Annotated in this window: 50 protein-coding genes, 1 tRNA gene, 1 pseudogene and 1 riboswitch (1 of these 53 only partly in view); of the genes and pseudogenes, 37 read left to right on the forward strand and 15 right to left on the reverse strand. The window is 68.4% G+C overall.

What is annotated here, in order from left to right:
• Positions 1–119 precede the first annotated feature (119 nt).
• On the reverse strand, positions 120–2,066 hold the full coding sequence (acs, locus tag ABZ909_RS13595; protein WP_356998560.1) for an acetate--CoA ligase: 1,947 nt from the start codon (positions 2,064–2,066) through the stop codon (positions 120–122).
• Between the two features lie 337 nt (positions 2,067–2,403).
• On the opposite strand from acs, the gene ABZ909_RS13600 reads away from it, so the two are divergent.
• From ABZ909_RS13600 to ABZ909_RS13620, 5 genes are read left to right on the forward strand one after another with little or no spacing between them, the layout of a single operon-like run.
• The gene (locus ABZ909_RS13600; protein ID WP_356999219.1) at positions 2,404–3,996 is read left to right on the forward strand and encodes an ABC transporter substrate-binding protein; all 1,593 of its coding nucleotides are present in this window, start codon (positions 2,404–2,406) and stop codon (positions 3,994–3,996) included.
• A 6-nt stretch (positions 3,997–4,002) separates the two neighbouring features.
• Positions 4,003–4,929, forward strand: a complete 927-nt coding sequence (locus ABZ909_RS13605) for an ABC transporter permease (RefSeq protein WP_356998562.1) — start codon at positions 4,003–4,005, stop codon at positions 4,927–4,929.
• Positions 4,922–5,899, forward strand: a complete 978-nt coding sequence (locus ABZ909_RS13610) for an ABC transporter permease (RefSeq protein ID WP_356998564.1) — start codon at positions 4,922–4,924, stop codon at positions 5,897–5,899. Before ABZ909_RS13605 ends, ABZ909_RS13610 begins: the two co-directional genes overlap by 8 nt.
• A 5-nt stretch (positions 5,900–5,904) precedes the next feature.
• On the forward strand, positions 5,905–7,593 hold the full coding sequence (locus ABZ909_RS13615; protein WP_356998566.1) for an ABC transporter ATP-binding protein: 1,689 nt from the start codon (positions 5,905–5,907) through the stop codon (positions 7,591–7,593).
• Between the two features lie 51 nt (positions 7,594–7,644).
• Positions 7,645–8,391 (forward strand): oxidoreductase, encoded by a 747-nt coding sequence (locus tag ABZ909_RS13620; protein ID WP_356998568.1) that lies wholly within the window; start codon positions 7,645–7,647, stop codon positions 8,389–8,391.
• Positions 8,392–8,857: 466 nt separating this feature from the next.
• Here ABZ909_RS13620 and ABZ909_RS13625 read toward each other — a convergent pair whose 3' ends face one another.
• Positions 8,858–9,667, reverse strand: coding sequence for an HAD-IB family hydrolase (locus ABZ909_RS13625; protein WP_356999222.1), 810 nt, complete (start codon positions 9,665–9,667; stop codon positions 8,858–8,860).
• A 392-nt stretch (positions 9,668–10,059) separates the two neighbouring features.
• On the opposite strand from ABZ909_RS13625, the gene ssd reads away from it, so the two are divergent.
• The 7 genes from ssd (at position 10,060) to ABZ909_RS13660 (ending at position 15,501) form a co-directional block, all read left to right on the forward strand.
• On the forward strand, positions 10,060–11,439 hold the full coding sequence (gene ssd, locus ABZ909_RS13630; protein WP_356998570.1) for a septum site-determining protein Ssd: 1,380 nt from the start codon (positions 10,060–10,062) through the stop codon (positions 11,437–11,439).
• Positions 11,440–11,649: 210 nt separating this feature from the next.
• Positions 11,650–12,846, forward strand: coding sequence for a TadA family conjugal transfer-associated ATPase (locus ABZ909_RS13635; protein WP_356998571.1), 1,197 nt, complete (start codon positions 11,650–11,652; stop codon positions 12,844–12,846).
• Between the two features lie 378 nt (positions 12,847–13,224).
• Complete coding sequence (locus tag ABZ909_RS13640) at positions 13,225–13,893, forward strand: type II secretion system F family protein (RefSeq protein WP_356998573.1); 669 nt, start codon at positions 13,225–13,227, stop codon at positions 13,891–13,893.
• Positions 13,890–14,489 carry a type II secretion system F family protein gene (locus tag ABZ909_RS13645; RefSeq protein WP_356998575.1) on the forward strand — a complete coding sequence of 200 codons (600 nt, stop codon included), beginning with the start codon at positions 13,890–13,892 and terminating at the stop codon, positions 14,487–14,489. Before ABZ909_RS13640 ends, ABZ909_RS13645 begins: the two co-directional genes overlap by 4 nt.
• A gap of 72 nt (positions 14,490–14,561) precedes the next feature.
• Positions 14,562–14,777 carry a DUF4244 domain-containing protein gene (locus ABZ909_RS13650; protein ID WP_356998577.1) on the forward strand — a complete coding sequence of 72 codons (216 nt, stop codon included), beginning with the start codon at positions 14,562–14,564 and terminating at the stop codon, positions 14,775–14,777.
• A gap of 35 nt (positions 14,778–14,812) precedes the next feature.
• On the forward strand, positions 14,813–15,127 hold the full coding sequence (locus ABZ909_RS13655) for a TadE family type IV pilus minor pilin (protein ID WP_356998579.1): 315 nt from the start codon (positions 14,813–14,815) through the stop codon (positions 15,125–15,127).
• Positions 15,124–15,501: an Rv3654c family TadE-like protein gene (locus ABZ909_RS13660; RefSeq protein ID WP_356998580.1), complete on the forward strand. Its 378-nt coding sequence runs from the start codon at positions 15,124–15,126 to the stop codon at positions 15,499–15,501. Before ABZ909_RS13655 ends, ABZ909_RS13660 begins: the two co-directional genes overlap by 4 nt.
• Positions 15,502–15,854: 353 nt before the next feature.
• On the opposite strand, the gene ABZ909_RS13665 is transcribed toward ABZ909_RS13660, so the two are convergent.
• Positions 15,855–18,251, reverse strand: a complete 2,397-nt coding sequence (locus ABZ909_RS13665; protein WP_356998581.1) for a DEAD/DEAH box helicase — start codon at positions 18,249–18,251, stop codon at positions 15,855–15,857.
• 435 nt (positions 18,252–18,686) lie between these two features.
• Here ABZ909_RS13665 and ABZ909_RS13670 point away from each other — a divergent pair, with 435 nt between their 5' ends.
• From ABZ909_RS13670 to ABZ909_RS13715, 10 genes are all read left to right on the forward strand, one after another.
• Positions 18,687–18,893, forward strand: coding sequence for a cold-shock protein (locus ABZ909_RS13670; RefSeq protein ID WP_011206895.1), 207 nt, complete (start codon positions 18,687–18,689; stop codon positions 18,891–18,893).
• Positions 18,894–19,209: 316 nt separating this feature from the next.
• On the forward strand, positions 19,210–22,092 hold the full coding sequence (gene topA, locus ABZ909_RS13675; RefSeq protein ID WP_356999225.1) for a type I DNA topoisomerase: 2,883 nt from the start codon (positions 19,210–19,212) through the stop codon (positions 22,090–22,092).
• 113 nt (positions 22,093–22,205) lie between these two features.
• Positions 22,206–22,712 (forward strand): DinB family protein, encoded by a 507-nt coding sequence (locus ABZ909_RS13680; RefSeq protein WP_356998583.1) that lies wholly within the window; start codon positions 22,206–22,208, stop codon positions 22,710–22,712.
• A 42-nt stretch (positions 22,713–22,754) separates the two neighbouring features.
• On the forward strand, positions 22,755–23,969 hold the full coding sequence (locus tag ABZ909_RS13685) for a DNA polymerase III subunit delta' (RefSeq protein WP_356998585.1): 1,215 nt from the start codon (positions 22,755–22,757) through the stop codon (positions 23,967–23,969).
• 82 nt (positions 23,970–24,051) lie between these two features.
• Positions 24,052–24,127: transfer RNA gene (locus ABZ909_RS13690), tRNA-Thr, on the forward strand.
• A gap of 711 nt (positions 24,128–24,838) precedes the next feature.
• On the forward strand, positions 24,839–25,660 hold the full coding sequence (locus ABZ909_RS13695) for an FAD binding domain-containing protein (protein ID WP_356998586.1): 822 nt from the start codon (positions 24,839–24,841) through the stop codon (positions 25,658–25,660).
• Between the two features lie 16 nt (positions 25,661–25,676).
• Positions 25,677–28,394, forward strand: coding sequence for a molybdopterin-dependent oxidoreductase (locus ABZ909_RS13700; protein ID WP_356998588.1), 2,718 nt, complete (start codon positions 25,677–25,679; stop codon positions 28,392–28,394).
• Positions 28,395–28,409: 15 nt separating this feature from the next.
• On the forward strand, positions 28,410–29,375 hold the full coding sequence (locus tag ABZ909_RS13705; RefSeq protein ID WP_356998589.1) for an antibiotic biosynthesis monooxygenase: 966 nt from the start codon (positions 28,410–28,412) through the stop codon (positions 29,373–29,375).
• A gap of 18 nt (positions 29,376–29,393) precedes the next feature.
• Positions 29,394–30,479: a hypothetical protein gene (locus ABZ909_RS13710; RefSeq protein WP_356998591.1), complete on the forward strand. Its 1,086-nt coding sequence runs from the start codon at positions 29,394–29,396 to the stop codon at positions 30,477–30,479.
• Positions 30,479–30,976, forward strand: a complete 498-nt coding sequence (locus ABZ909_RS13715) for a nucleoside deaminase (RefSeq protein WP_356998592.1) — start codon at positions 30,479–30,481, stop codon at positions 30,974–30,976. The genes ABZ909_RS13710 and ABZ909_RS13715 overlap by 1 nt, the downstream gene beginning before the upstream one ends.
• A gap of 94 nt (positions 30,977–31,070) precedes the next feature.
• On the opposite strand, the gene ABZ909_RS13720 is transcribed toward ABZ909_RS13715, so the two are convergent.
• Together ABZ909_RS13720 and ABZ909_RS13725 are read right to left on the reverse strand one after the other, a co-directional pair.
• A complete protein-coding gene (locus ABZ909_RS13720) occupies positions 31,071–32,135 on the reverse strand; it encodes a diacylglycerol kinase (protein ID WP_356998594.1) in 1,065 nt (354 codons plus the stop codon).
• A 25-nt stretch (positions 32,136–32,160) separates the two neighbouring features.
• Positions 32,161–32,949, reverse strand: coding sequence for an SDR family oxidoreductase (locus ABZ909_RS13725; protein WP_356998596.1), 789 nt, complete (start codon positions 32,947–32,949; stop codon positions 32,161–32,163).
• A 150-nt stretch (positions 32,950–33,099) separates the two neighbouring features.
• On the opposite strand from ABZ909_RS13725, the gene ABZ909_RS13730 reads away from it, so the two are divergent.
• On the forward strand, positions 33,100–33,729 hold the full coding sequence (locus ABZ909_RS13730) for a TetR family transcriptional regulator (protein WP_356998598.1): 630 nt from the start codon (positions 33,100–33,102) through the stop codon (positions 33,727–33,729).
• Between the two features lie 69 nt (positions 33,730–33,798).
• On the opposite strand, the gene ABZ909_RS13735 is transcribed toward ABZ909_RS13730, so the two are convergent.
• Positions 33,799–34,233: a hypothetical protein gene (locus ABZ909_RS13735; protein WP_356998601.1), complete on the reverse strand. Its 435-nt coding sequence runs from the start codon at positions 34,231–34,233 to the stop codon at positions 33,799–33,801.
• A 121-nt stretch (positions 34,234–34,354) separates the two neighbouring features.
• Here ABZ909_RS13735 and ABZ909_RS13740 point away from each other — a divergent pair, with 121 nt between their 5' ends.
• Positions 34,355–34,813, forward strand: a complete 459-nt coding sequence (locus ABZ909_RS13740; RefSeq protein ID WP_356999228.1) for a DUF2752 domain-containing protein — start codon at positions 34,355–34,357, stop codon at positions 34,811–34,813.
• 18 nt (positions 34,814–34,831) lie between these two features.
• A complete protein-coding gene (locus tag ABZ909_RS13745; protein WP_356998604.1) occupies positions 34,832–35,020 on the forward strand; it encodes a hypothetical protein in 189 nt (62 codons plus the stop codon).
• Positions 35,021–35,036: 16 nt separating this feature from the next.
• Here ABZ909_RS13745 and ABZ909_RS13750 read toward each other — a convergent pair whose 3' ends face one another.
• The 3 genes and pseudogenes from ABZ909_RS13750 to ABZ909_RS13760 all read right to left on the reverse strand — a co-directional run.
• Entirely contained in the window at positions 35,037–36,350 is a 1,314-nt protein-coding gene (locus ABZ909_RS13750; protein WP_356998607.1) for an aminotransferase class V-fold PLP-dependent enzyme, read from the reverse strand.
• Between the two features lie 55 nt (positions 36,351–36,405).
• A riboswitch (SAM riboswitch) is annotated at positions 36,406–36,518 on the reverse strand.
• A gap of 64 nt (positions 36,519–36,582) precedes the next feature.
• The gene (locus ABZ909_RS13755; protein ID WP_356999280.1) at positions 36,583–36,909 is read right to left on the reverse strand and encodes a hypothetical protein; all 327 of its coding nucleotides are present in this window, start codon (positions 36,907–36,909) and stop codon (positions 36,583–36,585) included.
• A gap of 13 nt (positions 36,910–36,922) precedes the next feature.
• A pseudogene (locus ABZ909_RS13760) lies at positions 36,923–36,991 on the reverse strand (hypothetical protein); the annotation flags it as partial.
• A gap of 342 nt (positions 36,992–37,333) precedes the next feature.
• On the opposite strand from ABZ909_RS13760, the gene ABZ909_RS13765 reads away from it, so the two are divergent.
• Entirely contained in the window at positions 37,334–37,993 is a 660-nt protein-coding gene (locus ABZ909_RS13765) for a biliverdin-producing heme oxygenase (protein ID WP_356998609.1), read from the forward strand.
• 152 nt (positions 37,994–38,145) lie between these two features.
• Positions 38,146–38,784: a LysE family translocator gene (locus ABZ909_RS13770; protein ID WP_356998612.1), complete on the forward strand. Its 639-nt coding sequence runs from the start codon at positions 38,146–38,148 to the stop codon at positions 38,782–38,784.
• 1 nt (position 38,785) lies between these two features.
• On the opposite strand, the gene ABZ909_RS13775 is transcribed toward ABZ909_RS13770, so the two are convergent.
• The 3 genes from ABZ909_RS13775 to ABZ909_RS13785 form a co-directional block, all read right to left on the reverse strand.
• Positions 38,786–39,334, reverse strand: a complete 549-nt coding sequence (locus ABZ909_RS13775; RefSeq protein ID WP_356998615.1) for a flavin reductase family protein — start codon at positions 39,332–39,334, stop codon at positions 38,786–38,788.
• Between the two features lie 76 nt (positions 39,335–39,410).
• Positions 39,411–39,884 carry a YbaK/EbsC family protein gene (locus tag ABZ909_RS13780; RefSeq protein ID WP_356998617.1) on the reverse strand — a complete coding sequence of 158 codons (474 nt, stop codon included), beginning with the start codon at positions 39,882–39,884 and terminating at the stop codon, positions 39,411–39,413.
• Between the two features lie 40 nt (positions 39,885–39,924).
• Positions 39,925–40,245, reverse strand: a complete 321-nt coding sequence (locus tag ABZ909_RS13785; protein WP_356998619.1) for a 2-oxo-4-hydroxy-4-carboxy-5-ureidoimidazoline decarboxylase — start codon at positions 40,243–40,245, stop codon at positions 39,925–39,927.
• A 146-nt stretch (positions 40,246–40,391) separates the two neighbouring features.
• On the opposite strand from ABZ909_RS13785, the gene ABZ909_RS13790 reads away from it, so the two are divergent.
• Both ABZ909_RS13790 and ABZ909_RS13795 read left to right on the forward strand, forming a co-directional pair.
• Positions 40,392–41,213: a crotonase/enoyl-CoA hydratase family protein gene (locus tag ABZ909_RS13790; protein WP_356998621.1), complete on the forward strand. Its 822-nt coding sequence runs from the start codon at positions 40,392–40,394 to the stop codon at positions 41,211–41,213.
• 128 nt (positions 41,214–41,341) lie between these two features.
• Positions 41,342–42,997 carry an MDR family MFS transporter gene (locus ABZ909_RS13795; RefSeq protein ID WP_356998624.1) on the forward strand — a complete coding sequence of 552 codons (1,656 nt, stop codon included), beginning with the start codon at positions 41,342–41,344 and terminating at the stop codon, positions 42,995–42,997.
• Positions 42,998–43,061: 64 nt separating this feature from the next.
• On the opposite strand, the gene ppa is transcribed toward ABZ909_RS13795, so the two are convergent.
• A complete protein-coding gene (ppa, locus tag ABZ909_RS13800) occupies positions 43,062–43,553 on the reverse strand; it encodes an inorganic diphosphatase (RefSeq protein ID WP_356998626.1) in 492 nt (163 codons plus the stop codon).
• Between the two features lie 219 nt (positions 43,554–43,772).
• Here ppa and dacB point away from each other — a divergent pair, with 219 nt between their 5' ends.
• The 5 genes from dacB to ABZ909_RS13825 all read left to right on the forward strand — a co-directional run bounded on the left by dacB (position 43,773) and on the right by ABZ909_RS13825 (position 49,357).
• A complete protein-coding gene (gene dacB, locus ABZ909_RS13805) occupies positions 43,773–45,233 on the forward strand; it encodes a D-alanyl-D-alanine carboxypeptidase/D-alanyl-D-alanine-endopeptidase (protein WP_356998628.1) in 1,461 nt (486 codons plus the stop codon).
• 13 nt (positions 45,234–45,246) lie between these two features.
• Positions 45,247–46,320 (forward strand): zinc-dependent metalloprotease, encoded by a 1,074-nt coding sequence (locus tag ABZ909_RS13810; protein WP_356998630.1) that lies wholly within the window; start codon positions 45,247–45,249, stop codon positions 46,318–46,320.
• A 94-nt stretch (positions 46,321–46,414) separates the two neighbouring features.
• Complete coding sequence (locus ABZ909_RS13815; protein ID WP_356999231.1) at positions 46,415–47,428, forward strand: tRNA lysidine(34) synthetase TilS; 1,014 nt, start codon at positions 46,415–46,417, stop codon at positions 47,426–47,428.
• Between the two features lie 42 nt (positions 47,429–47,470).
• Positions 47,471–48,028 carry a hypoxanthine phosphoribosyltransferase gene (gene hpt / locus ABZ909_RS13820; RefSeq protein WP_356998633.1) on the forward strand — a complete coding sequence of 186 codons (558 nt, stop codon included), beginning with the start codon at positions 47,471–47,473 and terminating at the stop codon, positions 48,026–48,028.
• 441 nt (positions 48,029–48,469) lie between these two features.
• Positions 48,470–49,357, forward strand: coding sequence for a LysR substrate-binding domain-containing protein (locus ABZ909_RS13825; RefSeq protein ID WP_356998636.1), 888 nt, complete (start codon positions 48,470–48,472; stop codon positions 49,355–49,357).
• A 164-nt stretch (positions 49,358–49,521) separates the two neighbouring features.
• On the opposite strand, the gene ABZ909_RS13830 is transcribed toward ABZ909_RS13825, so the two are convergent.
• Positions 49,522–50,907, reverse strand: a complete 1,386-nt coding sequence (locus ABZ909_RS13830) for an amidase (protein ID WP_356998639.1) — start codon at positions 50,905–50,907, stop codon at positions 49,522–49,524.
• A gap of 259 nt (positions 50,908–51,166) precedes the next feature.
• Here ABZ909_RS13830 and ABZ909_RS13835 point away from each other — a divergent pair, with 259 nt between their 5' ends.
• Genes ABZ909_RS13835 through ABZ909_RS13845 form a run of 3 tightly spaced genes read left to right on the forward strand, consistent with a single transcriptional unit; the run spans position 51,167 to position 56,585 of the window.
• Positions 51,167–53,680, forward strand: coding sequence for a serine/threonine-protein kinase (locus ABZ909_RS13835; protein ID WP_356998641.1), 2,514 nt, complete (start codon positions 51,167–51,169; stop codon positions 53,678–53,680).
• Complete coding sequence (locus ABZ909_RS13840) at positions 53,677–55,878, forward strand: protein kinase (RefSeq protein WP_356998643.1); 2,202 nt, start codon at positions 53,677–53,679, stop codon at positions 55,876–55,878. Before ABZ909_RS13835 ends, ABZ909_RS13840 begins: the two co-directional genes overlap by 4 nt.
• Before the next feature lie 20 nt (positions 55,879–55,898).
• Positions 55,899–56,585, forward strand: a complete 687-nt coding sequence (locus tag ABZ909_RS13845; RefSeq protein WP_356998645.1) for a nucleoside/nucleotide kinase family protein — start codon at positions 55,899–55,901, stop codon at positions 56,583–56,585.
• A 5-nt stretch (positions 56,586–56,590) separates the two neighbouring features.
• Here the strand turns inward: ABZ909_RS13845 and ABZ909_RS13850 are convergent, their stop codons facing one another.
• Positions 56,591–57,189 carry the 3' portion of a PfkB family carbohydrate kinase gene (locus ABZ909_RS13850; protein WP_356998648.1) on the reverse strand. The gene runs 295 nt beyond the window's last position, so the window shows 599 of its 894 coding nt (coding positions 296–894); the start codon falls outside the window, past its right edge — the gene reads right to left on this strand; the stop codon is at positions 56,591–56,593.

The raw sequence follows: 57,189 nt of genomic DNA on the forward strand, positions 1-57,189 counted from the left end.
CCAGACCCCCCGCAACACCTTTGCCCAAATTCTCCCTGTCTCCCAGAAAATAAATCCCACCCCCACCCCCCCGCCGGCCCCCTTAGGGGCTAACGGGGGCCCGCTTCGGGTATGTCCGTTTACGCCTTGCCGGCGCGGATGGACTCGAACACGTTGGGGTCCACCAGGGTTGAGGTGTCGCCCAGTTCGCGGCCCTCGGCGACATCGCGCAGCAGGCGGCGCATGATCTTGCCCGAGCGCGTCTTCGGCAGCTCCGGCACCACGTGGATCTCGCGCGGGCGGGCGATGGGGGAGATTTCGCGGGAGACCTCGGCCTTGAGTTCGGTGATCAGATCCGCGCCGGTGTCGGTGGCCTCGGCGGTGAGGATCACGAATGCCACGATGCCCTGGCCGGTGGTCTCGTCGGAGGCGCCGACCACGGCCGCCTCCGCTACGCAGGAGTGGCCGACCAGCGCGGACTCCACCTCGGCGGTCGAGATGCGGTGGCCGGACACGTTCATGACGTCGTCGACCCGGCCGAGCACCCACAGATCCCCGTCGGTGTCGAGCTTGGCCCCGTCACCCGCGAAGTACCAGCCCTTCTCGGCGTACCGCGACCAGTAGGTGTCCTTGTACCGCTCGTTGTCGCCCCAGATGCCGCGCAGCATGGACGGCCACGGCTCGTCGAGCACCAGGTACCCGTTGGCCTCGGTCTCGCCGAGGGAAACCGGATTGCCTTCCTCGTCAACGACTTTCGCCGAGATGCCCGGCAGCGGGGCCATCGCCGCGCCCGGCTTGGCCGCGGCGATGCCCGGCAGCGGCGAGATCATGATGGCGCCGGTCTCGGTCTGCCACCAGGTGTCCACGATGGGAGTCCGGTTGCCGCCCACCACATCCCGGTACCAGCGCCAGGCCTCCGGGTTGATCGGCTCGCCCACCGAACCCAGCAGCCGCAGGCTGGACAGATCGTGCGAATCCGGAATCTCGCGGCCCCACTTCATGAACGTACGCACCAGCGTCGGCGCCGTGTAATAGATGGTGACGCCGTACTTTTCGATGATCTGCCAGTGCCGGTGCTCGTCCGGAAAGTTCGGGGTGCCCTCGTAGACGACCTCGGTCGCGCCATTGGCCAGCGGGCCGTACACGATGTAGCTGTGCCCGGTCACCCAGCCGATGTCGGCGGTGCACCAGTACACGTCCTGACCGGGCTTGTGGTCGAACACATGGTGGTGGGTGTAGGCGGCCTGGGTCAGGTAGCCGCCGGAGGTGTGCAGGATGCCCTTGGGCTTACCGGTGGTGCCGGAGGTGTAGAGGATGAACAGCGGGTGCTCGGCGTCGAAGGCCTGCGCCTCGTGCTCGGGGGAGCCGAGCGCGACGGTCTCGTCCCACCACAGGTCGCGGCCCTCGGTCATCGGGGTCTCGATGCCGGTGCGGCGCACCACGAGTACGTGCTCGACGGTCGAATCACCCTCGGCGAGAGCCTCGTCCACGGCCGCCTTGAGCGGGGCCGGCTTGCCGCGCCGCCATTGGCCGTCGGTGGTGACGACCAGCTTGGCCGCGGCGTCGTCGACGCGCTGGCGCAGGGCGCTGGGTGAGAAGCCGGCGAAGACCACCGAGTGGGTCAGGCCCAGGCGGGCGCAGGCCAGCATGGCCACGATGGCCTCGGGGACCATCGGCATGTAGATGGCGACCCGGTCGCCCGCGGCCAGCCCCAGGCCGGTGAAGTAGTTGGCGGCACGCGATACCTCGGCCAGCAGTTCGGCATAGGTGATGTCACGGGAGTCGCCGGGCTCGCCCTCCCAGTGGATGGCGACCCGGTCGCCGTGCCCGTCGAGCACGTGCCGGTCCACGCAGTTGTAGGCGATATTGAGCTTGCCGTCGGCGAACCACTTGGCGAAGGGCGCGTCGTCCCAGTCCAGCACCTGGGTGAAGGGCTGATGCCAGTGCAGGCGGCGTGCCTGCTCGGCCCAGAACCCGTCGCGATCCACGGCGGCCCGATCGTAGAGAGAGGCGTCGCCGTTGGCGGCGGCCGCGAACTCAGCGCTGGGCGGATAGGCATCCAGGTGGTCGGCGGTGGTTTCGGTCATCTCGTCTCTTCTTCTCTCGCGTGCAGGCCGCGTGGGGTGACGGCGGCCACGTTCGACCCTAACCGACTGTGACCTGCGTCGTGTTCGGCCGTCTCGATCGGTGGGCGGTCGTGACGAGGCTCCCATCGGCGGCATGACCGAACCGTGAACGCGAGGTCCGCGCTGCTGTGCACTGTGTCACGTAGGGTCTCCCATTCGGATGCCCCATGTTGCCGGATTGCTAACAAGCCGAACATTCCCGTTTCGATCCGCTGACAACATCGGCCGCGATCGTTAATGTCCGATTCACCCGAGGCCGACCGTTTCCTGGGATGGGAGAAACGCGTTGCGAATCAAGATGATCACCGCGCTAGCCGTGGCGGCACTGGCCACAAGCCTCAGCCTGACCGCATGTTCGTCCGGTGAGGACAACAATTCCGACTACGTCACCGTGAACGGCGCCGAACCGCAGAATCCTTTGGTGCCCACCAATACCAACGAGAACATGGGCGGCCGCGTGGTCGACCGGCTCTGGGCCGGGCTGAAGTACTACGACGCCAACGGCACTCCGCACGACGAGATGGCGCAGTCCATCGTCACGCCGGACCGCCAGCACTACACCATCACCATCAAGCCGGACTGGACGTTCACCGACGGCACGCCGGTGACCTCGAAATCCTTTGTGGACGCGTGGAATTACGGCGCCCTGGGCACCAATGCGCAGCTGCAGAACTGGGTCTTCACCCCGATCGTCGGCTACGACGACGTCGCGGCGAATCCGCCTAAAGCACAGTCGATGTCGGGCCTGAAGGTGGTCGACGACCACACCTTCACCGTCGACCTCAAACAGCCTTCGATCGACTTCGAGCTGGAACTCGGCTTCGCGCCGTTCTATCCGCTGCCCGCCGTGGCCTACAAGGACATGAAGGCCTTCGGTGAGAACCCGATCGGCAACGGCCCCTACAAGTTCGCCACAGCCGGTGCCTGGCAACACAATGTGCAGATCGAGGTGGTGCCCAACTCGGCCTACAAGGGCGGGCGGCCCGCCAAGAACAAGGGCCTGCGATTCAAGATGTACGCGAACATGGACACCGCGTACGCTGACCTGCTGCAGGGCAATCTGGACGCCCTGGACGTGATCCCGGATACCGCGCTGGCCACCTACGAGAAGGATCTGGGCGACCGGGCCATCCACAAGCCCATCGCCTACAGCCAGCACATCGGCATCCAGCCCAATGTCGCGCACTTCTCCGGACCCGAAGGGGTGTTGCGGCGCAAGGCGATTTCGATGGCCATCAACCGGGAACAGATCGCCGCCAACATCTTCCACAACACCCGCGTTCCCTGCCAGGACTTCACCGCCTTCACCCTGCCCGGCTTCCGCGCCGGCCTGCCGGGATCGGAAGTGCTGAAGTTCAATCCGGACGAGGCCAAGAAGCTGTGGGCGCAGGCCGACGCCATGTCCCCGTGGTCGGGCACCTTCCAGATCGCCTACAACTCCGACGGCGGTCATCAGGCCTGGATCGAGGCCACCGCGAACAGCATCAAGAACACCCTCGGCATCGACGCGGTCGGCGCACCTTACGCCACGTTCAAGAACATTCGCGACGAGATCGTGCACGAGAACGTGGGCAAGGCGTTCCGCTACGGCTGGCAGGGCGACTACCCGTCCATGTTCGAGTACCTGACCGCGCTGTTCCTGAGCTCGTCGGAAACAAATGACGCGCACTACAAGAACCCGGAATTCGACCGGCTGCTCAACAGTGCCCTCGCCGCCGCCACACCCGAACAGGCGTATGACGGCATCGCGCAGGCGCAGACCGTGCTGTTCCGGGACATGGCCGATATTCCGATCTTCGACTACAACGTCGCGGCCGGGCGCTCGGACAAGGTGAAGCAGGCGCCGGTCTCCTGGTCGGGGCTGTTCGACTTCGAGAACATCGAGAAGTAGCCCGGCATGGTGTGGTACGTCGCCCGGCGGCTGCTCCAGATGATCCCGGTCTTCCTCGGGGCGACGCTGCTCATCTACGCGATGGTCTTCCTGATCCCCGGCGACCCCATCCAGGCGCTCGCCGGGGACCGGCAGATGACCCCGGCGGTGGAGGCGTCCCTGCGCGCCCGCTACCACCTGGATCAGCCGTTCTTCATCCAATATCTGGAGTACCTGAAAGGCATTGTCACGCTGGACTTCGGGACGTCCTTCTCGGGGCGGCCGGTGCGCGAGGAGCTCGCCCGCGCGTTCCCGATCACCTTCCGGCTGTCCGTCATGGCGGTCTGCATCGAAGCGATCTTCGGCGTGACGTTCGGGCTGATCGCGGGGCTGCGCAAGGGCAAGCTCTTCGACTCCACCATGCTGGTGCTCAGCCTGGTGATCATCGCGGTGCCGATCTTCGTGGTGGGCTTCCTCGCGCAGTTCCTGCTCGGCGTGAAGTGGGGCATCGCACCGGTCACCGTCGGGGCGAAGGCGAGCTTCGGAGATCTGCTGGTACCGGCATTCGTGCTCGCGTCGCTGTCGTTCGCCTACGTACTGCGGCTGACCCGGAACGCGGTGGCGGAGAACATGACCGCCGACTTCGTGCGCACCGCCACCGCCAAGGGACTGAGCCGCAGGCGGGTGATCGTGGTGCACATCCTGCGCAATTCGATGATCCCGGTGGTCACCTTCCTCGGCACCGACCTGGGCTTCCTGCTCGGCGGCGCGGTGGTCACCGAGGGCATCTTCAATATCCCCGGCGTCGGTGGCACGCTCTACCAGGCCATTACGCGCGGGGAACCGCCCACGGTGGTGGCCTTCGTGACGGTGCTGATCGTGATCCTGTTGCTGTCCAACCTGATCGTCGACCTGCTCTACGCCGCCCTCGACCCGAGGATCCGCTATGCCTGAACCCGAGGCCCGCGACAGCCGACACCCTGCGGTCCGCGAAATGTGCCGTGGCCAGGAGCATTTCGTGGCGCCGCCCGACGAGGTCCAGGTCCTGGCCACCGACTCACTGGACGAGACGACCGCCCCCACCAGCGTGTGGCAGGACGCCTGGCGGCAGCTGCGGCGCAATCCCATCTTCCTCGCGGCGGCGGTGCTCATCGTGCTGGTGGTGCTGGTCGCCGTGTGGCCGCAGCTGTTCACCAGCCAGGATCCGCGCTACTGCAACGGCGATTTCAGCATGCAGAGGCCGTCCGGGGCGCACTGGTTCGGCTTCGACAAGCAGGGCTGCGACATCTACGCCCGCACCATCTACGGCGCGCGCGCCTCGGTGGTGACCGGAGTCGGCGCGACCCTGATCTACGTGCTCATCGGCGGCACCCTGGGCGCGATCGCCGGATACTATGGTGGGCTGCTGGATTCGATGGTGTCGCGGATCGCGGAGGTGTTCTACGCGCTGCCGCTCATGCTGGCCTCCATCGTGCTCATGCAGCTGCTCGCCTCGCGCACGGTGTGGACGGTCATGCTCACGCTGGCCTCGTTCAGTTGGCCGCAGGCCGCGCGCATCGTGCGCGGTGCGGTGATCGAATCGAAGAACAGCGAGTACGTCACCGCGGCAAAGGCCCTGGGCGTCTCCAGATTCCGGACGCTGGTGCGGCATGTGCTGCCCAACTCGGCCGGGCCGCTCATCGTGGTGAGCACCATCGCGCTGGGCGTCTTCATCGTCACCGAGGCGACGCTGTCGTATCTGGGCGTCGGGCTCACCCGGCAGACCGTGTCGTGGGGATCGGATATCGCCGTGGACCAGAAGGAGATTCGCACCTCGGCGATCCTGTTCTACCCGGCCACCGCGCTCGCGCTGACTGTGCTCAGCTTCATCATGCTCGGCGACGCCGTGCGCGACGCCTTAGACCCCAAGGCCCGTAAGAGGTGAGCGCCATGACCGAACCACTGCTCGAGGTCCGCGATCTGAACGTGGCCTTCACCGCCGACCGGCACGAGATCCCGGCGGTGCGCGGGGTGAGCCTGACCGTGTATCCGGGACAGACGGTCGCCATCGTCGGCGAATCCGGATCCGGCAAATCGACCACCGCGCACGCCATCATCGACCTGTTGCCCGGCACCGGCCGGATCACCTCCGGCTCGGTCCTCTTCGACGGCAAGGACCTCTCGAAGGCCTCCGGCCGCGAGATCGTCGGGGTGCGCGGGCGCGGCATCGGCTTCGTGCCGCAGGACCCCATGTCCAACCTGAACCCGGTGTGGAAGGTCGGATTCCAGATCCGGGAAACCCTGGAGGCCAATGGCGTTGCCAAGGGCCGCGCCGCCCGGCAGCGGGCCGTCGAACTGCTCGCCGAGGCCGGCATGCCCGACGCCGAACGCCGCGTCAACCAGTACCCCCACGAATTCTCCGGCGGCATGCGCCAGCGCGCGCTCATCGCCATCGGGCTGTCCTGCCGGCCGAAACTGCTCATCGCCGACGAACCCACCTCGGCGCTCGACGTCACCGTGCAGCGCCAGATCCTCGACCACCTCGACGGCCTGACCACCGAACTCGGCACCGCGGTCCTGCTCATCACCCACGACCTGGGCCTGGCCGCCGAACGAGCCGAACACCTGGTCGTCATGTACCGCGGCCGCGTGGTGGAATCCGGTCCGGCACTGCAGATCCTGCGCGAACCCCAGCACCTGTACACCAAGAAACTGGTGAACTCCGCGCCCTCACTGGCCTCGCAACGGCTGTCCTCGGTACGCAAGCGGGCCGAGGTGCGGGAGCAAGCCGTCCAGATCGCCGGGCAGCTGGTCGAGACCGACGCCGAATTCGCCGGTGCCCCAGACGATCTGCTCGTCGCCGACCGGCTGACCCGGGTGTTCCGCATTCGCGGCAACGCGCCGTGGCGATCCTCCGAACTCGTTGCGGTGGACGACGTTTCGTTCACCCTGCGGCGCGGCACCACCACCGCGATCGTCGGCGAATCCGGTTCGGGCAAATCCACGGTGGCGCAGATGGTGCTGGGCCTGCTGCCGCCCACCTCCGGCCGTGTCACCTTCGACGGTCGCGAGGTAGCGACCCTGGATGCCAAGGCCGCCTTCGCTTTCCGACGCCGCGTGCAGCCCGTGTTCCAGGACCCCTACGGGTCCCTCGACCCGATGTACTCCATCTACCGGACCATCGAGGAGCCGCTGCGCACCCATCGCCTCGGCACTCCTGCCGAGCGTGAGGCCACCGTGCGCGACCTGCTCGACAAGGTCTCGCTCCCGGCCTCGGTCATGCGCCGCTACCCGAACGAGCTCTCCGGCGGCCAGCGTCAGCGCGTGGCCATCGCTCGCGCCCTGGCGCTCTCCCCGGAGCTGGTGGTCTGCGACGAGGCCGTCTCCGCCCTCGACGTGCTGGTGCAGGCTCAGATCCTGCAGCTGCTCAACGAACTGCAGGCCGACCTCGGCCTCACCTACCTGTTCATCACCCACGACCTGGCCGTGGTCCGCCAGATCGCCGACGACGTCCTGGTGATGCAGGAGGGCAGGGTGGTCGAGGCCGCGTCCACCACCGAGGTGTTCGACAACCCGCAATCCGAATACACCCGCCGCCTCCTCGACGCCATCCCCGGTCGCGACCTCCTCGCGGGATGACCGCCCGGGTGTCGGCGGGCGATCCGATACCCGGCAGTAGCCTCGTACTTCGTGACCGACCCGCTGCAGCCCCTCGTCGACCTGCCCGGCGTGCGCGATGCCGCCGACAAGGCCCGTGATGCCCTCGCCGAGGTGCATCGCCACCGGGCGAACCGCCGCGGCTGGCCCACCACCGCCGCCGAGGCCGCCGTCCGTGCGGCCCGCTCCTCCGCCGCCATCGACGGCGGCACCATCGATCTCCCCGCCGACGGCCGCGTCGACGACCCGATCCTGGCCGGCTCCCTGCGCGTCGGCCAGGCCCTCGACGCCGAGGCCCTCACCAACCTGGTCGGTGTCTGGCAGCGCGCCCCGCTCCAGGCTCTCGCCCGCCTGCACCTGCTCGCCGCCGCCGACATGGTCGACGACGAACAGCAGCTGGGCCGCCCCCGCAATGTCCCCGGCGTCGCCGAACGTCTGGACCTGCTGGTCCAGACCATCACCAGCACCAAGGCCCCCGCCCCGGTGATCGCGGCCGTGGTCCACGGCGAACTGCTCTCCCTGCGGCCCTTCGGCACCGCCGACGGCATCGTCGCCCGCGCCGCCTCCCGCCTGGTCGCCGTGTCCAGTGGCCTGGACCCGCACAGTCTCGGCGTCCCCGAAGTCTTCTGGCTCCGCCGTCGCCAGGCCTACCTCGATGCCGCGGCCGCCTTCGGCATGGGAACCCCGGAGGGCGTCGGCGGCTGGGTGATCTTCACCTGCGGCGCCCTCGAAGACGGCGCCCGCGAGGCCCGCTCGATCGCGGACGCCGCCTCGGGGTAAGCCCCCTGATCACGAAACTGCCTGTACGCCAAGGTTTCTCGTGATCCATACACGTCAAAGCGGGCGGCGTTGTCGCGAATTGCGACCTCACCGCCCGCTAGCACGGACCACCTGGTTACCAAGCGTGCTTCTCTGGTTGTGTTTTCTTCGGCCTCGGCGAGCTCTCTGGGATCCAGCGGTTCATCCCCGCATTTGATTGCGAGGCTCTTGCCGTCGATATCCCGGATAACGCAGGCCCACAACTACTGTTGCCCTTGTCGCGGCGTGCTCCGCGTGGGTGCCCGGTGTCCGTGCTGGGAAGGGTGGGATGGGAGGTCGAATCTTCTCTTCCGATCCGATCTTGGCCTTCCGTCCTTCCGTGCCTCCATTGTTACCCCGTGACCGCCGTCACATCAAGACCTGGGGAAACTTTCAAATACTCGGCGTGTCCCGCCCTTTTCATCCGGGCGTTTCCGGCGGGTCGGCGTCAGCGGCGCCGCCGCAGCAGCCGGTAGGTGAGGGCTCCGGCCGCCAGCGCGCCGAGCCCGACCGCGGCGGTCGCGGCCATCGTGGTGGTGGTCGCAGCCGGGATCCGCGCCCACAGCGACACCGGATTGGAGAAGGTGAGAATCGGCCAGCCGCGGGTGGTGGCCTCGCGCCGCAGGCCCCGATCCGGATTCACCGCCGTGGGGTGGCCGACCACCTCGAGCATGGGCAGATCTGTCACCGAGTCCGAGTAGGCGTAGCAGCGCGAGAGGTCGTAATCGTATTGCACCGCAAGCTTTTCGATGGCCTCGACCTTGCCCGGGCCGTAGCAGTAGAACTCGACTTCGCCCGCGTACCTGCCGTTTTCGATGACCATACGGGTGGCGGCGAAGTGGTCCGCGCCCAGTGCCGCGGCGATCGGGGCCACCATCTCCTCGCCGGAGGCGGAGACGATCACCACGTCGTGGCCTCGAATCCGGTGGTCCGCAATGAGATCCGCGGCCTCGGCGTAGATGAGCGGGTCCACGATGTCGTGCAGGGCCTCGGCGACGATCGAGCGCACCTGGTCCACATCCCAGCCCGCGCACATCTTGGTGAGATGCTCGCGCATGCGCTCCATCTGATCGTGATCGGCGCCGGACAGCAGGAACAGGAAGTGGGCGTAGCTGCTCTCCAGCACGGCCCGCCGGCTGAGCAGGCCCTGGTCCAGGAACGGCTTGCTGAACACGAAGGCGCTCGACCTGGCGATCACCGTCTTGTCGAGATCGAAGAAGGCGGCGACTCGTCCGCGTTCGGCTGTCACGTCGTCCAGGATATGGTTCTGCGCCGCGCCATTTCATTCGGCTGGGCGGCAGGCGTGGCAGGGGTCACTGTGAGACCCGGTTCATCCGGGTTAGCCAGGCGGAAGCCGAGCCGTCGGGGCGGGAAAAAGACTCGCCGGGCGGACTTGCAATCCGGCCGGGGCTTGGGTGTAGTATCGCAGTTACCTGGACATAGTCCAGGCGCGTTCAGCCCGACCCCCCGGGGCTGAACCCGACGGCCCCAGCCTCCTCCCCCCCCGGCTGGGGCCGTCCTCTATATACGGATATATACGGACAGTTCCCGATCCGCTCCCGCTCCCCGAGTTCTGCACAGGCCGTGTGTTATCCACACTCGCCGTGGAGGCGCTTTCGCCGCTGCTCCGATCGGGCGACGCTGACCTGCATGAACTCCGATGCCGCCACCCCACCGGCCCTGTCGCTGGTCGCCGATCCCCGCCTGCGCGACGAGATCCGCCGCATCGCCGCCGCGGCCGACCGCCCGCTCGACGAGCGTGTACCGCCGCCGGGCCGCCACGCCTGGACCGCCGCGTCCGTGATCATCGTCGATACCGCTGCCGCACATAGCTGTGCGTCCGCCGCCCACCCCCGCCGCCCGGGGATTCTCCTGGTGACCGACGGCGAGCCCGGTTTGCTCGATTGGCAGGCCGCCACCGCGGCCGGCGCCGAACAGGTCCTGCCCCTGCCCGCCGCCGCGGACGCCTTGATCGCCGCCTTTGCCGCCCACGACGGCCGGCGCCCCGGCGACGGCGCGGTCCTCGCGGTGGCCGGCGCAGGCGCGGGATCCGGCGCCTCAGTCCTGGCCGCCGCCGTAGCCCTCACGGCCGCAGGCCGTTTCCGCGACCGCACCCTGCTGGTCGACTGCGCTCCCTACGGCGGCGGCCTCGATCTCCTCCTCGGCCTGGAGAGGGCACCGGGGCTGCGCTGGCCCGACCTCACCATCGAACACGGCCGCGTCTCCGCCCCCGCCCTGCACGAGGCGCTGCCCGCCACCGGGGGCCTGGCCGTGCTCTCCTGCGGAAGAGGTGCTCCCGCAATCGAACTCGGCGTTCTCTCGCCAAGCGCGGACCCGATCACCCCTGGGTGCAGCTCCGTGGACGGTGCCGCTTCCCACGCACAGTTCGCACCGACGCTTCATCCCGCCATGCTCTGTCCGGACGGAACGACCTCGCTCGCAACGGATCTCGACCGGTCCCCGTCTCGCGTGATCGACCGCGGCGAGGGATCGGTGGCGGCGGCACTCGCGCCCGCCGCCGTACGAGCCGTCCTCGAGGGCGGCCGGGCGGCCGGTGATCTCGTGGTCGCTGACCTGTCGAGCGACCACGGGCCGCACACCGACCAAGTCCTCGATGTGGCCGATCTGGTGGTGCTGGTGACCCAGGCACGCCTGCGCTCGATTGTCGCGGCCGAATCCGCCGCTGCCTACCTGACTGCGCGAAATCCGAATGTGCGCTTGATCGTCCGGGGTCCCGCGCCCGGCGGCCTCGCCCCGGCCGATATCGCCGAGGCGCTCACCCTGCCGCTGCTCACCGCTGTCCCGTCGCAGCCGGGTCTGACCGAGCGCCTGGAACGCGGGGGCCTGACCGTCCGGCGTCGCGGTCCGCTTCGCGCCGCCGCCGAAACCGCGTTGACCGCACTGTTTTCCGAGAGTCTCCGCTACGGCCGGCCTCCCGGCGGCCCGGGGCCCTCGTGGTGGCGCATCGCCCGCGCGCACGGTTCGACCTGTGGTTCTCCGCTGCCGGAACCCACGGGAGCCCGGAAATGACGGTGGCACAGGACAACCGGTTGTCTCGGATCTCTGCCGCCGCTACCGCGTGGCCGCGGCGGGGACTCTCGTTGGGGATGTGGTCCGATGTGCGGGGCTCGCGAGCGGTCCGGTCGTCGAGCACGTCCGGCTCGGCCGGGCGGGTCGGGTACTGCCGAATCGGGTCCGGGCGGGATTGCCGCTGGCCGGCCGTCCGCCTCGAGGTGCGCGATGAGTGAGCTGGTGACGACCGAGCTGCTGGAGCGGGTGCGGGAGCGGCTGGCGGACGGGGCGGCGGATCCGGATCCGGCGCGGGTGGCGGCGGCCATTCGGGCTGAGGCGGGCGGGGTGCTCGCGGACACGGATCTGTTGCGGGCCTTGCGATTGCTGCAGACCGAGATGACCGGCGCGGGAGTGCTGGAGCCGCTGCTGCACGACCCCGAGGTGGCCGATGTGCTGGTCACCGGGCCGGATTCGGTGTGGGTCGATAGAGGGCGGGGCCTGCGACGTGCCTCGGTGCGGTTTCCGGACGAGGCGGCGGTGCGGCGGTTGGCACAACGATTGGCGCTGGCGGCCGGGCGGCGGCTGGATGATGCGCAGCCATGGGTGGACGGACGGCTGGCGGGAACCGAAGCGGCATCGGGGGATTCCTTCGGAGTGCGGTTGCACGCGGTGCTGTCGCCGATCGCGCACGGCGGCACCTGCCTGTCGCTGCGCGTGCTGCGCCCGGCCACCCAGGGTTTGGACGCGCTGGCCGCGGCCGGTGCGGTGCCGCCGGATGCGAAGCTGCTGCTGGAGCACATCATTCGTGCCCGGCTCGCCTTCCTGGTGGTCGGTGGCACCGGCGCGGGTAAGACCACACTGTTGTCGGGCCTGCTGGCCAAGGTGGCCCCGGCCGAGCGGATCATCTGCGTCGAGGACGCGGCCGAGCTCGCGCCACCGCATCCACACGTGGTCCGCCTGGTCGCCCGCCCCGCCAATGTCGAGGGCGCGGGTCAAGTCACCGTCCGCGATCTGGTGCGCCAGGCGCTCCGCATGCGCCCGGATCGCATTGTGGTGGGGGAGGTTCGGGGGGCCGAGGTCGTCGACCTGCTGACCGCGCTCAATACCGGCCACGACGGTGGAGCGGGGACCGTGCACGCCAATTCACCCGGCGAGGTCCCGGCCCGGCTGGAGGCGCTCGCGGCCCTGGGCGGCATGTCGCCGCCCGCCCTCCACAGTCAGCTGGCCGCCGCCATCCAGGTGATCCTGCACGTCCACCGTCGGCCCGACGGCCGTCGCGCGCTCCGCGAAATCGGCGTGGTCACCCCGGTCGACGGCCGGGTGCGGATCGCACCCGCATGGACCGCCGACACCGGTCTCACCCCGGGCGCTGTACCCCTCAGGAAACTCCTCGACGAAAGGACTCCAGATGATCCCCGCGAGTGAAGACTGCCCGGGCTCGTGCGGTTGCCCTCGGCTCCGGTCGAATTCGCCGCTCCACGGTTCGATTCCGCCCTACGGGATCGACTCGGATCGGCTGTGCTGCAATCCTTTTGGCCTGCGTGGATCGCGGCTCCCGGGATTGCGGTTGGCGTGGTGTGATGGCTGTTGCCGGTCGGTTGTCACCGATTCGATTGGCGCCGATGATGATCCGGGCTCGACGCAGTCCGGAGGTGACTGATGCGATCCGGCTTCGGACCACACGCGCTCGCACCGGCCTGCCTCGCGCTGGCGCTGCTCCTGGTGCCTCCCCCTATCGCTCGACGACGCATGTCGCGACTGTTCACGCTTCGCGATCGTGGGCGAAAGTCACGGCGCAGCTGGATGATTCGTGTTGCGCCGTTGTCGGTCGTGCCCCTGGTGTTCCTCGTCGGCCCCGGTCCGGTGGTGGCCGCGGTGCTGGTGGCGACCACTGTCCTGATTCGCTACCGCCGCACGAGGCGAGAGCGGCAGCGGGGAATCGAGATCGCACAACTACTCGAGGGTCTGGAGGCGGTAATCGGGGAGCTGCGGATCGGTGCACATCCGAGCGCCGCGGCCCAGGTGGCGGCCCATGAGATCGCGGGCGATGTGGCACGGGCCTTCGCGGTCAGCGCGGCGCGGAGCCGGTTGGGCGGATCCGGCGCGGAGGGCCTGCGGCGTCACGACTCGGTGGTGGCGCGGGAACTGTCCCGAGTGGCTGGGGCCTGGCGGGTGGCCGAGCGGCACGGGCTCGCCCTGGCCGAGCTGCTGGCCGCTGCGCGTTCGGATCTACTGGGCCGCAAGCGCTTCCGCGACCGCACCTCCGCGGCGCTGGCCGGGGCCCGGGCGACCGCCGTGGTGCTGGCGCTGCTGCCCCTGCTCGGCCTCGGCCTGGGCGAGCTGATGGGTGCGTCCCCGCTGCGTGTGCTGTTGCTGTCCTCGGCGGGCACGCTGCTGCTGCCCCTGGGGTCCGCCCTGACGTGCGCCGGTCTGCTGTGGGCCGATGCCATCACCGACAAGGTGCTGCGATGACTCCGTCCGTGGCCGCGGTGCTGGCGGCGATCGCGGTGCTCATGCTGCCGGGCCGGACCGGTGCGGTCCGGCGGCTGCACCGCTTGCGGGACCCGGCGCACGGTAATCCAAGGCCGCGGAGGCAGTTCCGGGCCGAGCCGGATCCGCTCGGGGTCGCCTCCGCTCTCGATCTGCTGGCGGCGTGCCTGCGTGCCGGACTGCCCACCGCCTCCGCCGCCGCCGCAGTTGCGTCCGAGGCTCCCGATCCACTGGCCTCGACCCTGCGCCGGGTTGCCGACCTGCTGGCGCTGGGCGCCGATCCGGCCACCGCGTGGGAGCAGGCCACGGCCGGCTCGGCCGATGAGACGGTGACGGCCCTGGCGCGGCTGGCCCGCCGGTCGGCGCGCTCGGGAACCGGATTGGCCACGGCCGTGGCCGAATTGGCGGAGCGCCGCCGGGGCGAGCTCGAGGATATGGCCGCGGCCCGGGCCGAGCGCGCCGGGGTGCTGATCGGCGGCCCGCTCGGCCTCTGCTTCCTGCCCGCCTTCCTGTGCCTGGGAATCGTTCCGGTAGTGATCGGCCTGGCGGGCCGGGTGCTGGAAGGCGGTCTGCTGTGACCGACGGGGGCCTCGAAGTTCACGACTGTGCCGGTGCGGATCCGCCGTGCCGGAGTGAGGGAAGGAACGAGCATGGGAACGACCGTCCGAAACCTGCTCTGGGAACTGCGGACCCGGCTGCTGCACGCCGTGACCGCCGACCACGGCATGAGCACCGCCGAATACGCGATCGGGACGATCGCGGCAGCCGCCTTCGGGGCGGTGCTGTACACCGTCGTGACCGGCGACAGCATTGTGAGCGCCCTGACCAAGATCATCGACAAGGCGCTGAAGACTCCCGTCAAGTGACGTATGCCATACCGCCTCTCCATGTCGAGGCTGGCATGGCGACCGTGGAGGCGGCCATAGCGCTGGCCGCCCTCGTCGCGGTGCTGGTCCTGGGCGTCGGCGCGCTGCTGGCGGTATCGGCGCAGGTGCGTTGTGTCGATGCCGCCCGCGAGGCGGCCCGTCTCGCCGCCCGAGGTGATACCGACGTCGGCGTCTCCACCGCCCGCCGGGTCGCACCGCCCGGCGCCCGGGTCGTCGTCCGCATCGAGGGTGACCTGGTCGTGGCCGAGGTGAGTGCCCGCGCCGCCCTCGTTCCGGTCACCCTGCACGCGGCGGCGGTGGCGGCGCGGGAACCCGGAGCATTCCGATGAGGCGCGCGACCGTGGATCGGGCCGAGAGGGAGGCGGGCGGAGTGACCGTGACCGCGTGCCTGGCCCTGATCGGCCTGCTGGCTGTCGCGGTCCTGATTGCCCAGGTCGGCGTGGCGGTGGCGGCCCGGCACCGGGTGCAGGCCGCTGCGGATCTGAGTGCGCTGGCCGCGGCCGGTGCATTGGATGGCGGCGTATCCGTCGCGTGCGGCCGGGCTGCGGGCGTCGCGGGCCGAATGGGTGTGCGACCGGTCGAATGCGTGGTGCTGGGCTGGGACGTGACGGTGACGGTTGCCGGGCGGATATCGCTTGGCCCGCTGGGGGAGCGGGACGTGCGCGCGGCCGCGCGGGCGGGCCCGTCGGACGAGCCGAGGTAGCGAGACAATATCTCGTACCGAGCGGTTGGTTAGAAATGTAATGGCGCGGGCCACATCGGTGGTCGATCAATGTCGAAATTCGATGAATGCGAGAGGGGAATAGATTGGGTATCGATTGCTTTCCAATTCGTTCCCGGAGACTCATTCGAATGAATGCACAGGTAAATCCGGGAGCGGCATTATCGAACGGAGCAATCGCTCAGTTAACAGGATGGCATACCTTTTTAATTGACTTGGGTCTCCAGCGTGTCGCCGCCACCTCTCAGCATCCGGATTTCGCCCGATATCAACCAGCTGACAAGGCCGACCGGTTGGTCGTGTGGCGCTTCGATCTCGCGGCGGAGACGGCCGTGTCACGGTTCGGGATATCCGTCGTCATCTTCCCCGAGTTCGGCCAGCACGGCCCGCAGTAGCCGGGCCGCACCGGCCTTGTCCAGCGGGTTGTTTCCGTTGCCGCACTTGGGTGACTGCACGCAGGACGGGCACCCGTGCGCGCACGCGCAGGACTCGATGGCGCCCAGGGTGGCCGTCAGCCAATGGCGCAGCCGGACAAAACCGCGCTCGGCGAAGCCCGCCCCGCCCGGATGCCCGTCGTAGACGAAGACCGTGGGCAGTCCGGTGTCGGCGTGTTCGGCGGTCGACACGCCGCCGATATCCCACCGATCGCAGGTCGCCACCAGTGGCAGCATGCCGATCGCGGCGTGTTCGGCCGCGTGCAGCGCGCCCGCGGTGTGTCGCGCGTCGATCCCGGCCCGGGCCAGCAGGTCCGGTGTGACCGTGTAGAACACGGCCCGGGTGGGCAGCGTCTGCGCCGGCAGGTCAAGGGGCACCAGGTCCAGCACCTCGCCGCTGGGCAGCCGGCGCAGGTACGCGACCACCTGGCGGGTCACCAGCACCTGCGCCAAAGCCGTTGTGACCGAGCCGTATCGGCGCTCCTCGGTCACCGCCTCGATCTCCAGTGAGGTGACCACCCGCGCGCTGGTGCTCCACCCCGGCGTGTCGGCGTGCACCAGCGCGACGCCCTCCTCGAGGTCCAGCTCGTCGACCACATAGCTCTCGCCCTGATGCAGGTGCACCGCGCCCGGATGCAACGTGGCAGGAGCGCGCCCGGCGTCGGTGGTGCCCAGCATGCGGCCCGACTCGCCGTCCACCACCGCCACCGCGGTGCCGATGCCGCCGCGCACGTCCACTGCGTCGTGCGGATGCGCGTCCGCGGTCACGAACCAGCGCGCCGACCCGTCCCGCGCCACGCCCGCACGCCGCCGGATCAAACCCTGTTCGGCCAGGTCGGACAGCAGTTCCCAGGCGTGGAAGGCATGTACCTCGGCATCGCTGAGCGGCTGTTCCATGGCCGCGCACAGCAGATGCGGCCCGAGCACATACGGATTGTGCGGGTCGGTGATCGTGGCTTCCAGTGGCCGTCCGAGCAGCGCCTGCGGGTGATGCACGAGGTAGGTGTCCAGCGGGTCGTCCCGCGCGATGAGCAGTACCAGCGACCCCTGGGTGCGTCGCCCGGCGCGCCCGGCCTGCTGCCAGAACGAGGCGACCGTCCCCGGATATCCCGCCACCACAACGGCATCCAGCCCGGCGATGTCCACGCCCAGTTCCAGGGCATTCGTGGTGGCCGCGCCCAGCAGCGAGCCGTCCGAGAGGGCCGCCTCCAGCGCCCGCCGGTCCTCGGCCAGATACCCGGCCCGATAAGCCGCGACACGCCCGGGGAGCTCGGCATCCACCTCCGCCAGCAGTCGCCGCGTGTCCATGGCGACCAGTTCGGCACCGCGCCGCGACCGCACGAAGGTCAGCGTGCGCGCTCCCTCGACCACCAGATCCGCCATCACGGTGGCGGCCTCGGCCCCGGCCGAACGCCGTACGGCCGCACCGTTTTCCCCGGTCACGCCGCTGCCGAGCAGCGGCGGCTCCCATAGCGCCACGGTCCGCGCGCCCTGCGGCGACCCGTCGTCGGTGACCGCCACGCACGGTGCGCCGATCAGCCTTTCGGCGGTGGCCGCCGGATCGGACGTGGTCGCCGAGCACAGCACGAAAACCGGATCCGCCCCGTAGCGCTCGGCGAGTCGCCGTAACCGGCGCAGCACCAGCGCTACGTGCGAGCCGAAAACCCCGCGATAGATATGGCATTCGTCGACCACGATGTATTTGAGTTGGCGCAACAATCGCGCCCATCGCTGATGGGACCGCAGCATTCCGACGTGCAGCATGTCCGGATTGGTGAACACCCATCGCGCGTGCGCCCGCACCCACTGCCGGACTTCCGCCGGCGTATCGCCGTCATACGGCGCGGGATGAATGGTGCGCAGTGGATCTTCGCTGGTCAGCTCGTTGACCATGCGTAGCTGATCGGCGCCCAGCGCCTTGGTCGGCGACAGATAGAGCGCCGTGGCCCGCGGATCCTGTTGCAGCGCGGTCAATACCGGCAGCTGATATGCCAGCGATTTCCCGGACGCCGTCCCGGTCGACACCACCACGTGCCGCCCCGCCGCGGCCAGTTCCGCGGCCCGGCTCTGGTGGCTCCACGGCTCCGCGACTCCGGCCGCCTGAACTGCGGCGATGACATCCGGAGATATCCATTCGGGCCACTTCGTGATCTGCGCCGCGCGCGGCGGTAGCTCGCTGACATGGGTGAGTCGGGAGTCACCCGAAACAGGGCTGTTTAGGACACGATTCAGCAACGATCTCCCGTAGCTGATGTCGCTGTTGTCTCCGGATCGATGCGTCGGATCTCCGCCATTCATCGAAGCGTCACCGCGACACGCCCAACGGGTGCGAAACGTGTGTGCGCTCGCGGCCCCACCTGCAATTTCACTGCAGAGTAGCGACCTGCCTCACACCCCGTTTGCCAGATGCTCGCTCGGTTATCCAGAAGCAAACCAACTTCAAGTACGGATTTGGGCATTATGCCCCTCACCTGCGCATTCGCAAGATCAACTTTTTTGCAAATTGTGGGTAACTCCGCTGTTGAATTCCCGGAAGACATGGTTCACTGGTTCCTGGTCGCAAGCTTCTGTGTTCGAGGGAACGGATCGAAAGTCCAAACCATCAGCAGGATCGATGTTGCGAACGGTGTACTAGGTGCTTTCCTGCAGGGGGAACAGAGTACAGCGGTCTCAACGGACCCGGTGGATGAACCCAGTTGTCCGCCGTTCCGGTATGGAAAGAGAAGGAACAGAATGGCACAGGGAACTGTGAAGTGGTTCAACGCGGAGAAGGGGTTCGGCTTCATCGCGCCCGAGGACGGCTCAGCTGACGTCTTCGTCCACTACTCCGAGATCCAGGGGTCGGGCTTCCGCACCCTCGAGGAGAACCAGAAGGTCGAGTTCGAGGTTGGTCAGGGCACCAAAGGCCCGCAGGCCACCGGTGTTCGCGCGCTCTCCTGAGCGAGCCAACCCCTCAGGTTCCGTCCCCCATCGCCTCCAGGCGGTGGGGGACGACCCATATCTGGACCCATTACACTCGATCACGATCAGGGGCTACATCGTCGCCGTGCACCAGCCATGGCCTTCGAACACGGTATAAACGTTGCTGGCAGCGATATCGGACATCGCAGCCGTTTGCCCCAGCCGCGTAGAGCGCGTACACCAGCGCCCAGGCGGATCGAGACGAAAGGTGTGTTCGCCGGTGGCAACACGAGACCGCGGTGCAGCGCCGAACCCCCAGGCAGCGCCCGACCAGGGCCGTTCCCTGCGTCGTCTCGTGATTGTCGAGTCGCCGACGAAGGCCAAGAAAATCGCCCCCTACCTGGGCCGCGGCTATGTCGTGGAGGCCTCGGTCGGCCATATTCGGGACCTGCCGCGGGGTGCGGCGGATGTGCCCGCCAAATACAAGGGACAGCAGTGGGCGCGGCTCGGCGTGGATGTCGATCACGATTTCGAGCCCATCTATGTGGTCAGCCCCGATAAGAAGGGGAAGGTCAGTGAGCTGAAGAGCCTGCTGGCCGACGCCGACGAGCTCTACCTCGCCACCGACCCCGACCGTGAGGGCGAGGCCATCGCCTGGCACCTGCTGGAGACGCTGAAGCCCAAGGTGCCGGTGCGGCGCATGGTGTTCCACGAGATCACCGAGCCCGCCATCCAGGCCGCCGCGGCAGATACCCGTGAGCTGGACAAAGATCTGGTCGACGCGCAGGAGACGCGGCGCATCCTGGACCGGCTCTACGGCTACGAGGTCTCGCCGGTGCTGTGGAAGAAGGTCATGCCGCGGCTGTCGGCGGGCCGGGTGCAGTCGGTGGCGACGCGCGTCATCGTGCAGCGCGAGCGGGAGCGCATGGCGTTCCGGTCCGCGGAGTACTGGGATATCGCGGCCAAGCTGGATGCCGGCGGGCGCGGGCAGGAGGACGGCGGGAATCCGCGGGTCTTCGGTGCGCGGCTGGTGAGTGTCGAGGGCGCTCGCGTGGCGACCGGTCGCGATTTCGGATCCGACGGGCAGCTGAAATCGCAGGGTGTCGTCGTGCTCGACGCCGGATATGCGCAGCGGCTGGCGGAATCGCTGCACGGGGTGGATCTCACGGTCGCCTCGGTGGAATCCAAGCCGTACACGCGAAAGCCGTACGCGCCGTTCATGACCTCGACGCTGCAGCAGGAGGCCGCGCGCAAACTGCGTTTCACCTCCGAGCGCACCATGCGGGTGGCGCAGCGGCTGTACGAGAACGGTTACATCACTTATATGCGTACCGACTCGACGACTTTGTCGGAGTCGGCGATTCAGGCGGCCCGGGCGCAGGCCACGCAGTTGTACGGCGCGGAATACGTGAGTCCCACGCCGCGGCAGTACACCCGCAAGGTCAAGAATGCGCAGGAGGCGCACGAGGCCATTCGTCCCGCGGGCGATACCTTCGCCACGCCGGGACAGTTGCATGCCAAGCTCGACGGAGACGAATTCCGTTTGTATGAGCTGATCTGGCAGCGCACGGTGGCCTCGCAGATGCAGGATGCGCGCGGCACCACGCTGACGGTGCGCATTACCGGTATCGCGAATACCGGTGAAGAGTGTGTGTTTTCGGCGTCCGGCCGGACGATCACCTTCGCGGGATTCCTCAAGGCGTATGTGGAGAGTGTCGACGAGGAGGCGGGCGGCCAGTCCGACGACGCCGAATCTCGGCTGCCGGCGCTGACCGAGGGCCAGGGCGTGACGGCCATCGAGCTCGAGCCGGACGGGCACACCACCAATCCGCCGGCACGCTTCACCGAAGCTTCGTTGATCAAGGCGCTGGAAGACCTCGGCATCGGCCGTCCTTCCACCTACTCCTCGATCATCAAGACGATTCTCGACCGCGGCTATGTGTACAAGCGCGGCAGTGCGCTGGTGCCGTCGTGGGTGGCGTTCGCGGTGATCGGGTTACTGGAGGACCACTTCGGGCGGCTGGTGGACTTCGACTTCACCGCGGCCATGGAGGACGATCTCGACGCTATCGCCGGTGGCCGCGAGCAGCGCGGAAACTGGTTGTCCTCCTTCTATTTCGGCGGCGATCACGGTGTCGAGGGTTCGGTCGCGCGGTCGGGCGGCCTGAAAAAGATGGTGGGCGAACGACTCGACGGCATCGACGCGCGAGAAGTCAACTCCATCAAGCTCTTCAGTGATGACGAGGGCCGCGATGTGGTGGTCCGGGTCGGCAAGTTCGGGCCGTACCTGGAGCGCATGGTCGTCAATCCCGATGACCCGGACGGGAATCCGGTGTCGCAGCGGGCCAACCTGCCCGACGACCTGCCACCGGACGAGCTGTCCCCCGAGGTTGCGGAGAAGCTGTTCGCGACGCCGCAGGAAGGTCGCTCGCTGGGCACCGATCCGGCAACGGGGCACGAAATCGTCGCCAAGGAAGGGCGTTTCGGCCCGTACGTCACCGAGATCCTGCCGGAACCGGCGGAGGATCTGGACGCCACGGCGAAGAAGACCGCAAAGAAGGCCGCCGACAAGCCGAAACCGCGCACCGGGTCGCTGTTCAAGTCCATGAGCGTGGAGTCGGTGACCCTGGACGACGCGCTCAAGCTGCTGTCGCTGCCGCGCGTGGTGGGTGTGGACCCGGCCTCCGGGGACGAGATCACCGCGCAGAACGGGCGGTACGGGCCGTATCTGAAGAAGGGCACGGATTCGCGCTCGCTCACCGGTGAGGATCAGATCTTCACGGTGACGCTGGAGGACGCGCTCAAGATCTACGCCGAGCCCAAGCGGCGCGGCGGGCAGTCGGCCAGTGCGCCGCCGCTGCGTGAACTGGGTGTCGACCCGGTGTCGGAGAAGCCGATGGTGATCAAGGACGGGCGGTTCGGCCCGTATGTCACCGACGGTGAGACCAATGCCAGCCTGCGCAAGGGCGACGAGGTCGAATCCATCACCGACGCACGGGCTTCGGAGCTGCTGGCGGACCGGCGGGCGCGCGGGCCGGTGAAGAAGGCCGCGAAGAAGACCGCCAAGAAGGCGGCCGCGAAGAAGACCGCGGTGGCCAAGACCGTGGTCAAGAAGGCGGCGGCGAAGAAGGCGGCGGCCAAGACGGCCGACGGCGTCACCACCAAGAAGGCAGCGGCGGCCAAGAAGACCCCGGCCAAGAAGGTGGCGGCGAAGAAGACCGCGGCCTCGCAGTCCTGACCTGATCGAAGCGCCCCTGTCGCGACAGGGGCGCTTTGCTTTTCGGCCCGTGTTTCTGTCGGTGGCCTGCCGTAGCGTGTAGTCCGGAACACGCACCAGCGGAAGGACATTCGATGACCGTCGACCATGAGCGTGAAGAACTGATCAAGATCCTGGACAGCCAGCGCGAGCTGTTCCGGATCACCGTCCGCGGCATCGACGACGAACAGGCGCGTCAGCGCACCACGGTCAGTGAACTCACCCTCGGCGGTCTGCTCAGCCATGCGGTGAATATCGAGCGCCACTGGACCACCATCCTCGTCGAGCGCGACCCGAACTCCGAATTCGATGTCTCCCGAATGGATTCCGAGTATCGGCTCGACCCGGAGCAGACGGTCGCCGGCCTGCTGGCCGAGTGGGAGGTGGTGGCCGAGCACACCGACAAGCTGATCCGCGAGCTACCCAACCTCGAGGATGCGGTGCCGACGCCGACCGCACCCTGGGCGCCGGAGCGGAAGTGGCTGACCGTGCGCTACATCCTGCTGCACATCCTCCGGGAGATCACACACCACTCCGGGCACGCGGACATCATCCGCGAGGCCCTGGACGGCGCGAACACGACATACCAGCGCGCGAACTGACTCCCGGCCGGGCTGTCTGGGGTGACGGCTAAGGTGGTCGGCGTGGCGGGTGTCTTCGATCGGCTGGTCGGCCAGGGTGCGGTCGAGTCCGAGTTGACGGCTGCGGCGGTGGCGGCGCGGGGTGGGGCCGGATCGTCGTCGGCCATGACGCATTCATGGTTGTTCACCGGGCCGCCCGGGTCGGGGCGTTCGGTGGCGGCGCTGTGCTTCGCGGCGGCGCTGCAGTGCACGGACGAGGGGACGCCCGGGTGCGGTCGGTGCCATGCGTGCACGACCACCATGGCCGGGACGCACGGCGATGTGCGGCGGGTGGTGCCGGAGGGTTTGAGCATCGGCACCAAGGAGATGCGCGAGATCGTGCAGGTGGCGTCGCGGCGGCCGAGTACCGGTCGGTGGCAGGTGGTCGTGGTCGAGGACGCCGACCGGTTGACCGAGGCGGCCGGCAATGTGCTGCTGAAGGTGGTGGAGGAGCCGCCGGAGCGCACGGTGTTCCTGCTGTGCGCGCCGTCGGTGGATCCTGAGGACATTTCGGTGACGCTGCGATCCCGGTGCAGGCACGTGCATCTGGCGACGCCGTCGGTGGATTCGATCGCGCGGGTGCTGCACGAGCGGGACGGGCTGGACCAGAAGACCGCCGGCTGGGCGGCCTCGATCAGTGGTGGACATGTCGGGCGCGCTCGGCGGCTGGCCACCGACGACCAGGCGCGGGCCCGGCGCAAACGAGCCTTGGCGCTGGTCACGGCGACCGCCCGGCCCGCGGCGGCGTATGCGGCCGCCGATGAACTGGTGAAGTCGGCCGATGACGAAGCCAAGCAGGTCAGTGCCGAGCGGGACGGGAAGGAACGCGAGGAACTGGCCACCGCGCTGGGTGCGGGCGGCACCGGTAAGGGCACGGCCTCGGCCACCCGCGGTTCCGCCGGTGCGCTGAAAGACCTGGAGAAACGCCAGAAGTCGCGGGCCACCCGCACCGGACGCGATGCCCTGGACCGGGCCCTGATCGATGTCGCGGGCCTGTACCGGGACGCGCTCGCGGTCCGATTCGGCGCGGCCACCGCGGATTCCTCCTCCGGCGTGACCCTCACCCACCCGGACATGGCCGACCAGATCCGCGAGCTCGCGACCGATGTCCCCCCCGAGGGCCTGCTGCTCTCCATCCAGGCCGTCCTCGATTGCCGCGCGGCCCTCGAAACCAATGTGAAGCCCCGTTTCGCCCTCGCCGCCATGGTCGCGGCCCTGATGGCGGCCCGTTCCGCCTGACCACACCGTGTCCTCGGTCACCGTGAGCTCCTGTTTTCGCGATTTGGGCGCGAGACGATAGACTCGCACCGCCGGAAGGCACGCCGCCTTAGCTCAGTCGGTAGAGCGCTTCACTCGTAATGAAAAGGTCGGGGGTTCGATTCCCCCAGGCGGCTCCAAACAAGCAGGTGGAGAGCGATTCCCGCGCTCCACCTGCTGTCGTTTCGGGATCCGAATCCCACGGATGTCCCAACCTGCTCACTCCGCGCTGGCGGTCCGGTGGAGGGCATCAGCTGCTGTCGGGTGGACTCGACCGCGGGCCGGATAGCGCGTCTTCGGGGCATTGACGGGTAGGCGTGGCCGGGTACGTCTGCGGTGACTCGGGCGGATACGCCGGTGGTCGTCTCGACCTTGTGTAGCCGGACGGTCGGCGCCGAACTGCGGGCTTCCGGCGGAAAGTGGATACCGGGTAATAGTCGCTGGTGCGTGACGACTCCGGCGGCGGCACCCTGGGATTCACCGAAACCACCTCCACCGCAGTGGATCTCAGCCCTGAACAGGCATGGCCCGAAGCCTATGACGCTGACGCGGAAGTCCGCGCCGATGGGGGCCGAGCTGACCACTGGCCCCGCACCGCTCTGATCCCGAATGCACGGGCCAGCTCGTCATCATCCGCGCATCGTTGGGCAGCGGAGGTCGCCTGGTAACCAACCATCCATGCATATTGACAATAACTCGCGCTGAATGTCAGCCTGAGAAAAACGTGATCATGATTCGTTGGCGTACAAATCAATCGGTGAACCCGATGTAGGAAAGTTCCCAGAATCGAACCGGAACTCTACGGTCAGTCTGTTCAGCGACGCCTAACGGCGTGTCGGCGGAGGACTCGTATGGATCTGAACACCGTCGTCGACGTCATCCGCCCGCCCTCCGGTCGGCCGGGTGCGGATTGGCACAGCGGAGATGCGTGGCTGGCCGGTGGTACGTGGCTGTTCTCCGAGCCGCAGCCGAACGTCCACCGGCTGCTCGACCTCACCCAACTCGGCTGGCCCCACCTGGTGGCCGATGGCGAGGGCCTCGAGATCGGCGCGACGTGCACGATCGGGGAGCTGTCCGAGTTCGTACCGCCGGGCGGCTGGCCGGCCGGTAGCTTGCTGCGCACCAGCTGCGAGGCCTTCCTGGCGTCGTTCAAGATATGGAATGCCGCGACGGTGGGCGGCAATATCTGCATGTCCCTGCCGGCCGGACCGATGATCACCCTGACCGTGGCGCTGGGGGCGACCTATCGCGTGTGGGCCGCGGACGGAACCGAGAGAACGATCGCGGCGACGGATTTCGTCCTCGGCAACCATCGAAATGCGTTGTGGCCCGGGGAAATCCTGCGAAGCGTGCACATTCCCGGTGACGCTCTGCGCAAGCGCCACACGCACCGTCGATTCACGCTGACCAAGCTCGGCCGTTCCACAATATTCATGGTCGGGACCCAGACGCCGGGCGCCCATGACCTGTTGCTCACCATCACGGCGGGTACCACGCACCCGGTTGTGCTGCGGTTCGACACCGTGCCCGACGCCGACACCCTGCAGGACCACATCGATGCGATACATACCGATGTCTGGTTCGCCGACCCCAATGGCACACCGGGTCATCGCAAGCACCTGGCGAAGCACTACGCCGAAGAAATCCGGATCGAACTCGGAGGCTTGCGGTGAAATTCGGAGGCTTGCGATGAGCTATATCGTCAACGGGAAGACGTTCTCCCAAGAGCCGCAACCCGGTCAGTGCCTGCGGACCTTTCTGCGTCACCTGGGCTGGTTCGGGGTGAAAAAGGGGTGCGACGCCGGTGATTGCGGCGCATGCACGGTCTGGCTCGACGGTCGTCCGGTGCACAGTTGCATTACGCCGGCGTTCCGTGCCGACGGGCATGAGGTCACGACAATCGAGGGGCTCGGTTCGCCCGAGGACATGCACCCGATGCAGCGGCAGTTTCTCGAGGCTCCGGGATTCCAGTGCGGCTTCTGCACAGCCGGCATGATCATGACGGCATCCGCCCTGACCGACGAACAGAAGCAGGACCTGCCGCGCGCGTTGAAAGGAAACCTGTGCCGCTGCACCGGCTATCGGGCAATCGAGGATGCGATCAACGGCGTGGCTGCCATCGAAGTCGCCGCACCGGGCCGGGCGATCGGAACCAGTGTCGGTACGCCGGCCGGGGCCGACGTGGTGACCGGCCGCGCCGAGTACACGATGGACACCGAGCTGCCTGGCATGCTCCACCTGAAGGTGCTGCATTCACCCCATGCGCATGCGCGCATCGTCTCCGTCGACAAGTCGGCGGCGCTGGCCGTGCCCGGAGTGCACCGCGTGTACACGTGGGAAGACGTGCCCCGGAGGCTGTTCTCCACCGCGATCCACACGGATCATCTCGTCGACCCCGACGACACCTACATCCTGGACAACGTGGTGCGCTTCGTCGGCCAACGGGTGGTCGCGGTGCTTGCCGAATCGATCGGCGCCGCAGAAGAGGGCTGTCGCAAGGTCGCCGTCGAGTACGAGGTGCTGCGGGCGGTGTTCGATCCCGAGCAGGCGATGCAATCCGGTGCGCCGCAGCTGCATGGATCCGACGACCCGTTCGTGCAGGATCCGGTGCACAACATCCTCGTCGAGTTGCACGGCGAAATAGGGGATGTCGCAGAGGGATTCGCCGAAGCCGACGTCGTTCACGAAGGTACGTACTTCTCACCGCGGGTGCAGCATGCCCATTTGGAGACGCACGGATCGATCGCCTGGATGGAAGCGGGACGGCTGCATGTGCGGACCAGTTCGCAATCGCCTTGGATCGCCAAGGGGAAGCTGGCCCACCTGTTCGACCTGCATCCCGATCAGATTCGGGTGTTCTGCAAGCGCGTCGGCGGCGCCTTCGGCGGTAAGCAGGAAGTGATCAGCGAAGATCTCGTGGCGCTGGCAACGCTGGACACCGGCCGCCCGACGTGTCTGGAATACACTCGCGAGGAGGAGTTCACCACTGCTTCACCGAGACATCCGATGAAGATCACGGTGAAACTGGGGGCGCGGTCCGACGGAACACTGACTGCCTTCGAGTTCCGGAATATCTCCAATACCGGTGCCTACGGTAACCACGCCGGCGAGACGTTGTTCGCCGGAGGCGGCGCGATTGCGATGTACCGTTGTCCCAACAAGAAATTCGACGGCTATTCGGTCTACACCAACACCGTGCCCAGCGGCGCACTGCGCGGTTACGGCATGACTCAGCCGGTATTCGCGGTGGAGTCGGCAATGCATGAGCTGGCCGTCGCCCTCGGCATGGATCCGCTGGAGTTGCGCCGCCGCAACATCGTTCGGCCCGGTGATGCGTTGCTGTCGATCGAGGACGAGGCCAACGACGTAGCGTTCACGGAGGACGGACTGGCCGCGTGCATCGACCGGGTCGACGCCGCTCTGCGTGCCCATCCCGACGGGCAGGCGCTGGGGGAGGACTGGCAGATCGGCACCGGCACAGCCACGTCGATGCACGAAACCGCACCGCCGACCGAACACGTATCGGTCGGGCTGGCCACCCTCGGCGACGACGGAATCTATGAGATCGCCGTGGGCACTGTGGAATTCGGTGAGGGTACACCGACGGCCCACGTTCAGATCGCCGCGGCCGAGCTGGGCACCACTCCGGCACGGATCCGGCTCGTGCAGTCCGACACCGACCACACCGGTTTCGACACCGGAGCATTCGCGAGCGCGGGGCTGTTCGTCGCCGGTAATGCGGTGCAGCGGACGGCCGCCGCGTTGCGCGACCGGGTTCTACGCTTCGCCGCTACGCATACCGGGGTGGATTTGGCATCGTGCGCCATGGATGACGATGCTGTGCGCTGTGGCGACACTCGCGTCGCATTGACCGAATTGGCAGTGGCCGCCCGCCGCCGGGGTGCGCGGTTGACCGAATCGCGCAAGGCGTACGGCTCGCCGCGCAGCCTCGCGTACAACACGCAGGCTTTCCGAGTCGCGGTGCATCGCGTGACCGGCGAGATCCGCATCCTCTACAGCGTGCAGGCCACCGACGCCGGGGTGGTCATCAATCCCGCACAGGTGCGCGGTCAGATCGAAGGCGGTGTGACCCAAGGCCTCGGCTTCGTGCTGACCGAGAACTATCTTGTCGACGGAAACGGCGTCATGACCAATCCGACGCTGCGCAACTACCGAATACCGACCTACGCCGACGCTCCGCGCACCGAAGTGATTCTGGTCGGCTCGACCGACTCGGTGGGCCCGGTGCGGTCCAAGGGGATTGCCGAGTGCTGCATCAACCCGGTCGCACCGGCGCTGGCGAACGCGGTATACGACGCGACCGGCATCCGATGTCGCGAGCTGCCGCTCACTCCCGACCGAATCGCCAGGTCCCTGTGGCCGGTCCGGTCGACCTCGACCGGCTGAGTACCGGAGACATCGATGACCCGCGAGCAGTCGGCCATCAACGCCGCCACCGTCATCATCGGCGAAACGGTCCGGCCCGGCTGCGAAAAGGCTTTCCTGTCCTGGCAGCACGGGCTGAACAGCATGGCGTCGCGCTATCCGGGATTCATCGCCGCCGAGGTCAACCCGCCGACAGCCCTGCAGCCGCAATGGTCGGTGATCTACCGCTTCGACTCGATCCCGAATCTGCGCGCGTGGATCAACAGCGCCACGCGTCAGGACCGGCTCGCCGAAGGGCGGCGCTACCTCGACGGCGCACCCACGCAGCAGATCGTGACGGGCGGTGCCGCGTCCCCCGACGCCCTCGTCACGGCAGTGGTCACCCATCGGGTCCCGCCTGAGCACATCGACGAGTTCCTGGCCTGGCAGGAGCGACTTCGGCTGGCGGAGAACAAGTTTCCGGGCTTCCGGGGTGCCGAGATCTTCCGGCCGATCGAGGGCGTGCAGGACGAGTGGACCATGCTCTACCGCTACGACACCGCCGCTGACCTGGACGGGTGGCTGACCTCGGCCGAGCGCCGGCAACTGCTCGACGAAGGGAAGCGGTTCAGCGACTTTCGATTGCGCACGATCGACAACTCGTTCGGCAGCTGGTTCGCGTTCGACGAGCATGGGCGCCGGGCGCCGTCGCGGACGAAGACGTCGATCGCGGTGTGGGTCGGCCTGTATCCGACTGTCGTGCTGCTCACCTTGGCGCTGGCGTCGGCGAGGCTCCCGCTGTGGCTGGGCATGATGATCGGAAACCTGTTGTCCAGCTTCGTCATGACCTTCGTGACGATGCCGTTCTATGTGAATCCGTTGCTCGAACGCTGGCTGCACCCGGACCCTGATGCGCCGATCACGGCGACCAATATGCGGGGCGCCCTGCTGATCGCCGCGGTGATGGTGTTCTGGGCGGTGGTGTTCTGGCTGGTGACCGTCGTGTTCTGGAAGTTGCCGTGAGAAGGAGGAGTGATCATTATGGCCGAATCCAATGGCCACGCAGTCCCGGAATTCATGCGCCCGGTCGTCGCCGACGAGCCGCCCGCGAGTGCGCGCACCGTCGCCGAGCACGCGGTCCGCGCGCTGAACGAGTCCATGCTGCAGCTCTACGAAACATCCCTGACGAAATTCAAGCAGAACATGCGCGACCAGGTGCCCATCATTCTGGCGCTGTTCACCGGTGAAGGCGGGCAGATGATCCTCTACCGGCCTGGCCGGGAGCCCGAATACGCGCCGCCGGTGCCGATCGTGTACCAGCTGGCCAAGTCGGTAGGCCACAGCACCATGGCCATCTACGAGATCGTCTCACCGTACCTGTCCGATGCGTACGCGAATCAGCTGTGGCGAGCTCCGCTCGAGATGTACCGGGCGCAGCATAGACCGGCCCTCGAAGGCCTTGATGCCCTGGATATCTCCGATGACGACCGCTCCGTCCTCCGCGCGATTCTGCAACGCAATCTGACCTTCATGGACGAGTGCCTCGCACAGGGCGGTTACAGCTACGACGAAGTCGAGACGTACATCCGCTGCGTCGTACCGTATTCGGCCAAGTCGATCGGCATCGGCTCGGGCGCACAGGTGGGCCACTGGATGAACGTCATCGAAGGGTGGAAGGAGCAACTCGGCACGGACTGGGAGCGCACCTACGCGGTCAGTAATTCGCTGTACATCGCACGGCAGAACAACATCCTGTACAGCATTCTCGTCCAGTTCATGGGCACCGAGACGATGGGTGATCGGTTGCTGCTCGTCGAGACACCGGAATTCGAGACCACCCCCGAGAAGATGCTCGACGTGCTCGGCCGCATCGTCGCCGACCGTTCTCTGGGCATGGTTTTCTTCCGCGACTACTTCCTCATGGACGTCGAACTGCTCGGCGGCGGCGGCCGGGCGGCAATCGAGCGGGAGATGGCCGAACGGGGCAAGGAAGCATTGCTGCCGACCCTGGCGCCGTTCCATTCCAACGATTGGCCGTGGAAGACGGACCCGGCCAAGGGAACCGGCCCGGCGCGGATGGAAGACGTCGCGGCGGGCGCGGTGATCCGCCCGGGATCGGTCGGCTGATGCCGGATTCGACGAGGGATTTCGCGCAGCGCACCATCGAGATCGCTCGCACCAGCGTCGCCGAGGGCGGGCTGCCGTTCGGGACCGTCATCGTCAAGGACGGTGAAATCCTCGCCGAAGGCAGGAATTGCGTCCCGGCGACCCACGACCCGACCGATCACGCGGAGATTCGCGCCATCCGCGAAGCGTGCCGGAAGCTCGGTACGGAGTACCTGACCGGATGCACGGTGTACGCCATCGCCCATCCGTGCCCGATGTGTCTGGCGGCGCTGTATCACTGCGCGCCCGATCAGGTCGTCTTTCTGGTCACCCGCGAGGATTGCGCGCCGTATCTGGCCGGCGGGAACGACAAGTACTTCGAACCCAGCACTTTCTATGGTGAGCTTGCCAAGCCCTGGGACCGGCGGCGTCTGCCCATGCGCTACCAGCCGCGCGATGACGCCGTCGCGGTATACAAGCTCTTTCGGGAACGCAATAGCGGCGATCAACCGTCATGACAGCGGCGGCCGGCTGTGCACGATGACCTCCACCAGGCGGCTCGAAGGAAAAGGTGAGGACCGTTGTCGGTCCTCACCTTCAGTCGTTGGGGGATCAGGAGACCAGGCCGCGGCCGGTGGTCAGGGGGAGATCCATGGCGGTCAACAGGCCGGGGCGGGATTGGACCACGGCGGGGATGGCGCTGACCAGGCGGGCAGCGGTGCCGACGACGCCGGCCTCGGCATGATCGCCGTTGCTGTAGAGCTGGAGGTCGAGGAGGTAGTCGGGTTCGCCCTTCACTTCGACCCGGTAGCAACCCTTTCCGGCCGGTTGGGGCCAGTCGGGGGCGAGTTCGGGGTGCAGGCGAGTGACGTGTTCGAGGGTGAGGACCTCGCGGCCGGCGCTGATGCCGTGCACCTGGAATCGGAGCGCCGCCGCGGTGCCCTCGGCGATGGTGCGGCTGCCGACCGTCAGCGGTCCGGGTGCGGGGAGGCGCTCGAAATGCTGTGTGACGGTATCGAGTTCGATGTCGAGGGCGGCGGCCAGCTGGCGGATGACACTGCCCCAGGCGAGGGTGAGGACGCCGGGCTGGAGCAGCAGCGGCAGCTCGTCGAGCGCGCTGCCGAAGCCCATGATGTCGAACAGGACCTTGGGATTGTCGTAGGTGGAGTAGTCCATGATCTCCGAGCAGATGATCTTGTCGATGCGCTCGGAGCCGCTGGACAGCAGCAGCGGCAGCCAGTCATTGGCCCAGCCGGGGTCGATGCCGTTGACCCACAGGGAGGCGCCGCCCTCGTTGGCCGCCTCCACGATCGGCGCGATGGCCTCGTCGGGGAGAGTGCCGTAGGGGAACTGCAGGAAGACAGGGCTGCTGGAGACGACATTGATGCCGGCGCGGAGGAAGGTCTTCAGATCCTCCACCGCCTCCATCAGGCGGTCGTCGGCCATGGCGGTGTGGACGATGCAGTCGGGCTTCAGAGCCAGGAGCGCCTCGGCGTCCTGGGTTGCGGTGACGCCGATCTCGCGGTCGAGACCGGCCAGCTCGCCCGCATCCTTGCCGGCCTTGGCAGCGCTGGAGACCCAGACGCCGACCAGGTCGAGTTCGGGGCGGGCGATGATGGAGCGCAGGGTACGGCGGCCGACATTGCCGGTGCTCCACTGGACTACACGGTATTTCATGGGAAAACTCCTGCGGCGCGGCGGATTACAGGTCGGGGATGGGGAGGTCCAGGTTGGGGGCGGCGATGCCGCCGTCCACCTCGAGCACCTTGCCGGTGATGTAGCCGCCCGCGCGGGAGCTCAGGTACACGATGGCGGCGGCGATCTCCCAGGGCTCGCCGAGCCGGTGCAGCGGGGTGGCGTCCTCCATCTGCTTCTTGATCTCCGGTTGCTGCGCAACGACTTCCAGGGCGGAGGTGAGCACCGAGCCGACCGCGATGGCGTTCACCCGGATGCGGGGGGACAGGTCGGCGGCGGCCAGCCGGGTCCAGTGCGCGAGGGCGGCCTTGGCGGTGCCGTAGGCGAGGAAGCCGCGGCCGGGGGAGCGGCCCATCATCGAGGAGATATTGACGACCGAGCCGCCGTCGTTCTTCAGCATGTGCGGCACCGCGGCCTGGGTGAGGGCGTGCGCGGTGGAGACATTGAAACGGAATGCCTCCTCGAGGAATTCGGGGGTGGTGGTGAGGAAGGTATTGGGCATGGTGCCGCCGACATTGTTGACCACGATGTCGATGCGGCCGAGTTCGGCGGCGGCGGTTTCGGCCAGCGCGGTGACGGCGGAAAGATCCGACAGGTCCGCGGGCACCGTGATGGCGCGGCGGCCGAGCGCGTGGATCTTGCCCGCCACCTCGTCGAGCTGGGCGGCGGTGCGGGCCGAGATGGCCACGTCCGCACCGGCTTCGGCGAGGGCGAGCGCGGTCGCGGCGCCGATGCCGCGGCCCGCGCCGGTCACGACGGCGACGCGGCCGTCCAGTCGGAAGGTATCCAGGATCATCGCGAATTCAGTCCCTTCTGGGGGTGACGACAGTCACAAGCAGCCTTAAGCATTTGTTCTTAATCGTCAAGGACAAGTTCTTTATCCGCTGGTGAACGGCTATGGTGCAGACTGTGGCAAGGATCGACAGGTGGCAATGATGGTGTCCGAATGGCAGTGACAGAAGCGCGCGAGCGCATCATTCTCGCGGCGGAACAGCTGATCGCCGAGCGTGGGCAGGCGGTGCCGCTGCGCGATATCGCGGCGGCCGCGGGACAGCGGAACAACTCGGCGATCCAATACCACTTCGGCTCCCGCGACGGGCTCATCGAGGCCGTGGTCGAACACCGGCTGGCCACCCTGGAGGTGCGGCGGCTGGAACTGCTGGCCGAACAGGCCGGAACGAGCGCGACCGGCGTGCACGACCTGCTGGAGGCACTGGTCATTCCCATGCTCGAGCTGAGCGACCGGCACGGCATCAATCACTACGCGCGGTTCCTCGAACAGATCCACACCCATCGGGCCGTCACCGACGTGGCCAATCTGGAATCCGCGCGGCGCACCTCGGTGCGGGTGATCATGCAGCAGCTGGAGCGGGAACTCACCGACCTGCCGAAACGGTTGCGGCTGCGGCGGTTACGCGCATTGCCGACCGTGCTGTTCGCATTGCTGGCCGACCACGAGCGGGCCGTGGAGGCCGGACGGGTGGCCTCCGGGGACGTGGCGGCGTGGGGCGAGATCGTGGACATGCTCGCGGGGGTGCTCACCGCGCCGGTGGTGGAGCGCGCGCCGATTCGCTGACACCGCAACGCGAACGGCCCGCCCCGAATCGAATCCGATACGGGCCGTTCGGAAACCGAGCGCCGTGGACTAGCGCTGGTGGGGCTGCGGGTAGTTCGGCGGCTGCTGGTAGCTGCCCTGCTGCGGCTGGCCCGGCTGCTGGTAGCCGCCGGACGGTGGCGGATAGCCCTGCGGCGCATACAAATTCGACGGCTGCGGGGCATAGCCCGGCTGGTTCGGCGCGGGGTAGCCCTGCTGGGGTTGCGGAGCGGGATAGCCCTGCGGCGCGAACCCCTGGGCTCCGCCCGGCGCGACGTAGCCCGGCGCGGCGGCCTGCTCGTTCTCCCGCTTCCTCCTGAGCGCGAACCAGACGCCGCCGCTGATGAGAATGACGGCCAGCAGGCCGATGAGGCCGAACGCCCGGTCGACGAGGTTGACGCTGACCCTGATGGCAATGATCACGGCGATGGCGCCGGCCACGGCGATCGCGCCGCGTGCCCTGCCGCCACCTTGTGGCTGTGACATGAGTGGAATTCCCCCGAATTCGAAAACGATTGCCGGGGCAGCATACCCGAGCGCGCTCGACTTCTCCCGGGTGCGAAGTTCGGTGCGACCTGGCAGGGCGGTGGTGGTGCGGCTACCGTTGATGGTCGTGGACACCACGGCAGCAGCAGTCATGGAAACGCCCGCCCGGCCGCGGTGGCTCGGCCTCGGGCTACCGCTGCTGACCGGTGGGGCGGTGGCGGGCGGGCTGGCGCTGCTGCACTTCCGGGATCCGCATGTGCAGGGGGCCTACGGGGTATGCCCGTTCTACGAACTGACCGGATACTGGTGCCCCGGCTGCGGCGGGTTGCGCGGGCTGCACAACCTCACCGATGGTCGGATCCTCGACGCCATCCACAGCAATGTGCTTCTGCTCCCGTTGACACTGGGCTTCATCGCCTGGTGGGGCGCCTGGGTGGTGCGCGGGTGGCGGGGCAATCCGGTGCCGCCGCGACTACCGCAGGTGCTGCCCCGGTACGCGGTGTGGGTGGCCCTGGCATTTCTCCTGGTCTTCACGGTTGTGCGGAACACACCGTGGGGTAGTTGGATCGCGCCCGTTTAGGCGGGGCATGCTCAGGGTATGAGCGATTCGCTGAAGGAACGCGTGCGGCAGAAGCTGATCCGGCAGCTCGAGGAGGATGGGCCGCCGGACCCCGATCAGGAGGACACCCGGCAGCTCTCCGTCCAGGACGACCTCGACGCGCTCGACGCGGTGGCCGAGGACGATCCACTCGTCGAAGTGCTCGCGGCCCGCTACATGGTGCCCTGACCGTTTCCCGGCCGGTTCAGAAACCGCAGGCAGCCCCGCCCTCGGCCGAACTGCCGAAGGGGCGGGTCTCGGGGACCGGGTTCCAATGTCCTTCGGTGCGGGCGTAATCCCAGGCCGGGCCGTGCGCCACCAGGGTCGCGATGGCGTCGACGAGGCGGTCGACGTCGGCGGCGGTGGTGCCCAGGCCGATGCTGGCGCGCAGGGCGGCATCGACACCGAGACGGGACAGCAGTGGGTGGGCGCAGAAGCGGCCGTCGCGTACCCCGATGCCGTGCTCGGCGGAGAGGTAGGCGGCCACCTGGCCGGGCTCGAAGCCGTCGACGGTGAAGGCGACAATGCCGACCGCGTCGGTGCTGTCGCGCCAGATCCGCAGGAAGTTCACGCCCGGAACGGTTTTCAGGCCGTAGCGCAGGCGATGGGTGAGGTACTGCTCGTGCTCGATCACGGTGGTCTCGTCCAACTCGGCGAGCGCGTCGCAGGCCGCGGCCAGCGCGGCCACACCCAGTACGTTCGGGGAGCCGGCCTCGTGGCGCTGCGGGGCGGGGGCCCATTCGACGCTGTCGGTGCTCACCGAGCGCACCGCGCCGCCGCCCGCCAGGTAGGGCGCGGCCGCGTCCAGCCAGTCCCGGCGGCCGACCAGCACGCCCGAGCCGAACGGGGCGTAGGTCTTGTGACCGGAGAAGGCCAGGTAGTCGATGCCGGTGGTGCGCAGGTCGATTCGGCGATGCGGGGCCAGCTGGGCGGCGTCCACCAGGATGCGGGTGCCGCACTGGTGGGCGATCCAGGCCAGCCGCTCCAGGGGCAGCAGTTCGCCGGTCACATTGGAGGCGCCCGTAACCGCCAGCAGCGCAGCGGGTTTCGAGCACAGCTCGGCGACCAGGCGCTGGATGGTCTCCTCGATGGTGTCCTCGACCGGAACCACCCGGCGGCCGCGCCGGGTCCAGGGCAGCAGGTTGGCGTGGTGCTCGACGTCCAGCACCACGGTGTCCCCGGGCACGCAGGCGGCGAGCAGGTTCAGTGAGTCCGTGGTGTTGCGGGTGAAGACCACCACCTGGTCGTCGGCCGCGTTCAGGAAACGGGCGACCGAACTTCGGGCCGACTCGTAGCAGTCGGTGGAGACCCGGGAGGCGTAACCCGCGCCACGGTGCACGCTGGCGTAGTAGGGCAGCAGGTCCGTGACCCGGTCGGTGACCTGCTGCAATGCGGGTGCGCTGGCGGCGTAGTCGAAGTTGGCGTAGCCGGCCGTCCCGCCCTGAACCAGCGGAACCCGCAGGTCACAGCCGGAGACGGAGGCGAGGGCGGCACAGGTCCGGTCGGCGGAAGCAGTCATCACGAAATCCCGTCGGGTTCATGGACACGCGATCGGGAAACCGGAATCGATCGAGAGCCCGCGCTTGCCGCGCCCGGTCGGGCTCGGCCCGGTCGTCACCCGGAGCACCCCACCGCGGCGGAGGGTTGCCGACCAGCAAGCCGGGGCTCCGCGCTGGTACTCATGACCTGATTGCTGAGATTGGCAGACGCGTCGAGGGCTTGTCAACCTTGACCGGCTCGGCGTGGCGGGGTCAGATCTTCTCGGCCCAGACGCATCGTTCGAGGTCCGGAACCCGCTCGCCACCCCGGTCGGCGGGCGTGAGAAAGCGTTCGGCGTATTCCGCGCCGCCGACCTGTTCGAGTTCGCGCCAGCCGTATTCGGCGAGCAGTCCGGCCACCACGCCGCGGTGCCGACTGAAGCGCCAGATACCTTGCCCGGCAACGAATCTACGGTAGGCCGCGTCGCATCCGTCGAGGTTCGAACCGTCGAGAAAGCCCTGTCGGATGTAGCTGAAGATCAGGCTGAGGCCCGCGAGTGTCGAGGCCCGCGCCGGGCACGGCCAGGGCTGCGGCGCCATCGCGGAGGACGGCTGCGGTCCGCTCGTCGAAGTACCGTTTGCGGCAGGCGCTGTTCCAGATGCCGGGATCCTGCCGGTTCATCGCTCCGCGCAGCCAGCGCCGGGTGCGCGGCCTTCGGCCGTCCTCGCGCCGCGGCGGACGCGGATGGCGGAGATGTTCGCCGATCACGGGCCGCAGCAGCTCGAGGTGCTGTTCGACTACTTCGCCCGGGCCGCCACCGCACTGCGGGAGACCGTGCACCAGCTGCAACGGCCTGAGCGGGTGTGGCGAACGGCACACCTGCTTCGGAAAAATCGTCCGAAAGTTGGATCGAGTGGGCCGCAAAGTTCGAATCGCGCGATCGTTGCTGGGGCGTATGGTTCGGAGTTGAAGTTAGGGTAGCCAAAGTGGGGTGCCCCCGAGTTGACCACGAGGAGCCCGACCATGTTGGAGACCAGCACCCCGTTCTCGACGCTCATTCGCACCGCGACCGAGCAGCAGCACAACGAGGCGGAGCACTCCACGTTCATGCGCGACATGCTCGGCGGGCAGCTCGGGGTCGAGGCCTTCTACCGGTACACCGCTCAGCTCTGGTTCGTCTACGCGGCCCTCGAAAAGCACTCCGCCGCACTGGCTTCCGATCCGGTTGCGGGTCCGTTCGTCAAGCCCGAACTGGCGCGGCTGGCCTCGCTGGAGGCCGATCTGGCCCACCTCGGCGGCGCGAACTGGCGCGATGAACTGACCGCGCTGCCCGCCACCGCCTCCTACGCCGCCCGCATCGAGGAGTGCGCGGGTGATTGGCCGGCCGGGTACGTCGTCCACCACTACACTCGCTACCTGGGCGATCTCTCCGGCGGCCAGGTCATTCGCGGGACCGCCGAGAAGCTGTGGAACCTGCCCAAGAAGGGCGACGGCGTGCGGTTCTACGTCTTCGAGGACATCGCCAACCCGGCCGCGTTCAAGCGCGATTACCGCGTGGCCCTCGACCAGCTTCCCCTCGACGGCCCCGAGGTCGATCGCGTACTCGACGAGGCGCGACTGGCGTTCACGATGAACACCGACCTGTTCCGTGAGCTGGGTGCGGAGTTCAGCGCGCGGAACTGAAACCCGCAACCCCGAAGGCCGCCGACCCCCGTTGATCGACAGGGGCGGCGGCCTTCGTCATTCCCGCGCCGTGTCGTCGGCCCTGTTCGTGGGGGCAGGGTCAGCGATCTCACCCTTGCGCCGCACTGCGGTGATGGGTTGCCATGGAGGGCATGAGTTTTCCGCTGCTACTGAGTTTCGTGGGGTTGTGTGTGCTGCTCGCGCTCACGCCGGGGCCGGATACCTTTCTGGTACTGCGATTCTCGATGACCGGATCGCGACCCGGAATCGCGGCCGCGGTGGGCTCGGCGTTCGGCGGGATCGTGTGGGCCACGGTGGTCGCGGCCGGGGTCGCGGCACTGCTGGAGCAGTCGGCGACCGCATATCGCACGCTCAAGGTGATCGGCGGAGTCTACCTGGTGTACCTGGGCGTCCGGGCGCTGCTGGCGCATCGGCGCGGGCCGGGCGCGGCGACCGGCGAGACGGATGTCGCGGTGGCGCAGGGTAAGTCCGCGTCCCTGCGCTCGGCGTTCGCTGCCGGATTGCTGTCGTGTGTCTTCAATCCGAAGGTGGGATTGTTCTACCTCGCGGTGCTGCCGCAGTTCCTGACCCAGGTGACATTCCTCAACACGCTCACGCTCGGGGCCATCGAATCCAGTGTCGCGGCAATCGAAATGATCCTGCTGGCGGTGGCGGCCGCGCGGGCGGTGGAGTTGCTGCGGCGGCCGCGTGTCCGGGTGCGACTGGAGCAGGCGAGCGCGGCGATCCTGGCGGCGCTGGGTATCGGCACGGCGGCCTCGGCCGCGGCCTGAGTCAGTCGGCGATCTCGGCGCGGTGGTACGCGCCGTTGTAGTACACCAGTGGGCCGACCGCGGGTGAGTTCTCGGTGTTGTCGTGCACCTGGGTGACCAGGCCGATGACCAGGGTGTGGTCGCCGATCGGGAGGAGCTGATGGACCGTGGCGCGGACCCAGATGGGGGTGCCGTGCAGGACAGGTTCGCCGGTGCCGAGCGTCGTCCACAGGGACCGGTCGGTAAAACGCTCCTCGGCGGTCCGGCTGAACCGTTGGGCCAGGTGCTTCTGATGCTCACCGAGGAAATGCACAACCAGCGATTCGGCCCGCAGTATGGCCTCGATGCTGGAGGAGGTCTCGGCGATATTGAACGAGATGAGCGGCGGCTGCGCGGAGAGCGAGGCGAACGAGGTGGCCGTGAAACCCACCGGACCCTGGTCGGACTCGAGCGTGACGATGGTGACCCCGGCCGGATAGTGCCGCATGGCCGCGCGGTACTGCTGCGCGGTAATGCCGCTGAGATCGTCGGGCACGTGTAGCTCGGTGCCGGGCGTCGGGGAATCGCTCACGTCACGAAACTACGTGGTCGAGCGCTCGGTTATTCCACCCTGTAAGAAATCGCTCAGTCCGCGCCGGTGGCGATGCTCAGTCCACGTCGATGGCCAGGCCCGCGGTGATCCGGACCAATTCCCCGAAGGTGGTGCGGAACAGCGTGTTCGGATGCCCGCCCGCGGCCCACAGCTCCTGATACCGCGACAATGCCGTGTCGACGTAGGTCGGCAGATTGGTGGGATGCCCGAGCGGGGCGACACCCCCGATGGGCTGCCCGGTCACCTCGCGGACCATGGCCGCGGGCGCCCGGGAGAGCGTGCCCTCGAGGCGCTCCCCGGTGCGGCTCAGATGCACCTGGTGCGCACCGGACACCAGCAGCAGCACCGGATCGTCGTCGAGCAGGAAGACCAGCGATTTGGTGATCGCCCCGACGGTCACGCCGAGCGCGTCGGCGGCTTCCTGCGCGGTGTGGGTGGGACTGGGCTGGGTGATGATCACCCCGTGATGGCCGCGCGCGATCAAGGTGTCGGAGACCTTCGACGCGACCGGTGGCAGGGACCTGCGCATGGCAACCAGGGTAGAGCGATTGCAGTGGATGTGCCGGGGATCAATAGTCGGGATAGCCCTCCTCCGGGCCCAGCAACTCGGTGAGGCGGTCGCGCACGATCGGGGCCAGATCCTCGACGGTGCGCTGCGAAACCCGCTGGTGCGCACAGGAATCGAAGACCCTTTCCAGGTCGATCGCGGACAGGGCGTGCAGCTCCGCCGCGGCGGCCGTCTGGAGTGCGGCGTGGCCGGGGTACGGGCGGCCGTCGGCGATCTTCTGGGCCCAGGTGACATTGCAGCAGCATTCGTACAGGGCATGAATCGCGCGGCGGCGGGGGAGCGTATTGAAGCGGTCGAGGCCGATTCCGTGATGCATCAACATCCAGACCTCACACACGGGACGGGCGAGTTGTGCGGACCCGCTAATCGTCCGCCGGAAAGCGCTCCGAAGACACTGCGACGCAGCAGATTTAGCACAGGATTTACACCGGCCCGACACGCCCCCGGCACCCCCGATACGCTGGACCGATGACCGAATGGAAGGCTTTCGAGGTCGAAAGCAAGGACCACATCGCCCAGGTGACGCTCACCGGTCCCGGCAAGGGCAATGCCATGGGCCCCGACTTCTGGCGCGAGCTGCCGCTGATCTTCAGCGAACTCGACGCCGACCCGGACATCCGCGCCATCGTGCTCACCGGATCCGGCAAGCACTTCTCCTACGGCCTGGACCTGCCGGCCATGAGCCCGCTGTTCGGGCCGCTGCTGGCCGACAAGGCGCTCGCCGGGCCGCGCACCGACTTCCTCAAGCACGTGCGCAGCATGCAGGACTCGGTCACCGCGGTCGCCGACTGCGTCAAGCCGGTCATCGCGGCGATCTCCGGCTGGTGCATCGGCGGCGGCCTGGACCTCATCGCCGCCGCGGATGTCCGCCTGGCCAGCGCCGACGCCAAGTTCAGCCTGCGCGAGGCCAAGGTGGCCATCGTCGCCGACATCGGCTCGCTGCACCGGCTGCCGGGGATCATCGGCGAGGGGCACGTGCGCGAGCTCGCCTACACCGGCAAGGACATCGACGCGGCCCGCGCCGAGAAGATCGGCCTGATCAACGACGTGTACGCCGACCAGCAGGCCGTGCTGGACGCCGCCCACGCCATGGCGCGCGAGATCGCCGCCAACCCGCCGCTGGTGGTGCAGGGCATCAAGGACGTGCTCGACCAGCCCAAGCGCAGCAAGATCGCCGACGGCCTCCGCTACGTGTCGGCCTGGAACTCGGCGTTCCTGCCGTCCGAGGACCTCACCGAGGCCATCCAGGCGGTCTTCGAGAAGCGCCCCCCGGAGTTCAAGGGGAAATAACAACTCTCGTAGCTACCAGGGGCCGCGCCCCTGAAACCCCTATGGCTCGAGGGGTTCCGTCCCGGAAAAGGACTCCATGCCTCCGGTTCCCGGCCTATCGTTTTGGGCGGGGGACCGGAGGTTTGGCCATGGCTACATCCGAGGTGAGCGAGTCGACCGGTGAGGGCGGCTTCACTCATCGCGAAATACTGGTGATCCTCAGCGGCCTGCTGCTGGGCATCCTGCTCGCGGCGCTCGATCAGACCATCGTGTCCACCGCCATCCGCACCATCGCCGACGATCTGAACGGGTATTCGCTGCAGGCCTGGGCGACCACCGCGTATCTGATCACCGCCACCCTGGCCACCCCGCTGTACGGCAAGCTCTCGGACATGTACGGGCGCAAGCCCTTCTACCTCGCCTCGATCACCATCTTCGTGACCGGCTCACTGCTGTGCACCTTCGCGCAGTCCATGTACGAGCTGGCCGCCTTCCGGGCGCTGCAGGGGCTGGGCGCGGGCGGGCTCATGTCGCTGGCGCTGACCATCGTGGGCGATATCGTGAGCCCGCGCGAAAGATCCAGGTACCAAGGGTATTTCCTGGCCGTGTTCGGCACCTCGAGTGTGATCGGGCCGGTGCTGGGCGGGCTGTTCGCGGGACAGCACAGCATTCTCGGGATCGCGGGCTGGCGCTGGGTGTTCCTGGTGAACGTGCCCATCGGCCTGTTCACCCTGGCCGTGGTGACCCGGGTGCTGCGCCTGCCGCCACGCGAGAAATCCCGTGACCGCGTGGACTACTGGGGCGCGCTGGCCCTCATCATCGCCATGAGCCCGCTGCTCATTGTGGCCCAGCAGGGGCGCGAATGGGGTTGGAGCAGTGCGCGATCCATCATCTGCTACCTGATCGGCGCGCTCGGGGTGATCGCCTTCATCCTGGTGGAAGCCGCGCTGGGGGAGGCCGCGCTCGTCCCGCTGCGCATCTTCGCCAACCGCACCTTCGCGCTCGGCGTGGTCATCTCGTTCGTGGTGGGCGCGGGCATGTTCGGCGGAATCCTGCTGCTGCCACAGTATTTGCAGGCCGACCGGGGTGCGAGCCCGATGCTGGGCGGGCTGCAGATGATCCCCATGGTGCTGGGCATGATGATCGGCTCGGTGGTGTCGGGGCAATTGATCTCGCGCACCGGGCACTACCGCGTATACACACTGCTGGGCTCGGCCATGATCACCATCGGGTTGTTCCTGCTGCACTACCTGAAGGCCGATACGGCGTACTGGATCGTGGTGCTGTTCATGCTGTGCGTGGGCTTCGGGCTCGGCAATCTCATGCAGCCGCTCATCGTGGCGCTGCAGAATGCGTTGCCGCCCAAGGACATGGGTGTCTCCACGGCCGCCGCCACCTTCTTCCGGCAGATCGGCGGCACCCTCGGCGCCGCGGTGTTCCTGTCGATCCTGTTCGATCGACTCGGGCCCAATATCCGCGCACAGCTGATGGACGCGGGCAGGGACCGCAAGTTCCAGGACGCCATCGCCGCCGGGGCGCACGACGGGAATCCCGCGGATATGGCACTGTCGCAAGGGTTTCTGAACCACGACACCTCTGCCGCGCAGGGGGTGCTGAACGACAGCTCGGTGATCCAGAAGCTCGATCCCGTACTCGCACACCCGTTCAAGGTCGGATTCGCGGAATCGCTGTCGACGGTCTTCCTGACCACGTCCGCCGTCACCTTGCTGGCGTTCGTGCTGGTGGTCTTCTGGAAGGAAGTCCCGCTGCGCACGACCGCCGGGCTCGCGGCCACTGCCGAGTAGGACGGGGATTCGGGAAAACGAAAGGGGCGGCGCGGAATCCGCGCCGCCCCTCGTCATCGGGAGCTCAGTGGCCGCCCTGCTCCTTCAGGCGAGCGTAGGCCTCGTCGACCAGCTTCTCGGCCTTCTCGCGGCCTTCCCAGCCCTCGACCTTGACCCACTTGCCGGGCTCCAGGTCCTTGTAGCGCTCGAAGAAGTGCGCGATCTCCTTGCGCTGGAACTCCGGGATGTCCTCGACGTCCTGGATGTGGGCCCACCGCTTGTCGCCGGCGGGCACCGCCACGAGCTTCTCGTCGGTGCCGGCCTCGTCGCTCATGATGAGCACGCCGACGGGGCGGGCCTCGACCAGCACACCCGGGAACACGGGCTCGGGCAGCAACACCATGCAATCCAGCGGATCGCCGTCGCCGCCGAGGGTGTTCTCGATGTAGCCGTAGTCGGCCGGGTACATCATCGGCGTGTACAGGTAGCGGTCCAGCCGAACGCGTCCGGTCTCGTGATCGACCTCGTACTTGTTGCGCTGACCCCGGGGGATCTCGATCGTGACGTCGAACTCCACGTCATCTCCTTTTTCGGTGGGCGGTATGGCTGCCGACTCGCCAGCTCGTTCAAGGGAACGACTGCGCAACGAGGATAGTGTGTGAATGCGGGGCAGTTCGCGGCCCGGCTCGGTTCTGGAGCGACGGAGCGCAGCGACTGAGCGGAGGAGTGCGGAACCGCCGGGCCGCGAACCTGCGACGCCGAAGGCGGCGCAATCAGATACAGGAGACAGCGGCAGGTGTTTGGTCGGAACAAGCAGAACATCGGTGGTCTGGAGGCCAAACGGCGGCGCAGAACCTGGATCGTGGTGTCATTGCTGCTGGTCATCGTCGTGGTGGCGGCCGGAGCGGTGGCGGTGATCCTGAAGCCGTGGACGGAGGAATTCCGGCACGGGGGGTTGACGATCGCCGATCCGCCTCCGCCAGTGAAGCCGATCCCGCAGGTCGCGCCCGCCCCGGTCACCGCACCCGCCGCCTCCGCGAACGGGCTGGCCGCCGCGCTCGGACCGGTGGTCGGCAATCCGGATCTCGGGATCTTCGCCGCCTCGGTCTCCGACGGGGACACCGGCAAGGTGCTGTGGACCATGGACCCGGACAAGGGCATGATCCCGTCCTCCACCGCCAAGATCCTCACCACCGCGGCCGGACTGCTCGCCCTGCCCGATGATCACCGGATCACCACGAAGGTGGTGACCGGCTCGGCTCCCGGTGAGATCGTGCTGGTCGGCGGCGGTGACCCGACCATCACCGCGCAGCCGGACGGCAAGGGCTACTACCCGGACGCGCCCCGGCTGCAGGACCTGGTCGCGCAGATCAAGAGCGCCGGGCAGCGGGTGGACTCCATCCTGGTCGACACCTCCGCCTACGCGGGCCCGAACTTCGCGTCCGGCTGGGACAACGCCGATATCGCGGGCGGCTCCATCGCGCCGCTGGACCCGGTCATGATCGACGGCGGCCGCCTGGATCCGCTGGTCGAATATTCGCCCCGCACACCGACTCCCGCCCTCGACGCGGGCCGGAAGCTGGCCACCGAACTGGGCGTCGATCCCGCCAAGGTGAAGCCGGGCACCGCCCCGGCCGGCGCGAACCAGCTGGCCGCCGTGCAGTCCGCGCCGCTGCGGGAACGCATGCTGCAGGCCATGGTGCACTCCGACAATGTGCTGGCCGAGGCCATCGGCCGCGAGATCGCGGTGGCGAGCGGGCAGGAAGCCTCGTTCACGGGCGCGGTGACCGCCATGACGACCGTGCTGCAGGCAGCCGGATTCGATCTGACCGGCCTGAAAATGGCCGACAACAGCGGACTTTCTACCGACGACCACATCCCCCCGCGCCTGCTCAACCGGGTGCTGACCGTGGCCGCGCTGCCCAACGGCGCTGGGCCGCAAGGCAATTCGACCGCGGACCCGGCCGCGGCCACCACCACAGGCTCCCCGCTCGCGCCGCTGCTGGACTTCCTGCCGGTGGCGGGAGGCACCGGCTCGCTGGCGACCCGCTATGTCGACCGGGATCGCGACGGGGCGGGGTGGATCCGGGCCAAAACCGGAACTCTGTCCGTCTCGAGTGCGTTGGTGGGTTATGTGCTGGACCGCGACGGACGGGTCCTGACGTTCGCCTTGATGTCGAACGATCGGCCGCCGGAGGTGAGCCGACCCGCGCTGGATGCCGTCGCCAACGCACTGCGCAACTGTGGCTGCTCCTGACGGGTGGATGAACATGACCGGATCCGAAAACCCTGTGGCCCCTGCTCGCACCCGGACCACCCTGACCGGTGTCGTGGACTGGAACGTGGCCGCCCGCACCGGCGCCGCGCTGGTGCCCGCCGGGCCGCGGACATCCCGCTACTCGGCCGAACACGCGGTCGCCGAACTCGCCGCCGCCTCGGTCCGTGCCGAGGGCCCGGTCCGCGAGGTCAGCGGCCTCGACGACGGGTCGGTGGTACCGGACGCGCTGATCGTGGACCGGCCCGGCTGGATCCACGCCGCCGCCGAATCCATGGCCCAGCTCACCGGCAGCGGCGTGGAACCCGGGGAGAAGGGCAAACTCGTCGGCAAACCGGCCGGACTGCAGGCCGGGGCCATGCTGGCGTTCCTGTCGACGGCCATCCTCGGCCAGTACGACCCGTTCACCGGGCCCGAGGGCACGCTGCTGCTGGTCGCGCCCAACATCATGGCGGTGGAACGCGCACTCGGCGTGCAGCCCAGCGACTTCCGGCTCTGGGTGTGCCTGCACGAGGTCACCCACCGTGTCCAATTCTCTTCCGCCCCTTGGATCGCCGGCTATATGCGCCGCAATGTCGAGGTGCTCGGTGAGGCGGGCGACGAGCCCCTCACCGACATGCTGGCCCGGCTCGCCGACGCGGTGAAGGAGCGCCGCCGCGGCGGCGACGACCCGGCCGGCGGCGTCATCGGGCTGCTGCGCGCCACCCAGGCCGCACCGCAACGCGAAGCCCTCGACCGCCTGCTCATGCTCGGCACGCTGCTGGAGGGCCACGCGGACCACGTCATGGACGCTGTCGGACCCGCCGTGGTGCCCTCGGTCGCCCGCATCCGCGCTGCCTTCGATCAGCGCCGCAAGCGCCCCGCCAACCCCATCCAGCGGCTGCTGCGGGCACTGCTCGGCATGGACGCCAAGGTCGCCCAGTACGTGCGCGGCAAGGCCTTCGTCGACGAGGTCGTCGACACCGTCGGCATGGCGCGGTTCAACACCATCTGGAGCGACCCCGAAACCCTGCCCCGCACAGACGAAATCGGCGAACCGCAGCGCTGGGTCACCCGCGTTCTCGGCTGAGCCGTTGCCGCCGCACCGTGTCCCCGGGCCCGCGTGCGACGATCAGGGCGTGAACGATCGGCCCCGGCTGCCCGAGACGCCTGCCGCACTGGAGATGCGGCACGCCGTGCGGGAATGGCTGGGACGGTACGCACCCGACGGCGTGGTCGCCGTGGCCCTGTCCGGTGGGGCGGATTCGGTCGCGCTGACGGCCGCCGCCTGTGCGGAGGCGGATGTGGTGGACGCCCTGACGGTGGATCACGGTTTGCAGCCGGGGTCGGCGGAGGTGGCCGCGGCGGCGGCCGCGCTGGCGTCGCGGCTGGGCTGCCGGTCGGCGCGGGTACTGACCGTGGTGGTCGAGCGCGCCGGGCAGGGTCTCGACACCGCCGATCGCAACTCGGACATCGGCCCTGTGGGCCTCAGCGACCGCGCGGGCAAGGCCAGGTACCCGGGTGGTCCGGAAGCGGCGGCCCGGCGCGCCCGGTACGCGGCGCTGGACGAGGCGCGGCAGGGATTGCCGGTGCTGCTCGGGCACACGCTGGACGATCAGGCCGAAACGGTGCTGCTCGGGCTGGGGCGTGGGTCGGGGGCGCGGTCCATTCGGGGGATGCCGGAATTCGATGCGCCGTGGGGGCGGCCGCTGCTGGGGGTGCGGCGGAGTGTCGCTCGCGAACTGTGCGCGGATCTCGGGATCACGCCCTGGGAAGACCCGCACAACAGCGCGCCGGAATTCACCCGGGTACGCCTGCGACACGAAGTGCTGCCTCTGCTCGAGGACGTGCTCGGCGGCGGCGTCGCCGCCGCGCTCGCGCGCACGGCAGCGCACCTGCGGGAGGACGGGGAGGTGCTGGATGCGCTCGCCGGAGAGTTGCTGGCAGTCGCCCGGGACGGTGACGGGCTGCGAATCGAGATACTCGCCACTGCCGCGCCCGCGGTCCGCCGTCGCGTCATCCGCGAATGGTTGCTCGAGCGTGGCGCAAAATCATTGACGGACAGCAATTTACGTGCGGTCGAGGCGCTGGTCACGCGATGGCGGGGGCAGGGCGGGGTCGCGGTGGGCGGTTCGCCCAGTGGGACGAGGTTGGTTGCCGCGCGTGAACATGGCAGGCTCATACTCGGTTCGGAGTAAACCCGGATTCGGGTCGCCATCACTGAAGGGAAACCAGCAGACGTGTACGGGGACGACATCGCGTCGGTGCTGATCAGCGAGGAACAGATCGCCGACAAGGTCGAGGAACTGGCCGAACTGGTCGCCAAGCGCTATCCCGCCGATGCCCCCGAGGGCGACCTGCTGCTGGTGGGCGTGCTCAAGGGCGCCATCTTCTTCATGACCGACCTGGCCAAGAAGCTCACCGTGCCGACGCAGATGGAGTTCATGGCCGTCTCGTCCTACGGATCCTCCACCTCGTCCTCGGGCGTGGTGCGCATCATGAAGGACCTGGACAAGGACATCGCCGGGCGCAATGTGCTGATCGTCGAGGACATCATCGACTCCGGGCTGACGCTGTCGTGGCTGCTGCGCAACCTGTCCAGCCGCAACCCGGCGTCGCTCGAGGTGGTGACGCTGCTGCGCAAGCCCGATGCGCTGCGCACCCAGGTGGATGTGATGGCCGTGGGCTTCGACATCCCGAACGAGTTCGTGGTGGGTTACGGCCTCGACTACGCCGAGCGCTATCGCGATCTGCCGTACATCGGCACCCTGAACCCGAAGGTCTACGGCGGGGAGTGACAACCCTCGTAGCTCTCAGGGGCTTCGCCCCGTAATCCTGGAGATTTCAGGGCTTCGCCCCGGACCCCATTCGAGGATCGAAACCAAGGCCGCTACCGGTTACTGGGAGCGGCCTTCGGCATTGATGTGACGAAACTCACTAAGTCGGCTGGTTTGGGGGGTGGGCCGGGGAAGGTGTCCGTTGCTGGATGTCAGCGCTCGGCTCGCGCGGGAATCGGGCGTGAGGCCGGTGTTATGTGTAACTGCTGGTCAAGTGTCCGCTCGGGGGCGGGCGGGGGAGTGCTGGTGAATGGCCAGGAATTCGCGGGTCCGGTTAACAGAATGTTTCGACGGGGTCCTATGCTGTCTGTAACAAACCTGACGGCTGTTTTCTGATCCAGTTGCAAACTTTTGGGTCGGATACGGCTGGAAAATCAAGACCGATTCTGATAGCAAGGGGCTATGGACCCGCATTTGCGCGACCTGCGGTATTTCGTCGCCGTCGCTGAGGAACTGCATTTCACCAACGCCGCTCAGCGGCTGCACATCGCACAACCCACCCTGTCACGACAGATCCGTCAGCTGGAGCGCCAGCTCGACGTCGTGCTGTTCGACCGCAACCAGCGCAGCGTGGCCCTGACCGTCGCCGGCAAGGAACTTCTCGAAGGCGCGCGGAAGATTCTGGAACTGTGGGAAGTCACCAATGTCGCCCTGCAGGAGGCCGGTGAGGTGCTGCGCGTCGGCATCCAGTCCTCCATCGGGCGCGGCCTGATCACCGACCTGGAGAGCGCCAGCGGCCACCGGCTCGCCCTGCACTCCGCGTCCTGGACCGACCCGTCCAGCGGGCTGGCCGGCCGCCAGGCCGACCTCGCGCTCATGTGGCTGCCGGTGCCCGACACCAGCCGCTACCGCTGGCAGGTGCTGCGCACCGAACCGCGCTGGGTGCTGCTGCCCGAGAACCACGCCTTGGCCGGCCAGGAGCACATCGACTTTGCCGATCTGATCGACGAACCCTTCATCGCCATGCCCGCCGAAGCCGGTGCGGCACGGGACTTCTGGCTCGGTGCGGACGCCCGCGGCGGCCGTCAGGCCAAGATCGGCGCGGAAGCGGCCACCGCCGAGGAGCGCCTCGAAGCGGTCAGCCTCGGCCTGGGCGTGTGCCTGCTGGCCGAGAACAATGTCCCCATGTACCGCTGGCCCGGCCTCACCGCCCGCCCGGTCACCGGCCTGGCCCCCTGCGAACTGGCGGTGGCCTGGCGCGCCGACGACGACCGCCCCACCATCCTCGAGTTCGCCGTCCGCGTGCTCGACGGCGGCTTCGCCGAGAAGGAAGCGGTCGCGGCCCAGTAGACCTCAGCCCCGGCCCGGTCGAAGCGGGCGGCGGCAGAGGGTCGGAGGTTGCCGCGGTCCTTCCGGGAGTACGGGATCGAGACCGAACACGAGACAGACGAACAGCGCCGCGTCACCGAGTGACGCGGCGCTGTGCTGTATCCGGGACCTGTACCGGGACGTCCTCAGGGAGCGACCCGTTGCCACGGGTGGGTGGCCTCGATCTGCGCGGCCAGCCGGAGGATGGTCGACTCGCTGCCGGGCGGGCCCGCGATCTGCGCCGCGACCGGGGTGCCGGTGCGAGGGTGCAGGCCCATGGGCAGCGACAGCGCGGGCCAGCCGACCAGGTTCCACAGTGGCGTGAACGGCGAGAACTTCGTGTTCGCAAGGACATTCGCCAGCCAGGGGCGGGAATGCCAGCGGCGGGCGCGCGGGGCGGGGGTCGCCAGGGTGGGCGTGATGACCACGTCGTAGCGCTCGAAGTAGTCGAGCAGCCGGGCCTCCACCCGATCGACCTGAGATGGGCGCAGCAGTCCGGACTTCAGCACCGCTCTGCCGAGGGCGATGTGTATGCGGGTGCGGCGCTGCAGACGATCCGGGTGCGGGACGGTCGCGGCCTCGCGGGCGGCATTGCCGAGCCAGCGCAGCAGCAGCGCGAAAGTCGAGCCCTGGTATGGGAGTTCGGCGACGCCGATGATGTGGCCCGCCCGGGAGGCGGCCGCGGCGGCCTTGTCGGCGGCGGCGGTCCAGGCCAGGTCGATACGGCCGTGTGGCGTCGGAATCCCGGTGGCCAGGCCGATGCGCAGGGTCGAGGGCGTCTCCAGATCGGCCAGGTCGGGGCGGTCGGCGAGCACCGAGAGCACGAGTGCGGTATCCGCGACCGTCGTTGCGAGGACCCCGTTCTCGGTCATCCCGCCCCACGAGTCCAGTCCTACCTCGGCGGGCACCAGGCCGCGGCCGGGCTTGAGGCCGACGACGCCGCAGCAGGCGGCCGGAATGCGGACCGAGCCGAGCCCGTCATTGCCGTGCGCGATCGGGACCAGGCCGGAGCCGACCGCCGCACCGGAACCACCCGACGAGCCGCCCGCGGAGTAGCGGGTGTTCCACGGATTGCGGGTGATGCTGCCCGGGCCGTCGGTGACACCCCAGAGCCCGAATTCGGGAACCGTGGTGAGGCCCACGACGATCGCGCCCGCGCCCCGCAGCCGTCGCACCACCGGGTGATCGCCGGTGGCGGGGGTGTCGGAACCGGCCAGTGAGCCGGCCCGGGTGACCTCGCCGGCGACGTCGATATTGTTCTTCACCGCGATCGGCACGCCGGCCAGCGGCAGCATGTCCAGGTCCGGTCGTTCGGCCACCGCCCGGGCCTCGGCGCGGGCCGCTTCCTCGCGAACGCGACTGAAGGCGTTCAATTTCCGATCGCGGGCGCGAATCCGGTCCAGCGCCGCGGCGACCGCGTCCTCGGGGGAGATCGAGCCGTTCTGGACGGCCGCGGCGATGCCGGTGGCCGTGGTCAGGTCCACGGGGGGCCGGTCGGATGGGGTGTCGGAATCGGCCGTGGCGCGTGCCACCGCTACCTCCTCGGTGGTGCCGGCTGTGGCGATTTCAGCCGGTAGGTCCGTGCCCTCGTCGTACATGCTGGTCTTCCCCCGTCGCCTAGTGTCGAAATCGGGTGATCCGCTCGTGAGCCGCAAGTTATCATTCCGGCTAGCGGTCGGGGATGATGGTGTCGGGTGTGGCGGGTTCTTTGTCGCAATCTTAGAATCCACGACATCCTCGGATCGACAGTGCGGATCGACGACATCCGTGCCGAACCAGAGGGGTGCGGACATGGCTTCTGGTTCCGACCACCGTTCCGGTGGTTACTCGGCAAAAACGGAATCGAGTGCGGTCGCCGCCTTCACGGCGGCGTGGGACTCCGCTGCGGCGCCGCCCCGAATCTCCGACTATCTGCCCGACGCCACCACGCTGCGACGGGGTGCGCTGATCGAGCTCATCCGGGTGGACATCCGCCATCGCTGGCTGCGCCGCCCCGCCGGGACCGAGGTCTCCCCGCCCAAACGGCTGCGCGAGTACTGCGCCGAATTCCCCGAACTCGCGGACCAGGATCTGCCCGCCGGGCTGGTGTACGAGGAGTTCGTCATCCGCCGGCACAGCGGCGAGCGTGTGGATCCGCGCGACTGCCTGCGCGAATATCCGTATCAGGCGGCCGAGCTGCGGGAACTGCTGAATGCCGACGACGAGGACCAGAACACGCGGCGGGCCGGGCTGGACGAGTCCACGCGCGCTGACTTCGGGCTCGAACGCTCCGACCGGACGCAGCTCGAGGTGACCGCCCGGGCCGGGCTTCCCGCGGACGGCGACACCACCCGGGTGCCCGAACCGGGTGAGGTGACGCTGTACGAGGATCCCTCGCAGCTGGTCGGCGCACCGATCGAGCACACTCGGGCTACCGGCGGGATCACCACGCCCGAGACCGGGGAACTGCTCGATGGCATCGAAATCGGCCAGCGCATCGATGATTTCGACCTGCTGACCAGTCTCGGTTCCGGGGCGTTCGCCCGGGTCTTCCTGGCCCGGCAGCGCTCCCTGCAGCGGCTGGTGGCGGTGAAGATCTCCGCCGACCACGGCACCGAGCCGCAGACCCTGGCCCAGCTCGACCACGACTACATCGTGCGCGTCTTCGACCAGCGGCTGATGTCGGACCGGCGCACCGAATCCGGGCGGCGCCTGCGACTGCTGTACATGCAGTTCCTGCCCGGCGGCACCCTGCTCGGCGTGCTGCGCTGGGTGCGGGCCACCCCGCCCGAGCAACGCAGCGGGCAACTGCTGCTGGACGCGGTCGACGCGGCCATGGAGGAAAAGGGCGAGATCCGGCCCACCGACTCCAGCGTGCGCGCCGAGCTGGCCGGGCTGTCCTGGCCGGAAACCATTGCATGGCTGGGCCGCCGGCTGGCCGAGGCACTGGACTACGCGGACGGGCACGGGGTCCTGCACCGGGACGTGAAGCCCGCGAATGTGCTGCTCACCGCCGAGGCGGTACCGAAGCTGGCCGACTTCAACATCAGCTTCAGCCGGAATATCGACAGTGCCAGCCCGGTCGCGTACTTCGGCGGCTCGCTGTCCTACATGTCCCCGGAACAGCTGGAGGCGTGCCATCCCGGCTCCGCCACCAGCGCCGGCGACCTGGACACCCGCGCCGACATCTTTTCCCTCGGCGTGGTGCTGTGGGAGCTGCTCACGGGGGCGAAGCCCTTCGACGACACCACCGCCGGGCCCGGCGACCACGGCGACCGCACCACCCTCGAGGGCATGCTGGCGCGGCGGCGCGGCGGCGTCGACACCGCCGCCCTCGGCCGGGTGCCGCCCGACTGCCCCGCCGCGCTGCGCCGGGTGCTGCTCAGCTGTCTGGAGCCCGCCCGCGAACAGCGCTGGAGCAGCGGTGCGATCCTGGCCAAACAGCTCGACATGTGCCTGGACGAACGTGCCCGCGACCTGGTCGACCCGCCACCGCGCAGCTGGCGGATGCGGTTGCGGCCGTGGATGATTCCGCTGGTCACGCTGGCCATCGTGGTGCCGAACGCGCTGGCGTCGCTGTACAACATCGCGCACAACCGGGCCTTCATCATCAACCATCTCACCGAGTCGGCCATGCACACCTTCACGGTCACCACGACCACGGTGAACCTGGTGTTCTTCCCGCTCGGGACGGCCATCATCGCCTATCTGTGCCGGTCCCTGATCTTTGTGCCGCGCGGGGTGCGCCTGGGCCGCGAATACGACCCGGAGACGCTCCGCAGAGCCCGCGCGGACGTGCTGCTGGCCGGGGAACGCATCTCCCTGGTGGTGTTCTCGCTGTGGGTGATCGCGGGCGTCATCTTCCCATTCGCGCTGCGCATGACGACCACCGACCTACCGGCCCGCGGCATGGTGCACTTCATAGTGTCGCTGGTGGTGTGCGGGGCCATCGCCGTGGCGTATCCGTTCTTCCTGGTGGCCTTCTATCTGGTGCGGTGCATCTATCCGATGTTCCTGCGGCACGGCGACATCAGCGCCGAGGACGCGGTATGGCTGCACCGGCTGGGCCACCGCTGCACCACCTATCTGTCGGTCGCGGCGTCGGTCCCGTTGCTGGCGGTGGCGGGCGTGACGTTCCTCCCGCCGGAAGACATTCCGCAGGTGATCGTCGCGGTGCGGGTGCTCAGCGTCGGCGGGATCGCGGCCTTCGTCCTGATCTACGCCATGTTCCGTGCGCTGGAGGCCGACCTGGCGGCGCTGGAGCGGGTGGTGTCGTCGACCCCTTCGTCGCGGGCGCCCGGAAACGGCGCGGGTACCGAACCGTGAGCGAACTCGCGGCGCAAGCTCTCGCGCGCTTCGCTGCCGACTGGGAATCCACCCTGCGCGGCGACCGCCACGAACCGCCGAGCCTGGCCGGCTACCTGCCCGACGGGCACGAGGTGCGGCTCGCGGTCCTCACCGATCTGGTGCGGGTGGACATGCGGCAGCGCTGGCGGCGCGCCGGAATGGAGAAGCGGCTCGCGGAGTACCGCAGGGAATTCCCGGAGGTGGGGACCAGCCCGGACTTCGCCGACCTGGTATGCCAGGAATACCTGGCCCGCAGCCGCTTCCGGCCGGTGGACGTGGACAGCTTCACCGCCGAGTACCCGGAGGCGGCCGCCGAGATCCGCCGCCGCTTCACCGGCGACACCCCGCCGGCCCCGCCGCCCGTGCTGCCCGAGGGCATCGGAATCGGCCGCCGCCTCGAGGATTTCGACCTGCTCACCGATCTCGGTGGCCGCGAACACAGCCGCATGTTCCTGGCCCGGCAGCGATCCATGCAGCGGCTGGTCGCGGTGCGGGTGGAGGCGGGCGTGGACAGCGACACCGACACCGTCGCGCAGCTCGACCACCAGCACATCGTCCGGGTCTTCGACCAGCGCCTGATCGCCGACGGCAGCACCGGAAAACCGTTGCGGCTGCTGTACATGCAGTATCTGCCCGGCGGCACCGTCGACGGCGTCCTGGCCCGGCTGCGGCAGGAATCCGCGACGGCCGGACGCGACAGCGCCGATGGCGGACTGCTGCTGCGGGCCATCGACGCGGCGATGGAGGCCAAGGGTGAGAGCCGGCCGGCCGGGTCCCGGGTGCGGGCGGAGATCGCCGGGCTGAGCTGGCCGGAAACCGTGGCGTGGGTGGGGCGGCGGCTGGCGGAGGCGCTCGACTACGGGTTGCGGCAGGGGGTGCTGCATCGCGACATCCGGCCCGGCAATGTGCTCTTCACGGCGGAAGGGGTGCCCAAGCTCGCGGATTTCGCGCTGGGGCCGGTGTACTGGAGTGGGTCGTTCATCGGCGCGGGCGTGAATGATGCTGGGGCGCTGCGGTATCGGTCGCCCGAGGCGCTGGCCGCGCTGCTGGATCCGGCCGCGCCGCTGCCGGACACCCGCGGCGACATCTACTCGCTCGGACTTGTGCTGTGGGAAATGCTCACCGGCGCACTGCCATTCGACGATGCCGACACCGGGACCGATGCCGGGGCGGTGCGGGCCATGCTGACCCGGCGGATGGCGGGCGTGCCCGCGGCGGCCTTGGACGCCCTGCCCGCCGACACCCCGCCCGCGCTGCGGCGGGTGCTGCTGGAATGCCTGCGACCCGAGCCGGCGCGTCGCTGGCAGACCGGCGGCCAGCTGGCCGGGCAGTTGAACCTGTGCCTCGATCCGGGGGCGCGGGACCTGGTGGATCCGCCACCGCACACGCTGTGGGCCCGGTTGCGCGGCTGGCCGGTGCCGATCGCGATGCTGTGCGTGGGCCTGCCGAATGCCGTGGCCAGCTGGTACAACATCCGGATCAACCAGAGTCTCATCGTGAATGAGCTGCCGCTGGTGGATCAGCAGCGGTTCGAGCAGGTGGCGCTGGTGAACAATCTGGTCGCCTTCCCGCTGGCCGCGCTGCTGCTGTTGTGGCTGGCGCGGCGGCCGCTGACCGTCTCCTACCGATTGGCCCGCGGGCATCGGTACACCCCGGCCCAGCTGGCCCGCGCCCGCGCCGACACACTGCTGATGGGGGAGCGGGCGGTGTGGGTGCCGTTCGCCATGTGGCTGATCGCCGGGGTGGCGTGGCCGCTGGCCCTGTCCCGTACGGGGGCGCAGTTGCCGCACAATGCCTTCGCGCACTTCTTCACCGCGCAGGTGGTGTGCGCGACCATCGCGCTGGCCTATCCGTTCTTCCTGATCATGGTGTACGCGGTGCGGTCGCTGTATCCGCAGTTGCTGGCGCGCGGTTCGGTGGGGCCCGCCGATCGGCAGCAGCTGTCGGCGCTGGCCCGGCGCAGCAATTTCTATCTCGCCGCGGCCGCATCGGTGCCGCTGTTGGCGGTGGCCAGCGTGACCTTCGTCTCGACCGCCGATCTGTCGCTGGTGATCGTGCCGCTGCGGCTGATCAGCGTCGGCGGCGTGCTGGCGTTCGTGGTCACCTACCGGCTCTCGCGGATGTTGGAGGAGGACCTGCAGGCGCTGGTGCGTGCCATTCCCGAAGGCGGGCATTGATTCCCCGTAGGCTCGTAGGGGTGGCGATACGTGGCAGTGTCGAAACCTCGTTGGCGGAGTTGGCGGCTCGTGTTCGCCGCCGCGCCGACGGGCACTCCGGTCGGTTTCTGCTCGGTATCACGGGCCCGCCCGGTGCCGGCAAATCCACCCTCGCCCGCGGCATTCGCGACGAACTGAATCTGGCCTCCGGCGCTACGATCGCCGAAGTCGCGCCCATGGACGGATTCCATCTCACCAACGCCCAGCTGCGCGCCGCCGGATTCCTCGATCGCAAGGGCGAACCCGATACCTTCGACACCGACGGCTATGTGGCTTTGCTGCGCACCATCCGTGACACCGCGCCGGGCACGCCGGTGTCCTGGCCCACCTACGATCGCGAGATCCACGAACCGGTCCCCGGCGGCGTCGTGTTCGACCGCCAATCCATCGTGGTGACCGAGGGCAACTACCTGTTGCTCGACGACCGCGCCCACCCGGCCTGGGCGGCCGTGCGCCCCCTGCTCGACGAGACCTGGTACCTGGACGTGCCGCGCCCGATCATCGAACAGCGCCTGCTGCGCCGCCACATTCGCGGCGGTCGCACCCCCGAGGCCGCGCGGACCAAGGTGGCGGCCAGCGACCTCCGCAATGCCGCGCTCGTCGAATCCACCCGCACCCGCGCCGATCTGGTGCTGCGCAAGGCCGGACGCGGCTACCGCATCGACTGAACGCGCTATCCATTCGTCCGAATATCGAAGTGCCGCATCCACTCCCGAGTGCCGGCGAAGCCGCAGGAGGCCGTCGCCACCGCGGCCGCGCGCCGCAGCGCGACCGGGAAATCCGCGCCACGCTCGTGAAAGTGGCAGAACGCGCCGTGCAGGATGTCGCCCGCCCCGAGGGTGTCCACCGCTGATGCCGCGGGGACGGGGATCTCGCCGTGTCCGCCGGGCATCGAGTATCGGATCGGGCCACCGCCACCGGTGATCGCCACCAGCCGCGGTCCTGCCGCGTGCACGTAGTTGAACACCGCACCGGCCGAATCAGCTTGTACCCCAGGCGGAATGAAGGCACTCGAGCAGATGGCGATATCGACGACCGGCAGCAGCGCGCCGTGTACCGGACGCCAGCGCCCGGCATCCAGCACCACCGGCACGCCCGCCGCCCGCGCCGCCGTCGCCAGCCGTAACGCGGGCTCGGGATAGTGGCCGTCCACCAGCAGTACCGTGGCCGTATCGAGCACCTCGGCCGCCGTCTCGTCGAGGGCCGGGTGGATCTGGGATCCGTCCAGCGACACGATGGTCCGGGTGGCCGCCTCGGTGGCGACGATGATCG

Origin of the sequence: Nocardia sp. NPDC046763 (assembly GCF_040645495.1) — a bacterium.
In the GTDB taxonomy this organism is placed as follows: domain Bacteria; phylum Actinomycetota; class Actinomycetes; order Mycobacteriales; family Mycobacteriaceae; genus Nocardia.

Coding starts and splice junctions, on each gene's coding strand:
- ABZ909_RS13660 (WP_356998580.1), top strand. CDS start 15,124: ATGAGGCGCGCGACCGTGGATCGGGCCGAGAGGGAGGCGGGCGGAGTG.
- ABZ909_RS13755 (WP_356999280.1), bottom strand. CDS start 36,909: ATGGCGCCGCAGCCCTGGCCGTGCCCGGCGCGGGCCTCGACACTCGCG.
- ABZ909_RS13765 (WP_356998609.1), top strand. CDS start 37,334: ATGTTGGAGACCAGCACCCCGTTCTCGACGCTCATTCGCACCGCGACC.
- ABZ909_RS13605 (WP_356998562.1), top strand. CDS start 4,003: ATGGTGTGGTACGTCGCCCGGCGGCTGCTCCAGATGATCCCGGTCTTC.
- ABZ909_RS13770 (WP_356998612.1), top strand. CDS start 38,146: ATGAGTTTTCCGCTGCTACTGAGTTTCGTGGGGTTGTGTGTGCTGCTC.
- ABZ909_RS13670 (WP_011206895.1), top strand. CDS start 18,687: ATGGCACAGGGAACTGTGAAGTGGTTCAACGCGGAGAAGGGGTTCGGC.
- ABZ909_RS13785 (WP_356998619.1), bottom strand. CDS start 40,245: ATGTTGATGCATCACGGAATCGGCCTCGACCGCTTCAATACGCTCCCC.
- ABZ909_RS13725 (WP_356998596.1), bottom strand. CDS start 32,949: ATGATCCTGGATACCTTCCGACTGGACGGCCGCGTCGCCGTCGTGACC.
- ssd (WP_356998570.1), top strand. CDS start 10,060: ATGAACTCCGATGCCGCCACCCCACCGGCCCTGTCGCTGGTCGCCGAT.
- ABZ909_RS13795 (WP_356998624.1), top strand. CDS start 41,342: ATGGCTACATCCGAGGTGAGCGAGTCGACCGGTGAGGGCGGCTTCACT.
- ABZ909_RS13740 (WP_356999228.1), top strand. CDS start 34,355: ATGGTCGTGGACACCACGGCAGCAGCAGTCATGGAAACGCCCGCCCGG.
- ABZ909_RS13615 (WP_356998566.1), top strand. CDS start 5,905: ATGACCGAACCACTGCTCGAGGTCCGCGATCTGAACGTGGCCTTCACC.
- ABZ909_RS13750 (WP_356998607.1), bottom strand. CDS start 36,350: ATGACTGCTTCCGCCGACCGGACCTGTGCCGCCCTCGCCTCCGTCTCC.
- ABZ909_RS13720 (WP_356998594.1), bottom strand. CDS start 32,135: ATGAAATACCGTGTAGTCCAGTGGAGCACCGGCAATGTCGGCCGCCGT.
- ABZ909_RS13735 (WP_356998601.1), bottom strand. CDS start 34,233: ATGTCACAGCCACAAGGTGGCGGCAGGGCACGCGGCGCGATCGCCGTG.
- ABZ909_RS13730 (WP_356998598.1), top strand. CDS start 33,100: ATGGCAGTGACAGAAGCGCGCGAGCGCATCATTCTCGCGGCGGAACAG.
- ABZ909_RS13810 (WP_356998630.1), top strand. CDS start 45,247: ATGACCGGATCCGAAAACCCTGTGGCCCCTGCTCGCACCCGGACCACC.
- ABZ909_RS13650 (WP_356998577.1), top strand. CDS start 14,562: ATGGGAACGACCGTCCGAAACCTGCTCTGGGAACTGCGGACCCGGCTG.
- ABZ909_RS13680 (WP_356998583.1), top strand. CDS start 22,206: ATGACCGTCGACCATGAGCGTGAAGAACTGATCAAGATCCTGGACAGC.
- ABZ909_RS13790 (WP_356998621.1), top strand. CDS start 40,392: ATGACCGAATGGAAGGCTTTCGAGGTCGAAAGCAAGGACCACATCGCC.
- ABZ909_RS13665 (WP_356998581.1), bottom strand. CDS start 18,251: ATGAATGGCGGAGATCCGACGCATCGATCCGGAGACAACAGCGACATC.
- ABZ909_RS13655 (WP_356998579.1), top strand. CDS start 14,813: ATGGCGACCGTGGAGGCGGCCATAGCGCTGGCCGCCCTCGTCGCGGTG.
- ABZ909_RS13705 (WP_356998589.1), top strand. CDS start 28,410: ATGACCCGCGAGCAGTCGGCCATCAACGCCGCCACCGTCATCATCGGC.
- ABZ909_RS13835 (WP_356998641.1), top strand. CDS start 51,167: ATGGCTTCTGGTTCCGACCACCGTTCCGGTGGTTACTCGGCAAAAACG.
- ABZ909_RS13825 (WP_356998636.1), top strand. CDS start 48,470: ATGGACCCGCATTTGCGCGACCTGCGGTATTTCGTCGCCGTCGCTGAG.
- ABZ909_RS13710 (WP_356998591.1), top strand. CDS start 29,394: ATGGCCGAATCCAATGGCCACGCAGTCCCGGAATTCATGCGCCCGGTC.
- ABZ909_RS13600 (WP_356999219.1), top strand. CDS start 2,404: ATGATCACCGCGCTAGCCGTGGCGGCACTGGCCACAAGCCTCAGCCTG.
- ABZ909_RS13780 (WP_356998617.1), bottom strand. CDS start 39,884: ATGCGCAGGTCCCTGCCACCGGTCGCGTCGAAGGTCTCCGACACCTTG.
- ABZ909_RS13745 (WP_356998604.1), top strand. CDS start 34,832: ATGAGCGATTCGCTGAAGGAACGCGTGCGGCAGAAGCTGATCCGGCAG.
- ABZ909_RS13635 (WP_356998571.1), top strand. CDS start 11,650: ATGAGTGAGCTGGTGACGACCGAGCTGCTGGAGCGGGTGCGGGAGCGG.
- ABZ909_RS13715 (WP_356998592.1), top strand. CDS start 30,479: ATGCCGGATTCGACGAGGGATTTCGCGCAGCGCACCATCGAGATCGCT.
- acs (WP_356998560.1), bottom strand. CDS start 2,066: ATGACCGAAACCACCGCCGACCACCTGGATGCCTATCCGCCCAGCGCT.
- ABZ909_RS13610 (WP_356998564.1), top strand. CDS start 4,922: ATGCCTGAACCCGAGGCCCGCGACAGCCGACACCCTGCGGTCCGCGAA.
- ABZ909_RS13815 (WP_356999231.1), top strand. CDS start 46,415: ATGCGGCACGCCGTGCGGGAATGGCTGGGACGGTACGCACCCGACGGC.
- ABZ909_RS13640 (WP_356998573.1), top strand. CDS start 13,225: ATGATTCGTGTTGCGCCGTTGTCGGTCGTGCCCCTGGTGTTCCTCGTC.
- ABZ909_RS13695 (WP_356998586.1), top strand. CDS start 24,839: ATGGATCTGAACACCGTCGTCGACGTCATCCGCCCGCCCTCCGGTCGG.
- ABZ909_RS13645 (WP_356998575.1), top strand. CDS start 13,890: ATGACTCCGTCCGTGGCCGCGGTGCTGGCGGCGATCGCGGTGCTCATG.
- ABZ909_RS13700 (WP_356998588.1), top strand. CDS start 25,677: ATGAGCTATATCGTCAACGGGAAGACGTTCTCCCAAGAGCCGCAACCC.